At 67.4% G+C, this 57,671-nt stretch carries 46 protein-coding genes and 1 riboswitch (1 of these 47 cut by a window edge); of the genes, 30 read left to right on the forward strand and 16 right to left on the reverse strand.

All coding sequences use genetic code 11. The features are described from left to right. Window positions 1-301: 301 nt before the first annotated feature. The 3 genes from TEP_RS00225 to hemH all read right to left on the reverse strand — a co-directional run bounded on the left by TEP_RS00225 (window position 302) and on the right by hemH (window position 4,505). Complete coding sequence (locus TEP_RS00225; RefSeq protein ID WP_132823578.1) at window positions 302-2,398, reverse strand: methyl-accepting chemotaxis protein; 2,097 nt, start codon at window positions 2,396-2,398, stop codon at window positions 302-304. Between the two features lie 290 nt (window positions 2,399-2,688). Beyond that, a complete protein-coding gene (locus TEP_RS00230; protein WP_132823580.1) occupies window positions 2,689-3,546 on the reverse strand; it encodes an alpha/beta hydrolase in 858 nt (285 codons plus the stop codon). Next, on the reverse strand, window positions 3,543-4,505 hold the full coding sequence (gene hemH / locus TEP_RS00235) for a ferrochelatase (RefSeq protein WP_033832561.1): 963 nt from the start codon (window positions 4,503-4,505) through the stop codon (window positions 3,543-3,545). The genes TEP_RS00230 and hemH overlap by 4 nt, the downstream gene beginning before the upstream one ends. Window positions 4,506-4,671: 166 nt before the next feature. Here hemH and TEP_RS00240 point away from each other — a divergent pair, with 166 nt between their 5' ends. From TEP_RS00240 to tatC, 4 genes are all read left to right on the forward strand, one after another. Beyond that, a complete protein-coding gene (locus tag TEP_RS00240) occupies window positions 4,672-5,562 on the forward strand; it encodes a YSC84-related protein (RefSeq protein WP_132823582.1) in 891 nt (296 codons plus the stop codon). A gap of 74 nt (window positions 5,563-5,636) precedes the next feature. Beyond that, window positions 5,637-5,864: a Sec-independent protein translocase subunit TatA gene (tatA, locus tag TEP_RS00245; RefSeq protein ID WP_025878762.1), complete on the forward strand. Its 228-nt coding sequence runs from the start codon at window positions 5,637-5,639 to the stop codon at window positions 5,862-5,864. 15 nt (window positions 5,865-5,879) lie between these two features. After that, window positions 5,880-6,353, forward strand: a complete 474-nt coding sequence (gene tatB, locus TEP_RS00250) for a Sec-independent protein translocase protein TatB (protein WP_132823584.1) — start codon at window positions 5,880-5,882, stop codon at window positions 6,351-6,353. Next, window positions 6,350-7,099, forward strand: a complete 750-nt coding sequence (gene tatC / locus TEP_RS00255; protein ID WP_025878764.1) for a twin-arginine translocase subunit TatC — start codon at window positions 6,350-6,352, stop codon at window positions 7,097-7,099. Before tatB ends, tatC begins: the two co-directional genes overlap by 4 nt. Before the next feature lie 90 nt (window positions 7,100-7,189). On the opposite strand, the gene TEP_RS00260 is transcribed toward tatC, so the two are convergent. From TEP_RS00260 to TEP_RS00270, 3 genes are read right to left on the reverse strand one after another with little or no spacing between them, the layout of a single operon-like run. After that, window positions 7,190-8,101 carry a BPSS1780 family membrane protein gene (locus TEP_RS00260; RefSeq protein WP_025878765.1) on the reverse strand — a complete coding sequence of 304 codons (912 nt, stop codon included), beginning with the start codon at window positions 8,099-8,101 and terminating at the stop codon, window positions 7,190-7,192. A gap of 51 nt (window positions 8,102-8,152) precedes the next feature. After that, complete coding sequence (locus tag TEP_RS00265; protein ID WP_132823586.1) at window positions 8,153-8,899, reverse strand: glutamine amidotransferase; 747 nt, start codon at window positions 8,897-8,899, stop codon at window positions 8,153-8,155. After that, on the reverse strand, window positions 8,871-10,706 hold the full coding sequence (locus TEP_RS00270) for a GspE/PulE family protein (RefSeq protein WP_132823588.1): 1,836 nt from the start codon (window positions 10,704-10,706) through the stop codon (window positions 8,871-8,873). The genes TEP_RS00265 and TEP_RS00270 overlap by 29 nt, the downstream gene beginning before the upstream one ends. An 83-nt stretch (window positions 10,707-10,789) precedes the next feature. Between TEP_RS00270 and glyQ the strand changes: the two genes are divergently transcribed. From glyQ to TEP_RS00300, 6 genes are all read left to right on the forward strand, one after another. Further along, window positions 10,790-11,701, forward strand: a complete 912-nt coding sequence (glyQ, locus tag TEP_RS00275; protein WP_025878768.1) for a glycine--tRNA ligase subunit alpha — start codon at window positions 10,790-10,792, stop codon at window positions 11,699-11,701. A gap of 88 nt (window positions 11,702-11,789) precedes the next feature. Then, on the forward strand, window positions 11,790-13,865 hold the full coding sequence (gene glyS, locus TEP_RS00280; RefSeq protein ID WP_132823590.1) for a glycine--tRNA ligase subunit beta: 2,076 nt from the start codon (window positions 11,790-11,792) through the stop codon (window positions 13,863-13,865). Window positions 13,866-14,120: 255 nt separating this feature from the next. After that, window positions 14,121-15,917, forward strand: coding sequence for an autotransporter assembly complex family protein (locus TEP_RS00285; protein WP_132826411.1), 1,797 nt, complete (start codon window positions 14,121-14,123; stop codon window positions 15,915-15,917). Continuing rightward, the gene (locus TEP_RS00290; protein WP_132823592.1) at window positions 15,914-19,780 is read left to right on the forward strand and encodes a translocation/assembly module TamB domain-containing protein; all 3,867 of its coding nucleotides are present in this window, start codon (window positions 15,914-15,916) and stop codon (window positions 19,778-19,780) included. Before TEP_RS00285 ends, TEP_RS00290 begins: the two co-directional genes overlap by 4 nt. A 119-nt stretch (window positions 19,781-19,899) precedes the next feature. After that, the gene (locus TEP_RS00295; RefSeq protein WP_132823594.1) at window positions 19,900-22,047 is read left to right on the forward strand and encodes a S46 family peptidase; all 2,148 of its coding nucleotides are present in this window, start codon (window positions 19,900-19,902) and stop codon (window positions 22,045-22,047) included. A 196-nt stretch (window positions 22,048-22,243) separates the two neighbouring features. Beyond that, window positions 22,244-25,687: a PAS domain-containing hybrid sensor histidine kinase/response regulator gene (locus TEP_RS00300; RefSeq protein WP_132823596.1), complete on the forward strand. Its 3,444-nt coding sequence runs from the start codon at window positions 22,244-22,246 to the stop codon at window positions 25,685-25,687. Window positions 25,688-25,726: 39 nt separating this feature from the next. Here the strand turns inward: TEP_RS00300 and TEP_RS00305 are convergent, their stop codons facing one another. From TEP_RS00305 to acs, 3 genes are all read right to left on the reverse strand, one after another. After that, the gene (locus TEP_RS00305) at window positions 25,727-26,302 is read right to left on the reverse strand and encodes a manganese efflux pump MntP family protein (RefSeq protein ID WP_132823598.1); all 576 of its coding nucleotides are present in this window, start codon (window positions 26,300-26,302) and stop codon (window positions 25,727-25,729) included. A gap of 11 nt (window positions 26,303-26,313) precedes the next feature. Beyond that, window positions 26,314-26,481, reverse strand: a riboswitch (yybP-ykoY riboswitch). Between the two features lie 178 nt (window positions 26,482-26,659). Further along, window positions 26,660-27,325 (reverse strand): response regulator transcription factor, encoded by a 666-nt coding sequence (locus TEP_RS00310; protein WP_006477308.1) that lies wholly within the window; start codon window positions 27,323-27,325, stop codon window positions 26,660-26,662. An 80-nt stretch (window positions 27,326-27,405) separates the two neighbouring features. Then, window positions 27,406-29,349 (reverse strand): acetate--CoA ligase, encoded by a 1,944-nt coding sequence (gene acs, locus TEP_RS00315; protein WP_132823600.1) that lies wholly within the window; start codon window positions 29,347-29,349, stop codon window positions 27,406-27,408. 245 nt (window positions 29,350-29,594) lie between these two features. On the opposite strand from acs, the gene TEP_RS00320 reads away from it, so the two are divergent. The 4 genes from TEP_RS00320 to xth all read left to right on the forward strand — a co-directional run bounded on the left by TEP_RS00320 (window position 29,595) and on the right by xth (window position 35,413). Then, a complete protein-coding gene (locus tag TEP_RS00320) occupies window positions 29,595-31,016 on the forward strand; it encodes a DcaP family trimeric outer membrane transporter (RefSeq protein ID WP_025878777.1) in 1,422 nt (473 codons plus the stop codon). A gap of 113 nt (window positions 31,017-31,129) precedes the next feature. Next, window positions 31,130-32,785 carry an MFS transporter gene (locus TEP_RS00325; protein ID WP_132823602.1) on the forward strand — a complete coding sequence of 552 codons (1,656 nt, stop codon included), beginning with the start codon at window positions 31,130-31,132 and terminating at the stop codon, window positions 32,783-32,785. 229 nt (window positions 32,786-33,014) lie between these two features. Beyond that, window positions 33,015-34,424 carry a coniferyl aldehyde dehydrogenase gene (locus TEP_RS00330; protein ID WP_132823604.1) on the forward strand — a complete coding sequence of 470 codons (1,410 nt, stop codon included), beginning with the start codon at window positions 33,015-33,017 and terminating at the stop codon, window positions 34,422-34,424. Window positions 34,425-34,645: 221 nt separating this feature from the next. Further along, complete coding sequence (xth, locus tag TEP_RS00335) at window positions 34,646-35,413, forward strand: exodeoxyribonuclease III (protein ID WP_132823606.1); 768 nt, start codon at window positions 34,646-34,648, stop codon at window positions 35,411-35,413. A 72-nt stretch (window positions 35,414-35,485) separates the two neighbouring features. Here the strand turns inward: xth and TEP_RS00340 are convergent, their stop codons facing one another. Next, window positions 35,486-35,737, reverse strand: coding sequence for a GlsB/YeaQ/YmgE family stress response membrane protein (locus TEP_RS00340; RefSeq protein ID WP_025878785.1), 252 nt, complete (start codon window positions 35,735-35,737; stop codon window positions 35,486-35,488). Window positions 35,738-35,821: 84 nt separating this feature from the next. Here TEP_RS00340 and TEP_RS00345 point away from each other — a divergent pair, with 84 nt between their 5' ends. The 9 genes from TEP_RS00345 (at window position 35,822) to TEP_RS00385 (ending at window position 44,028) form a co-directional block, all read left to right on the forward strand. Next, window positions 35,822-36,421 (forward strand): 4'-phosphopantetheinyl transferase superfamily protein, encoded by a 600-nt coding sequence (locus TEP_RS00345; protein ID WP_132823608.1) that lies wholly within the window; start codon window positions 35,822-35,824, stop codon window positions 36,419-36,421. 39 nt (window positions 36,422-36,460) lie between these two features. Continuing rightward, window positions 36,461-37,099 (forward strand): 16S rRNA (guanine(527)-N(7))-methyltransferase RsmG, encoded by a 639-nt coding sequence (rsmG, locus tag TEP_RS00350; RefSeq protein WP_025878787.1) that lies wholly within the window; start codon window positions 36,461-36,463, stop codon window positions 37,097-37,099. Between the two features lie 112 nt (window positions 37,100-37,211). Next, window positions 37,212-38,009, forward strand: coding sequence for a ParA family protein (locus TEP_RS00355; RefSeq protein WP_025878788.1), 798 nt, complete (start codon window positions 37,212-37,214; stop codon window positions 38,007-38,009). Further along, entirely contained in the window at window positions 38,009-38,932 is a 924-nt protein-coding gene (locus TEP_RS00360) for a ParB/RepB/Spo0J family partition protein (protein WP_025878789.1), read from the forward strand. Before TEP_RS00355 ends, TEP_RS00360 begins: the two co-directional genes overlap by 1 nt. Window positions 38,933-39,073: 141 nt before the next feature. Continuing rightward, window positions 39,074-39,799 carry a suppressor of fused domain protein gene (locus TEP_RS00365; protein ID WP_049465061.1) on the forward strand — a complete coding sequence of 242 codons (726 nt, stop codon included), beginning with the start codon at window positions 39,074-39,076 and terminating at the stop codon, window positions 39,797-39,799. Window positions 39,800-39,863: 64 nt separating this feature from the next. Further along, a complete protein-coding gene (locus TEP_RS00370) occupies window positions 39,864-40,829 on the forward strand; it encodes an NAD-dependent epimerase/dehydratase family protein (protein WP_132823610.1) in 966 nt (321 codons plus the stop codon). Between the two features lie 90 nt (window positions 40,830-40,919). Further along, window positions 40,920-41,642, forward strand: a complete 723-nt coding sequence (locus TEP_RS00375) for a glycosyltransferase family 2 protein (protein WP_132823612.1) — start codon at window positions 40,920-40,922, stop codon at window positions 41,640-41,642. Then, window positions 41,642-41,989 carry a lipid-A-disaccharide synthase N-terminal domain-containing protein gene (locus TEP_RS00380; protein ID WP_025878793.1) on the forward strand — a complete coding sequence of 116 codons (348 nt, stop codon included), beginning with the start codon at window positions 41,642-41,644 and terminating at the stop codon, window positions 41,987-41,989. Before TEP_RS00375 ends, TEP_RS00380 begins: the two co-directional genes overlap by 1 nt. A 266-nt stretch (window positions 41,990-42,255) precedes the next feature. Then, a complete protein-coding gene (locus TEP_RS00385; RefSeq protein ID WP_132823614.1) occupies window positions 42,256-44,028 on the forward strand; it encodes a DUF885 family protein in 1,773 nt (590 codons plus the stop codon). Between the two features lie 122 nt (window positions 44,029-44,150). On the opposite strand, the gene TEP_RS00390 is transcribed toward TEP_RS00385, so the two are convergent. The 5 genes from TEP_RS00390 to TEP_RS00410 all read right to left on the reverse strand — a co-directional run bounded on the left by TEP_RS00390 (window position 44,151) and on the right by TEP_RS00410 (window position 50,892). Further along, window positions 44,151-47,360 (reverse strand): CusA/CzcA family heavy metal efflux RND transporter, encoded by a 3,210-nt coding sequence (locus TEP_RS00390; RefSeq protein ID WP_132823616.1) that lies wholly within the window; start codon window positions 47,358-47,360, stop codon window positions 44,151-44,153. A gap of 9 nt (window positions 47,361-47,369) precedes the next feature. Beyond that, entirely contained in the window at window positions 47,370-48,569 is a 1,200-nt protein-coding gene (locus TEP_RS00395; RefSeq protein ID WP_132823618.1) for an efflux RND transporter periplasmic adaptor subunit, read from the reverse strand. Further along, window positions 48,566-49,819: a TolC family protein gene (locus TEP_RS00400; RefSeq protein WP_132823620.1), complete on the reverse strand. Its 1,254-nt coding sequence runs from the start codon at window positions 49,817-49,819 to the stop codon at window positions 48,566-48,568. Before TEP_RS00400 ends, TEP_RS00395 begins: the two co-directional genes overlap by 4 nt. Before the next feature lie 56 nt (window positions 49,820-49,875). Further along, window positions 49,876-50,220 (reverse strand): hypothetical protein, encoded by a 345-nt coding sequence (locus TEP_RS00405; RefSeq protein WP_132823622.1) that lies wholly within the window; start codon window positions 50,218-50,220, stop codon window positions 49,876-49,878. 282 nt (window positions 50,221-50,502) lie between these two features. Further along, window positions 50,503-50,892 (reverse strand): RidA family protein, encoded by a 390-nt coding sequence (locus TEP_RS00410; RefSeq protein WP_132823624.1) that lies wholly within the window; start codon window positions 50,890-50,892, stop codon window positions 50,503-50,505. A gap of 110 nt (window positions 50,893-51,002) precedes the next feature. Here TEP_RS00410 and TEP_RS00415 point away from each other — a divergent pair, with 110 nt between their 5' ends. Continuing rightward, a complete protein-coding gene (locus TEP_RS00415; protein ID WP_132823626.1) occupies window positions 51,003-51,896 on the forward strand; it encodes a LysR family transcriptional regulator in 894 nt (297 codons plus the stop codon). On the opposite strand, the gene TEP_RS00420 is transcribed toward TEP_RS00415, so the two are convergent. Then, window positions 51,865-53,097: a glycosyltransferase gene (locus TEP_RS00420; protein ID WP_132823628.1), complete on the reverse strand. Its 1,233-nt coding sequence runs from the start codon at window positions 53,095-53,097 to the stop codon at window positions 51,865-51,867. The two genes, TEP_RS00415 and TEP_RS00420, sit on opposite strands and share 32 nt — an antisense overlap. A gap of 203 nt (window positions 53,098-53,300) precedes the next feature. On the opposite strand from TEP_RS00420, the gene dnaQ reads away from it, so the two are divergent. From dnaQ to uvrD, 6 genes are all read left to right on the forward strand, one after another. Next, window positions 53,301-53,810: a DNA polymerase III subunit epsilon gene (gene dnaQ / locus TEP_RS00425; protein WP_093821059.1), complete on the forward strand. Its 510-nt coding sequence runs from the start codon at window positions 53,301-53,303 to the stop codon at window positions 53,808-53,810. Window positions 53,811-54,050: 240 nt separating this feature from the next. Then, the gene (gene rpmB / locus TEP_RS00430; protein WP_005411638.1) at window positions 54,051-54,287 is read left to right on the forward strand and encodes a 50S ribosomal protein L28; all 237 of its coding nucleotides are present in this window, start codon (window positions 54,051-54,053) and stop codon (window positions 54,285-54,287) included. Between the two features lie 10 nt (window positions 54,288-54,297). After that, window positions 54,298-54,465, forward strand: coding sequence for a 50S ribosomal protein L33 (rpmG, locus tag TEP_RS00435; protein ID WP_170272460.1), 168 nt, complete (start codon window positions 54,298-54,300; stop codon window positions 54,463-54,465). Window positions 54,466-54,673: 208 nt separating this feature from the next. Then, entirely contained in the window at window positions 54,674-56,092 is a 1,419-nt protein-coding gene (gene cls, locus TEP_RS00440) for a cardiolipin synthase (RefSeq protein ID WP_132826412.1), read from the forward strand. Between the two features lie 24 nt (window positions 56,093-56,116). Further along, entirely contained in the window at window positions 56,117-57,538 is a 1,422-nt protein-coding gene (locus TEP_RS00445; protein WP_132823630.1) for an FAD/NAD(P)-binding protein, read from the forward strand. A gap of 9 nt (window positions 57,539-57,547) precedes the next feature. Then, window positions 57,548-57,671, forward strand: partial view of a DNA helicase II gene (gene uvrD, locus TEP_RS00450; RefSeq protein ID WP_132823632.1) — the 5' end (the start) only. Its footprint extends 2,069 nt past the window's final position; only the first 124 of its 2,193 coding nucleotides appear in the window; its start codon is at window positions 57,548-57,550; its stop codon lies beyond the right edge, outside the window.

Consider the following 57,671-nt stretch of genomic DNA (forward strand, 5'->3'; position numbering starts at 1 on the left):
CACATTCAGCTGCGTGATGTTCATGAGGTTGCCGGCCAGCGGCCGGCACTACCGGAACTCAATACCCACGCGTAGATGCGGCGCCCAGGCGGTGCCGCATTCTTTGGAGCACCGCAGCTGGCGGAGATGCTTCGCCGCAGCGGCAGGTGCTCTGGCCTTCTTACTTATCATCGTGTCGCATGCAGCCTTGAACGGATTGCGTTCGTACCCGTTGAGCCAACGAACACTGCCGCTAACCACGCCCAACAAAAAGGCGGCGCCCTGCGGGCGCCGCCTTTCTTCAAGGGAGCACGCCTGCGGATCAGTCGATCAACGCGGCCTCGCGCCGACGGAACACCGATACCGCCTGGTTCAGTGCACCGGCCTGCGACTGCAGTTCACGTGCCGCCGCAGTGGCTTCTTCCACCAGCGCCGCGTTCTGCTGCGTGGCCTGGTCCATCTGCACCACCGTCTGGTTGATCTGCTCGATACCGGATGACTGCTCCTGTGACGCCGCCGAGATCTCGCGCATCAGGTGGCTTACGTTCTCAACGCCGCCGACGATGCGCTGCATGCGCTGTCCGGCATCGGCCACCAACTGGGCGCCCTCGCCGACCTGACGTCCTGCCTCGTCGATGAGGACCTTGATCTCCTGGGCCGCCGCCGCCGATCGCTGCGCGAGCACACGGACCTCGCTGGCGACGACCGCGAACCCGCGTCCCTGTTCGCCGGCGCGTGCCGCTTCAACCGCTGCGTTGAGCGCGAGGATGTTGGTCTGGAAGGCAATGCCGTCGATCACGCCGGTAATGTCGCCGATCCGCTTCGACGCGCCTTCGATGGCCTGCATGGTGTCGACCACCCGCTGCATGGCGTGGTTGCCATCACTTGCTGCGCCCTGGGTGGAGGCGGCCAGCTCGCTGGCCTGGCGCGCATGCGCTGCGTTCTGGCGCACGGTGGCGGTCAGCTCCTCCATCGAGGCGGCCGTTTCCTGTAGATGAGCGGCCTGTCGCTCGCTGCGCTCGGACAGCGCGCCGTTGCCGGCGGCGATTTCGCTGGCGGCCGTGCTGATGGTGGTGGCGCAGTGCTGGATGTGGCCGACCATGCGCGCCAGCTGGCCGGCGGTGGCGTTGGCATCGCGCTGGATGGCGGCGAACGCGCCGTGGTACTCGCCCTGCATGCGACGGTCGAGATCGCCGCTGGCCATAGCTGAAAGCATCTGCCGCACTTCGTCGACCGTGCTGCCCAGTGTATCCAGCAGCTGGTTGATGCCCCCGGTCAGGCCGTCGAGGAAGCTGGCGCCTTCGCTGGCCTGCAGGCGCTGTTCCAGATCACCCTGCGCGGCGGCATCGACAATCCCGGCGACGGCATTCTCCAGCGTCAGTTCGTGGGTACGGTCATGCCATTCCACCGCAAAACCCAGGCGCGCGCCCTGTGCGTCGAACACCGGGGTGACGACCTGGGCGAAGTGCACCGGCCCGATCCGCACCTTGCCGTTGTGTGTCGCCTGCAGCCCATTGAGGATGCCGCGGATGCGGTCAGGGTTGGCATGGAAGCGATGGATGCTGCTGCCGACCAGCCGCTCGGCGTCGAAATCGGGGAAGGCCTGGCGCAGCGTGGCCTGCTGGTTGCGCAGCAGCGCCACCACCGAGCGGTTGACGTAGCGGATGACGTGATCGTTGTCGGCGATCATCATCGCCGTGCGCGAGGCATCCAGTGCCTGGCGGATCTGCGCGTTCTCGGCATGTGCTTCGGCCTCGCGGCCGCGCTGCGCCTGCACATGGCGTGCGGTATCGGCCAGCGCGTGGGCCAGTGAACCGGGTGCGTAGTTGCGTGCATCGCTGTGTGCGCCGAGGTCCGCGCCGGTGGCAATGTCGCGGGCCAATGCCGCCAAGCGGTGCGGTCCGTGACCCAGCGCTTCGCTCTGTTGGCGCAGGCGCGCGGCGGTCTGGCCCAGCACCAGCGTCAGCACCGCCAGGGCCATGGCATTCAACAGCGGCGGCAGGACGGCCGCCCCATCAAGCAACGGCGCCAGCACCGCACCGACACCCACCGCGCCGGCCAGCCACAACGGCAGGCGGTCACGCTGGATGAGCAGCACGCCCAGCAGCAGCGCGATGGGCAATGCGGCATTCAATCCGCTGATATGACAGAACAAGCTCAACTGCAGTGAAAGCACCACGGCCAGCCCGTTGCGCGCGAGCGCCTGGCCGGCCTGGCGCCAGCCCAGCCAGGCGGCTGGCAGCACCGCGGCGGCAACGGCGCTCGCAGCGGGCACCGACGTGCCACGCACGGCCAGTACAAGGCCGATCGCTGCCAATACGACGCTGCCCAGCAGCAGGCGACGATCGCCTCGCTGGGCCAGCTGTTGCAGATAAGGGACACGGCCCTGGTCGGGCGGGCGGGAGGACGCAATGGACATCGGCAACTCCTGGATCAACGGACGGCAGCGACCCTGCAACGCCCTGCGCGGATGAGCGCAACGACGGCACGGACGGGGAATTCGGGGAATGCGGCGCAGGCAGCGACGCGGAGGACGGACACCGTGGCCACATCCTGTGGATGACGGTGCAGCAGACGGGACATGCGGTCTTCCTTGCAGAACCAGGAACGAGCCGCAGGCACAAAGGGCCTGCGTGCTGTGGACGCAGGGGCCCACTACCGTTCTATCGGCCGCACTGGCGCAGAGTGAAGTGCGCGCGGCCGACGTGGTCAGCTTGCGTTGGCGTTTTCGCTCAGGAACGCATCGATGACGGCGGCAATACGCGCCGGGTGTTCCATGTGCAGGTGATGGTTGCCGGGGAATACCGCCAGGCGGCCATCACGCAGATGCTGCAGGCGCTCGCTGCGCATCGGCTCGGGATAATACGACTGTGCAGGCGTGGCATAGATCACCTGGGTAGGACAAGTGATGGCCTGCAGCAGGTTGTCGATCTGGCCTTCGCTCAGGCGGATCGCGGTGGGCAGCATCAGGCGCGGATCGCTGCACCAGCGATAGCCGCCTTCGACCGGCTCGACACCGCGTTCGACCAGCAGGCGTGCGCAGCCTTCGCTGAGCTGGTTGGTCATCATCCGCGCCCGGATCGGTGCAGCCAGGTCCGGGAACACGCGCAGCTGCTTGCGTGCCAGTGCCCGGCTGGCGTCGACGTGCTCGCGCAGGCGGCTGGCGGTTTCTTCTTCCGGCCCGCGCAGGCCGCCGAGTGCCTCGATGGCGACCAGCCGTTCGATGCGATCACTGACCGCTGCGGTGAGGCTGGCGATGCCGGCACCCATCGAATGGCCGATCAGGGTGAACCGGTCCCAGCCCAGTGCATCGGCGACATCGAGGACATGGGTGATCGCCGCCGGCGTGGTGTACACCGCCCCGAGCGGCAGATGCGCGCTGTGGCCGTGCCCGGGCAGATCGATCGCGACCAGGTCCAGGTGCGGCAGATGCGGCGCAAGCGGTACGAAGCTGGCCGCATTGTCGAGCCAACCGTGCAGGGCCAGCACGCGCGGTCCGTCGCCCGCACGGCGCAGGCCAGCAACGCGGACGCCCGCGACCTGCAGCTCAAACGGCTGCAGGCTCATGCCAGCGAGGCCACGGCCAGCCGAGCCAGGGCGCGGGCGTGTTCCGGTGCGGCGTTGAGGCAGGGTATGTAACGCATCTGTGCGCCGCGCTCGGCCAGTGTTTCGGTAAAGCCCATGGCGACTTCTTCCAGCGTTTCCAGACAGTCGGTGGCAAACCCGGGGCAGACCACGTCGATCTGTTTCACCCCCGCTTCGGCCAGCTCCCACAGGCTGGGCTCGGCGTACGGCTGCAGCCAGCGTTCGCGGCCGAAGCGCGACTGGTAACCCATCTGCCAGTCGTCCGCGCCCAGGCCCAGTGCTGCGGCGATCGCGCGCGCACTGGCCTCGCAGCGCTGCGGATAGGGATCGCCGGCATCGGCAAGGCGCTGCGGAATGCCATGGAAGGAGAACATCAGCTTCTGGCCGCGACCCTGCTGCTGCCAATAGCGCTGGATTGAGCCGGCGACGGCGGCAACCCAGTCCGGATCGATCGAATAGTCCTGCACCAGGCTGACGGTGACCTGTGGGTTCCTGCGCTGCCAGGCATCCACGCGATCCTCGACCGAGGCCGTGGTGGTGGTCGAATACTGCGGATACAGCGGCAACACCACGATGCGGCGCACGCCCTCGGTGGCCAGCCGATCCAGTTCGGTGGTCAGCGCGGGTTCGCCGTAGCGCATCGCGTGGCGTACGCGCAGCGTCGGCAGCAATGCCTGCATCGCCTGCGCCAACTGGCGGGTATGGACCATCAGCGGCGAGCCTTCCGGCAGCCACACCTGGGCGTACTTGGCGGCTGAACGGCTGCTGCGCAGCGGCAGTATCAGACCGCGCAGCAAGGGCTGCCACAGCAGTGCCGGCAGCGAGACCACGCGCCGGTCGGACAGGAATTCGGCCAGATAACGGCGAACGGCGGGAGCCGTCGGCGTCTCGGGCGTGCCTAGGTTGACCGCCAGTACAGCGGTATCGGGTGCGTCGAGCATGGGCGGTATTGTCGCCGATTCCAGCGTCACGTCGGCATGCAGGGTTCGGATGGATGTCATCGACAAGGCCAATATGAGCAGGCAACGCTCATTGGGGATTCATCACAACACTACTAATTTCAGTCACTTGCTATATCTTCCTATGGACTGACTTCTGGAGCCTGCCATGCGTCGCCCGATCCAAGCCCTGCTGATCGCCGCCAGCCTGCTGTCCAGCCAGGCCATGGCCGGGCCGCAGGAAGACCAGCGCGCCCGCAACGCGGTGCGTGTACTGGCTGAAATCCAGGGAATCCCTGAACAGGGCATTCCGGACAAATTGCTCGACGAAGGCCGCGCGGTCATCGTCATTCCCGACACGATCAAGGCCGGCCTGGTGATCGGCGGCCGTCGTGGCCACGGCCTGATGTCGGTGCGCATGCCCAACGGCGCATGGTCCAACCCGGTATTCATCAAGCTCACCGGCGGCAGCATCGGCTTCCAGGCCGGTGTGCAGTCCTCCGACGTGGTGCTGGTGTTCCGCAACGACCGCAGCCTGGACAATCTGGTCAACGGCAAGTTCACCCTTGGCGCCGATGCTGGCGTGGCCGCAGGCCCGGTCGGCCGCAATGCCGCCGCCGCCACCGATGGTCAGCTGAAGGCCGAGATCTGGTCGTGGTCGCGCGCCCGTGGCCTGTTCGCCGGCGTCGCCTTGGACGGTGCGATCCTGCAGATCGACGATGCCGCCAACCTCGACGCGTACGGCAGCAACACCACCCCGCGGATGATCTTCGAGGGCCGCGCGGCTGGCTCGCCGTCAATGGATGTGGTCGCTTTCCGTGATCGTCTGGAAGAGGCCACCTACGCGGCGCGCAACAACCGCAGTGGTGGCAATGACGCACCGCGTCCGGCGGCCGCTGCAGCGCCGGCCCCGCAGCCTGTTCAGGCAGCGCCGGCGGCACCTGCTGAAGCGACCACGGCGCCGTTGCAGGCCGTGCCGCAGACCCCGCCGCCGGCCCAGCAGGGTTTCCAGCCGGTCAACGACGGTGAAATCCGCACTGAAACACTGGGCAACAACTGACTTTCGTCACGCGCGCCGGCTGACAGCCGGTGCGCTATGCTCGGCAATCTGATCACTAACGTAACGAGCGACTCATGGGCAGTTTCAGCATCTGGCATTGGTTGGTCGTGCTCGCCATCGTCCTGCTGGTGTTCGGCACCAAGCGCCTGACCAGTGGTGCCAAGGACCTCGGCTCGGCGGTCAAGGAATTCAAGAAGGGCATGCACGACGACGACAAGCCGAACGCGCAGTTGGGCGACGAGTCGCGCAGCCAGGACGCCTCGCGCACCGCGCAGGACGAGCACGACCGCAAGCCGCGTTGATCCGGAGCGGTTGCGGTGTTTGATATCGGCTTCAGCGAACTGCTGGTGATCGCGGTTGTCGCCCTGGTGGTGCTCGGGCCTGAGCGCCTGCCCAAGGCGGCCCGCTTCGCCGGGCTGTGGGTACGCCGCGCGCGCAATCAATGGGATTCGGTCAAGCAGGAACTGGAACGCGAACTGCAGGCCGAAGACATCAAGCGGCAGATGCAGGACGTGCGCCAGGGCATGCAGGACACCGAGAACCAGCTGCGTGCCAGCGGCGAAGCCATGCGCCGCCAAGCCGAGCAGATGCAACAGCACGGCGACACGCTGGCGCAGCAGGTGCGTGCACCGGCCCCGGCCGAACAGCCCCCCCATCTGGCGGATGCGCCCGAGCCGGGGGTGGCGTCGACTGAAGGTGCGGCCATTGCGCCCGCCACCGCTGACGCTGCGGGCGATGCCGTTGCTGATACCGCGACCGAAACGCCCGCGCGCACGGAGCGCCGGTCATGAGCGAACACGACTTCGGCGAAAGTTCGCTGGTGGAACACCTTGTTGAACTGCGCTCGCGCCTGGTGCGTGCGCTGCTGGGGCTGGGCGTGGTGCTGCTGGGCCTGCTGCCGTTCACCCAGAAGCTCTACAACGCACTGGCCGAGCCGCTGATCTCGCAGTTGCCCAATGGGCAGACGATGATCGCCACCAACCCGGCCGGTGCCTTCTTCGCGCCGTTGAAGCTGACGTTCTTCGTGGCCCTGTTCGTGGCCGTGCCGTGGCTGCTGTACCAGCTGTGGGCCTTCGTCGCGCCGGGCCTGTATGCACGTGAGAAGCGCCTGGCGATGCCGTTGCTGGTCTCCTCGGTGCTGCTGTTCTACACCGGCTGTGCCTTTGCCTATTTCCTGGTGCTGCCGGCGGTCTTCCACTTCCTCACCACCTTCAGCCCGGAAGTGATCGCGATCACGCCGGATGCGAATGCCTACCTGGACTTCGTGCTGGCGATCTTCTTCGCCTTCGGCGGCAGCTTCGAGCTGCCGGTGGCGATGGTGATCCTGGTGCTGCTGGGCTGGATCACGCCGCAGCAGTTCAAGGAAGGACGCGGCTACGCGATCGTCGGCATCTTCGTGCTCGCTGCGATCCTGACGCCGCCGGACGTGGTGTCGCAGCTGATGCTGGCGATCCCGATGTGCCTGCTGTACGAGCTGGGCATCCACGCCGCGCGCTGGCTGGTGCCGTCTTCGGTGGTCAAGAAGCCTGCGGCCTGATCCCCGGTAGCGCCGGGCCATGCCCGGCGTTCGTGNGCCGAGGTGACACCCATCCGCCGGGCACGGCCCGGCGCTGCCGTTGAGCCCCGCTCAAGCGTGGAAGACGTCGTTGGCAGGCGGCGACTGCGGTACCGGCGGTGCGCCGCGGCTGCCGCGATGCACGAACATCTGCTTCCAGGCCGCATAGACCGCGCCGACATACAGCGGCATCAGCACCGTGGTGAACACCAGCTGCGCGATGAAGGCCGCCGCCAGCGGGCCGCCCAGCAGCATGCCGAGCTGGACCACGATCACGAACAGCACATAGACGCAGAACGCGGCGATCAGGCCGAGCACGGTGAACACGGCGGTGGCGCCGATGTTCTCGATGCAGCCCTGCAGGCTCAGGCGCAGCGCGTGCATGCCGCTCTGGCGGTCGAACACCACCAGTGCCGGCTGGGTGAACATCGCCAGGGTCAGCGCCACGGCGGTGCAGAACACCAGCAGCATCCACAGCGCGATGCGCTGCGCGGGCAGGTTGGCGACCAGTTCGGCGGCGGTTTCCGGGCTGATCTGCTGCCCGCTGCGGCCGAGTTCCTGCATCTTGGTCATGGTGTCGCTGAAGGCGGTGAAGCCCTCGCGGCCGATCATCAGGTACAGCAGCGCGCCCAGCAGCAGCACGGCCAGCACCTGGATCGCCAGCGGCACCAGCAGGTGGCTGACACGGCGGTCGCGGATCGGCTGCAGCAGATGGGTGGCCAGGCCGGGACGGCCCTGGTCGATCTCACCCATGGCGTACAGCATGCCGCCGAACATCACCGGTGAAATCACCAGCGTCATCATCTGCAGGGCCAGGCCGGCGGTACCGGGCAGCATCGTTCCCAGCAGGGTGACCACCCAGTTCACCAGCAGCCAGGTCAGGCCGATCCGGGCCAGCTGCAGCGGCGCACGCCGATACAGCGAGAACGTATCCAGCAACCACTGGGCGCCCGCCGAGGCTGGCAGCTTGCGAATCTCTTTCATGGACATCCGGGGAGGGACAGGAGGGGCCGGGCGGTATGCCCGTGCCGCCGATTATCCCTGTTTTGCCACCGGCTGGGCGGAAGACAGCCGGGCCTGGCGGACAAAGCGCCGCAACAGCTGGCGCGCCAGCGGCGCGGCGCTGACCGCGCGCTCGATGCTGCGTGCGCAACCGCCGTGACGGCCGATGCAGTCGGCGCGTGCGCGCACGTAGCCACGCATGTGGTGGGTGGCAAATTCCGGATGGAACTGCACGCCCCAGGCCTGGCGGCCCCAGCGGAAGGCATGGCAGCCATCCAGCGGCGAGCGCGCCAGCACGGCGGCACCTTCGGGCACGCGCAGCACGGTCTGCAGGTGGGTGGCGTGGGCCGCGAAGTGGCTCGGCAGGCCGTGGAACAACGGGTCCTGCGCAGCCTGCGGGTCCAGTGCCAGCTCAATCGTTCCCGATTCGCGCCCGGCGGGGTTGTAAGCCACTTCGCCGCCCAGCGCGTGGGCCAGCAGCTGGTGGCCGTAGCAGATGCCGAACACCGGCACGTCGTCGTGCGCGGTCTGCCGCAGCCAGGCGGCACTGCGTTCGCTCCATTCGGCGTGGTCGGTGACGAAGGCGGCCGAGCCGGTTACCAGCACGCCGGCGAACTGGCGTGGATCGGGCAGGTCGGCGCCGTGCTCGACGTCGACCACGACGGTCTCGTGTTCTTCCAGGCCGGCGGCGACCCGGATCCAGTGCGGAAAGCGCCCGTAGCGGCGCAGCGACGGCACAGGGCGGCCGGTTTCAAGGATCAGGAAGGGCGCTGGATTCATCCGGGGGAGGCAGTACGGACAGGACTTCCTCGATTGTAGTCAGCCCCTGTGCCACCTTTTCAAGCCCGGCCTGGCGCAGGGTTCGCAGTCCTTCAGCACGCGCGGCACGGTTGAAACCGGCCAGATCCATGTCCGCGCGGATCAGCCCGCGCAGGCGCGAGCCCAATGGCAGCAGCTCATACAGCCCGATGCGGCCGAGGAATCCGGTGCGTCGGCACTCCAGGCAACCGACCGGCCGACAGGGCGTGGCGGCATCTGGATATGCAGCTTCGCTATCAGCCAGCACTGCCCAATCGGCCTTGCCGAGCGTGTGCGGCTGCTTGCAGTGCGGGCACAGGGTGCGCACCAGGCGCTGGGCGAGGATGCCGTTGACGGTGGATGACAGCAGGTAATGCGGTACGCCCAGGTCGAGCAGGCGGGTGATGGCCGAGGGCGCGTCGTTGGTGTGCAGGGTGGACAGCACCAGGTGGCCGGTCAGCGAGGCCTGCACGGCCATCTGCGCGGTTTCCAGGTCGCGGATCTCGCCGATCATGATGATGTCCGGGTCCTGCCGCAGCAGGGTGCGCACACCGCTGGCGAAATCCAGGTCGATGTTGGTCTGCACCTGCATCTGGTTGAATTCCGGCGCGATCATCTCGATCGGGTCTTCCACCGTGCATACGTTGACGTCCGGCGTGGCCAGCCGCTTCAGGGTGGAATACAGGGTGGTGGTCTTGCCCGAACCGGTCGGGCCGGTGACCAGCACGATGCCGTGCGGGCGCTCGACCAGGGCGGTCCAGCCGGCCGCTTCCTGCGGGCTGAAGCCGAGCTGGTCGATGCTCTTGAAGGCCGCTTCCGGGTCGAAGATGCGCATCACGCATTTCTCGCCAAAGGCGGTCGGCATGGTCGACAGGCGCATTTCCACTTCACGGCCGCCGGGCGAGCGGGTCTTGATGCGACCATCCTGCGGGCGCCGGCGCTCGGCCAGGTCCATGCGTCCGAGCACCTTGATACGGCTGACCACGGCGGTCATCACCGCCGGCGGCACTTCGAACACCTTGTGCAGCACGCCGTCGATGCGGAAGCGCATGCGGCCCATGTCGCGGCGGGGCTCCAGGTGGATGTCCGAGGCGCGCTGCTCGTAGGCGTACTGCAGCAGCCAGTCGACGATGTGCACGATGTGCTGGTCGTCGGCATTGACGTCGCCGGTGCGGCCCAGTTCCACCAGCTGCTCGAAGCTGGGCAGGGTGGTGTTGGCCTCACCCCGCACGTCGCCACGGGCACCGCGCACCGAGCGGGTGACGCCGAAGAACTCCATGGTGTAGCGGTGCAGGTCCAGCGGGTTGACCACGGCAAGCTCGATGCGGCGGCGGGTCAGGTGCTGGAGGTCGCGCAGCCATTCCTGTGCCAGCGGCTCGCTGGTGGCCACCAGCACGCGCTCGCCATCCACCGCCAGCGGCAGGAAGCGATGGCGGCGCGCGTAGGCGTGCGAGGCCACGGCGGTGACCGCGGCGACGTCGACCCGGGTCGGATCGATGCGCAGGTAGCGGCTGCCGGTACGCTGGGCCAGCCACTCGGTGAGGCGTTCCAGATTGAGGTCGCCGCCGTCGCTGGCGGCCAGCTTGAGGTTGGACAGCAGCACCAGTGGATGCACTTCACTGGCGTTGCGGGCGCCCTGTGCGGAAAAACGGATGCGCTCGCGCTCGTGCGCCGCCACCACGCCGTCGGCCAGCAGGGCCGCCGCAACCTGTTCGAACTGCAGGCGACCGGGCGGCAACGGTGCCGCGCCAGGCTCGCCGGGCGTGCCCGTGGGCAGCCGATGTTCCATCCACCTGCTCCTTCCGGGTACGGAATGCCCCGCAGGTCGGCCGTTATACTAGCGCACCCCTTTGCCGGCCAAGACTCGTCCGCATGTCCGCGACCCCGACCGTTCCGATCACCTTCCAGGGCCTGATCCAGACCCTGAACCAGTTCTGGGCCCAGCAGGGCTGCGTGCTCATCCAGCCGCTCGACCTGGAGGTGGGCGCCGGTACCTTCCACCCGGCCACCTTCCTGCGTGCGATCGGTCCGGAAACCTGGAACGCGGCGTACGTGCAGCCGTCGCGGCGCCCGACCGATGGCCGCTACGGCGAGAACCCGAACCGCCTGCAGCGCTACTACCAGTACCAGGTGGCGATGAAGCCGGCACCGGACAACATCCAGCAGCTGTACCTGGATTCGCTGAAGGCGGTGGGCATCGATCCGCTGGTGCACGACCTGCGTTTTGTCGAGGACAACTGGGAATCGCCGACCCTGGGCGCCTGGGGCCTGGGCTGGGAAGTCTGGCTCAACGGCATGGAGGTGACCCAGTTCACCTACTTCCAGCAGGCCGGTGGCCTGGAGTGCCGGCCGGTGCTGGGCGAGATCACCTACGGTCTCGAGCGCCTGTGCATGTACCTGCAGAACTGCGACAACGTCTACGACCTGGTCTGGACCTACGGCCCGGATGGGCAGCCGGTGACCTACGGCGACGTCTACCACCAGAACGAGGTGGAGCAGAGCACCTACAACTTCGAATACGCCGACGTGGAAGAAATGTTCCACCGCTTCGATGCCTGCGAGCGCGAAGCGCAGAAGCTGGTGGAAGTGAACCTGCCGCTGCCGGCCTACGAACAGGTGATGAAGGCCAGCCACACCTTCAACCTGCTCGATGCGCGCCGTGCGATCAGCGTGACCGAACGCCAGCGCTACATCCTGCGCGTGCGCGCGCTGGCCCAGGCGGTGGCCAAGGCCTACTACGAGCAGCGCGAGAAGCTGGGCTTCCCGGGCGCGAAGAAGGCCTGACGGCCCGTTCTCCCATCACGCGTTTCACCTACTACCCCAGGGGCGCCGGCCGCGTCGCGCGCTGCGCCCCCACCACAGGATCGAACCGATGAGCCACTTGTCTCCCCTGCTGATTGAACTGGGCACCGAAGAGCTGCCGGTCAAGGCACTGCCGGGCCTGGCCCAGGCCTTCTTCGACGGTGTTGTCGACGGCCTGCGCAAGCGCGGCGTGGAACTGGAGCTGGGCGATGCACGCCCGCTGTCGACCCCGCGCCGCCTGGCCGTGCTGCTGCCGGGCGTTGGCCTGGAGCAGCCGGAACAGCACAGCGAAGTGCTGGGCCCGTACCTGAACATCGCGCTGGACGCCGAAGGCCAGCCGACCAAGGCGCTGCAGGGGTTCGCGGCCAAGGCCGGGATCGACTGGACCGCGCTGGAAAAGACCACCGACAACAAGGGTGAGCGCTTCGTACACCGTGCGGTGACCCCGGGCGCGCGCACCGCTGCGCTGCTGCCGGAGATCCTGCGCGAGGCCATCGCCGGCATGCCCATTCCCAAGCCGATGCGCTGGGGCGACCACAGCTGGGGCTTCGCGCGCCCGGTGCACTGGCTGGTGCTGCTGCACGGCGGTGACGTGGTCGAGGCCGAACTGTTCGGCCTGAAGGCCGACCGCATGAGCCGCGGCCACCGCTTCCTGCACGACAAGACCGTGTGGCTGACCCAGCCGCAGGACTATGTGGAATCGCTGCGCGCCGCGTTCGTGCTGGTTGACCCGGTAGAGCGTCGCCAGCGCATCGTCGCCGAGGTGGAAGCCGCTGCAGCCACCGCCGGTGGCAGCGCACGCATCACCGAAGACAACCTGGAGCAGGTGGTGAACCTGGTCGAGTGGCCGTCGGCGGTGCTGTGCAGCTTCGAACGCGCGTTCCTGGCGGTGCCGCAGGAAGCGCTGATCGAGACGATGGAGATCAACCAGAAGTTCTTCCCGGTGCTGGATGACGGCGGCACGCTGACCGAGAAGTTCATCGGCATCGCCAACATCGAGTCCAGGGACGTGGCCGAAGTGGCCAAGGGCTACGAGCGCGTCATCCGCCCGCGCTTCGCCGATGCCAAGTTCTTCTTCGACGAAGACCTGAAGCAGGGCCTGCAGGCGATGGGCGAGGGCCTGAAGACGGTGACCTACCAGGCCAAGCTGGGCAGCGTGGCCGACAAGGTCGCGCGCGTGGTGGCGCTGGCCGAGGTGATCGCGCCGCAGGTCGGCGCCGATCCGCTGCTGGCCAAGCGAGCCGCGCAGCTGGCCAAGAACGACCTGCAGTCGCGCATGGTCAACGAATTCCCGGAACTGCAGGGCATCGCCGGCCGCCACTACGCGGTGGCCGGTGGCGAATCGCCGGAGGTGGCGCTGGCCATCGACGAGGCCTACCAGCCGCGCTTCGGTGGTGATGACATCGCGCTGTCGCCGCTGGGCAAGGTGCTGGCGATCGCCGAGCGCGTGGACACCCTGGCCGGCGGTTTCGCCGCAGGCCTGAAGCCGACCGGCAACAAGGACCCGTTCGCCCTGCGCCGCAACGCGCTGGGCCTGGCCCGCACGATCATCGAGAGCGGCTTCGAGCTGGACCTGCGCGCGCTGCTGGCCAGCGCCAACGCCGGGCTGGCCGCGCGCAACGTGCAGGCCGACGTGGCCGAGCTGTACGACTTCATCCTCGACCGCCTGAAGGGCTATTACAGCGACAAGGGCGTGCCGGCCAGCCACTTCAACGCGGTGGCCGAGCTGAAGCCGGCCTCGCTGTACGACTTCGACCGCCGCCTGGATGCGATCGGAACCTTCGCGGCGCTGCCGGAAGCCGAGGCACTGGCCGCGGCCAACAAGCGCATCCGCAACATCCTGCGCAAGGCCGACGGCGATGTTCCGGGCCAGATCGATGCGGCCCTGCTGCAGGAAGATGCCGAGCGCGCGCTGGCCGAAGCTGTGACTGCCGCCATCGACGATACCGGCGCCAGCCTGCACCAGAAGGACTATGTGGCCGTGCTGGCGCGCCTGGCCCGCCTGCGTCCGCAGGTCGATGCGTTCTTCGACGGGGTGATGGTCAATGCCGAGGATCCGGCACTGCGCGGCAACCGCCTGGCGCTGCTGACGATGCTGGGCGAGCGCCTGGGCAAGGTCGCGGCGATCGAGCACCTGTCCAGCTGATCGCCCACGATGGGGAGCGCCGGGCCACGCCCGGCGGTTTTTCTGCAGGCCACGCTGCGCGCTCGCCATGAATCAGACCGCATCCACGCATGGCGTGGATCTACTGGGTAGTGCCGGCCGCTGGCCGGCAGCGACGCGATGCCGATATTTCCGCATGTGGCCGCGATGATCGCCACAAACGCGCGTATTTTGACCGCCACTTAACAACCGATCCGGATTGGCGTGATGCATTTCGCATCGTCACCTCCGGTCGGTATGCTGTGCCGCATGCAGCCAACGAAATACGCCCTGCCGCTGATGGTCCTCTCGCTTTGCGCCACCTCCGTGGCCCATGCGCGCGGCACCATCGACAAGGTGGACATCAAGGGATTGGACAAGGGCGACGACGCCGCGATCATCGAGAACATCCAGGAATCGCTGACGCTGTTCGACACGATCGGCAAGGAGCAGGGCGAGTCGCGCCTGGAATACCTGCTGTCGCAGGCCGAGAGGCAGACCCGCCAGGCGCTGGAACCGTTCGGGTACTACAACCCGGTGATCAAGGTCGAGGCGCCACGCCAGGACGAGCACGTCACCGTGCTGATCCATGTCGACAAGGGCCCGCCGGTGCTGGTGCGCCGCGAGCATATCGACATCACCGGTCCTGCGATGTACGACCAGTACCTGCAGGACGACCTGGCCGCGTTCAAGCCGCGCAAGGGCCAGCGCTTCGAACACAGCCAGTACGAAGCCAGCAAGATCACCGTGACCCGGCGCTTGGCCGAGCGCGGCTACTTCGACGCCGACTACACCCAGCGCCAGGTGCAGATCACCCGCGCGGACAACGCTGCCGACATCGACCTGACCTGGGACAGCGGCCGCCGCTACAACATGGGCCCGGTGACCTTCGAGCAGAACTATTTCGACGACAAGCTGTTCGATCCGCTGGTGTACTGGGACCAGGGCAGCTACTTCCACGAAGGCAAGCTGGACCGCCTGCGCGAGTCGCTGACCAAGCTCGATTACTTCAGCGTGATCGACATCCAGCCGCGCCCGGACCAGGCCGATGAAAACGGCGAGGTACCGGTCGATGTGAAGCTGACGCGGGCCAAGCGCAGCATCTATTCCTACGGCCTGAGCTACGGCAGCGAAAGTGGCGCCGGTGTGCGTGGTGGCCTTGAACGGCGCTACCTGAACAGCCGCGGCCACAAGATGAACACCCAGCTGGACTATGCGCAGAAGCGCAAGAGCCTGATCACCAGCTACCGCATCCCGGCGTTCAACTGGCTGGATGGTTGGTACACCTTCGCCGCCAGTGCCTATGACGAACAGACCGACTACATCGATCTGCGCAACTTCAAGCTGATCGCCAGCCGCAGCGGCGAGATCAACGAGAACTGGACCGCCATCGCCTCGATCAACGCGCTGCGCGAGCGCTGGCGCTATGCCTCGGGCACCGAGTTCACCGATGCGGTCTACAACACGTCCACGCTGGTCTACCCGCAGATCGTGGCCGACTACGTGAAGGTGGACGACGAGCTGTTCCCGCGCAGCGGCATCAGTGGCACCGCGACGGTGCGTGCCGGTGTCGAAGGCGCCGGTTCGGACACCAGCTTCGTGCAGGCCAATGCCGTGCTGCGCTGGTACATCCCGATGGGGCCGACCAATCGCCTGATCCTGCGCGGCGAAGGCGGCACCACCTGGACCAGCGACCTGGTGGCGATGCCGCCCAGCCTGCGCTACTTCGCCGGTGGCGACCGCAGCATCCGCGGCTATGCCTACCGTGAGGTCGGCCCGCGCACGCCGAAACCGGACAAGTACGCGCTTGGTGCCAAGCACCTGGTGGTCGGCTCGGCCGAGTACGAGCATTACTTCAATGGCGGTCCGTGGGGTGCGGCGGTCTTCGTCGATACCGGCAGTGCCTTCGATACCAACATCGATCTGCATACCGGCGTCGGCTTCGGCGTGCGCTGGAAATCGCCGGTGGGCCCGGTGCGGGTGGATATCGCGCACGGCCTGAACAACCCTGATTCGCAGTTCCAGCTGTACCTCAACATCGGAGCGGACCTGTGAGCACGCCCGCACCGACTCCCTCGCCGGACACGCCGCCGCGGCGCGTGCGCTTCTACCGTCGTCGCCGCTTCTGGGCATGGTCCGGCGCGGGCGTGGTCGGCCTGGTGCTGGTCGCCCTGCTGGCCGTGTACTGGTTGCTGCAGACCGTGGCCGGCCGCGATGTGCTGCTGGCCCAGGTGGTGGCGCGCCTGCCGGTGGGTGCCAGCTTCACCTGGGACAAGGTCGATGGCCCGGTGGCCGGACCACTGACCCTGTACAACGTCGACTTCCGCTACGACGACATCCATTTCCACGCCGAGCGCGCGCACCTGGAGCCGGACCTGCGCCCGCTGCTGGGCCGCAAGCTGCTGCTGGACAAGCTGGAGCTGACCAACGCCACGCTCAACCTGGCCAAGAGCGATGAGCCGTTCAAGCTGCCGTCGTGGCCCGATTCGCTGCCGCAGATCGAAATGCCGCTGGCGATCCAGGCCGATGTGATCACCATCGACGGTTTCCGCATCAGCCAGGCAAACGAGCCGGTGATCGACATCAGCCGCGTGCGCGGTGGCATCGAGATCGCCAATGGCGAGTTCCAGGCGCGCAAGCTGGTGGTGGACAGCGACATGGGCAATTTCACTGCCCAGGGCCGCTACATCCCGGCCAAGGACTACGACACCGACATCACCGTCACCGCGGTGCTGCCGGCACCGCGCGGGCGTACCGCGGCCACGGTCGGCCTGGTCGCGCGCGGTGACCTGGCGCATATGGAAGTGGCGCTGGCCGGCCGCGCACCGAAGCCGCTGCACGCGATGCTGGTGTTCGATGGCCGCACCGATCCGACCTGGAACGCGACCGTACGCAGCGACGAGCTGGACCTGGCGCTGTTGTCGCCGGCATTGGCCAGCTCGGCCATCGCGCCGCTGGCATTGGACTTCACCGCCTCCGGCAAGGGCGGCAACGCCAACCTGCATGGCCGGGTGAAGCAGGGTGAGCAGGAACTGGAGCTGGCGCCCTCGGTGGTTTCGCTGCAGGACCAGGTGCTGAAGGTCTCGCCGCTGGTGGTCAAGGGCCTGGGCGGCGAAGCACGCCTGGAAGGTACCGCCGATTTCAGCCAGGAAGACCAGCAGAAGCTGAACTTCTCGGTGATCGCGCAGGACCTGACCTGGGTGCCGGCACCGGACCCGAACACCGCCGGCAGTTCGCCGGTGCCGGTGACGCTGAAGGAAGCGCGCTTCGGCCTGGCCGGTACCTTGAAGGCGTGGGCAGCGATCGGCCGCGCAGATGTCGAGCGCGAAAAGCAGAAGGCGCAGCTGCGCTTCGATGTGCGTGGCAACGATCAGGCTGCGGAGATCCGCGAACTGCAGGCGCAGACCCCGGGTGGCCAGCTGCAGGTGGAAGGCAAAGTGGCCTGGGCACCGCAGCTGGACTGGGATGCCAAGGCCACGCTGAAGGATTTCGACCCGGGTTACTTCGCACCGGGCTGGGATGGCCGTCTGTCCGGCAATCTCGCGTCCAAGGGACGTCAGTTGCCGCCGCCGGCCAACGCGCCGCCGGGCACTGCGGGCACGCTGGAGGCCACGGTGGACCTGCCGTCGCTGAAGGGCATCCTGCGCCAGCGCAATGTGGATGCCCAAGGCAAGTTCGCCCTGCAGGGTGAACAGGGCCAGGGTGAATTGAAACTGGCCGTCGGCAGCAGCCGGGTGACCGCCTCGGGCAAGGTCGGCGACCGCCTGGACATCGATGCGCGCTTCGAGCCGTTGCAGCTGAGCGATCTGCTGCCCGGCGCCGATGGTGGCCTGCGTGGCCAGGTGCAGGTGAAAGGCCCGCGCGATGCACCAGACATCACTGCAGATCTGGTCGGCAACAATCTCAACTGGGACGGCTATGGCGCTGAAAGCCTGAGCATCAAGGGCCGCCTGCCGTGGCGTGGCGACAGTGGCACGCTGGCGATACAGGGCCAGCAGGTCAATGCCGGCATGCTGCTGGAACGCTTGAACATCGATGCACAGGGCAGCGTCTCCAACCTGCGCCTGGCCGCACAGACCCGCAACGAACTGGGCGCGATCGACTTGCAGGGCAGCGTGCGCCAACAGGGCGAACAATGGCGTGGCGAACTGGCCGCGCTGCGCATCGCACCGGTGAAGGGCGATGCGTGGGCACTGCGTGCGCCTGCGGCATTCGCCATCAACGGCAGCAACTACACACTGGGCGAAACCTGCCTGGGTGCTGCGACCGGTGGCGCCCTGTGCGCACATGCCAACTGGCCGCGCGAAGGCCTGGTGGTGCGCGGCGATGCGTTGCCGTTGGCGCTGGTGCAGCCGTGGTTGCCGCCACAGTCCGGCCGGCGCATCTACCTGCGTGGCGAACTCAACCTGGACGCGCAGATCCGTCCGCGTGGCAACGCATGGGAAGGTCATGTGGAAGTGCGTTCGGCCGAAGGTGGCGTACGCCTGGGCGAGAACCGCAACACCGGCGTCGGCGATGCCAACCGTGGCGAGCTGGTGCGTTATGACCAGTTCTCGCTGAAGCTGGACATGACCCCGGCCAGCATCAAGGGCTACCTGGGCATGGGCTTCCAGGGCAACGGCTTCGTTGATGCGAAGATGCAGACCGGTTGGGAACCGAGTGCGCCGCTCAACGGCGAGCTCTACCTCAACATGTCGCGCCTGTACTGGCTGGAACTGTTCTCGCCGGATGTGGTGCGCCCGACCGGGCTGATTGAAGGCCACGTGAGCCTGCGTGGCACGCGCGGCCAACCCTCGCTGGGCGGTGATGCACAGCTGAGCAACTTCAAGGGCGAGTTCCCGGCGCTGGGCCTGACCTTCGACCAGGGCAAGGGCAGCTTCGTCGCCCAGCCCGATGGGTCGGCCAAGATCACCGCACAGGCCAATTCGGGCAAGGGCACGCTGTATGTCGACGGCGGCCTGTCCTGGTTCGGCGATGCACAGCCGCTGCAGCTGAAGATCCACGGCGAGAATGTGCTGCTGTCCAACACCAGCGAGCTGCGCATCATCGCCAATCCCAACCTGGACTTCACCCTGGCCAAGGCCGCGATGGAGCTGCGCGGAACGGTGCACGTGCCCGAGGCCGACATCGATCTGGAGCGCCTGGACCGTGGCACCTCGGTGTCCGAGGACGTGGTGGTGCTGGACCCGGCCGATCCGGAAGAGTCGCGCACCTCGCCGCTGGACATGGAGCTGGCCGTCAGCCTGGGCGACAAGGTCAAGATGAGCGGCTTCGGCCTGAAGGGCGCGCTGACCGGCAAGATGCAGGTCTGGGCCAAGCCCGGCCGCGAGATGACCGCCAACGGTGGCCTGGAAGTCAGTGGCCGCTACAAGGCCTATGGCCAGGACCTGACCATCACCCGCGGCAACCTCAACTGGAACTACAACGCGGTGTCCGACCCGCGCATCAACATCCGCGCCGAGCGCCGGATCGGTGATGTCACTGCCGGCATCGACGTGACCGGGCGCGCGCAGCAGCCACGCGCCGATGTCTGGTCCGACCCGGCCATGTCGCAGTCCGAAGCACTGGGTTACCTGGTGCTGGGGCGCAGCCTGACCGGTGCCAGCAGCGACCAGACCCAGCAGGTGAACGCCGCATCGGCCGCGCTGTCGGCCGGCAGTGGGCTGCTGGCTTCGCAGCTGGGTGCCAAGCTGGGCCTGGACGATGCCGGCGTCAGCCAGTCGCGCGCGCTGGGCGGCTCGGTGATCGGTGTGGGCAAGTACATTTCGCCCAAGCTGTACGTGGGCTACGGCGTGTCGCTGGTGGGTGCCGGTTCGGTGATCACCCTGAAGTACCTGCTGCGCCGCGGCTTCGACGTGGAAGTGGAATCGAGCACGGTGGAAAACCGTGGCTCGTTGAACTGGCGGCGGGAAAAATAACGATGTGGTCGTGCCGGCCGCTGGCCGGTCCTACCGTACGCATACCCAACCATCGGCCGTTGCCCCATCCGGCCCCAGCGGCTATGGTCCCGGGCTGTTCTGTCGTACCGGATTGCCTCATGTCGCCACGCAAAGCCCTCCCCACCGCCCTGGCCCTGGGCCTGACCCTCGCCGCTGGCGCCCACGCCGATGAAGGCATGTGGATGCCGACGCAGCTGCCGGAGCTGGCCAAGCCGCTGCAGGCGGCTGGCTTCAAGGGCAACCCGGCCGATCTGGCCAACGTGACCGCGCCGCCGCTGAGTGCGGTCGTGCGTGCCGGCGGTGGCACCGGCGCGTTCGTGTCGGCCGATGGCCTGCTGCTGACCAACCACCACGTGGCGATGGGCGTGATCCAGTACAACAGCTCGCCCGAGCACAACTTCATCAACGATGGCTTCATCGCCAAGGGTCGCGCCGACGAGCGTCCGGCCAATCCGGACTTCCGCGTGCTGGTGACCGTCGGCTTCGACAAGGTGACCGACCAGGTGCTGGCACAGGCCAAGGGCAAGACCGGCCGCGCGTACTTCGACGCGGTGGATGCAGCCAGCAAGCAGATCGTGGCCGAGTGCGAGAAGGACGGCAGCGTGCGCTGCTCGGTGGCCAACATGTATTACGGCACCGACTTCTACCGCATCGCCCAGCTTGAGCTGAGCGACGTGCGCCTGGTCTATGCGCCGCCGCGCGCGATCGGCAACTACGGCGATGAGATCGACAACTTCATGTGGCCGCGCCACACCGGCGACTTCACCCTGCTGCGTGCCTATGTGGGCAAGGACGGCAAGCCGGCCGCCTACAGCAAGGACAACGTGCCCTACCAGGCCCCGGCGCACCTGCAGATGTCGGTGGAAGGTCCGAAGGAAGGCGACTACGCGATGCTGGCCGGTTACCCGGGCATCACCTACCGCCATCGCACCGCCGCCGAATTCGCTGGCCAGATCGATACCGTGCTGCCGCGCCGGGTGTCGGTGTTCCAGCAGATGATCGACACCATCGAAGCGGCCAGTGCCAAGGATGCGCAGGCACGTACCCGTTATGCCTCACAGCTGCAGTCGCTGAAGAACAACCGCAAGCGCGCTGCCGGTGAGCTGGAAGGGCTGCTGCGCAGCGATGCCAAGGCCCAGCGTGCGGCCGACGAGCAGGCGATGCTGGCCGCCACCGACCGCAAGTACCAGGGCGACATCAAGGCGCTGCTGGCCAACCTGTCGCAGGGCGCGGCGGTGGGTGAGCGCGACCTGCTGCTGGAGCAGATGGCCGCCCAGAGCCAGCTGCTGCGCTCGGCGCTGCTGCTGGAACGCCTGCGCATTGAATCGGCCAAGCCGGATGCGCAGCGCGAGACCGGCTACCAGCAGCGCGACCAGGCGATGATCGAGGGCGTGCTGAAGCAGGTGCAGCGCCGCTACGCGCCGGAAGTCGAGAAGGCGCTGCTGACCACCCTGCTGACCCGCTACCAGCAGCTGCCGGACGCGCAGCGCGTGGCCGAGTTCGACACGGCCTTCGGGCGTACCCCGCAGCAGCTGGCCAAGGCACTGGACACCCTGTATGCAGGCACCCAGTTGGGTGACGAAGCGCAGCGCCTGTCCCGCTTCGCCGCTGCCCGCGAAGGCAAGGCGCTGGCCGCCGATCCGCTGATTGCCGTGGCCGGCCCGCTGGTGGCCGCGCAGCTGCGCATCGAAAACGAGAGCAAGACCCGCGAAGGCGAACAGCTGCGCCTGCGCCCGGCCTACATGCAGGCTTTGTTCGCCTGGCGTGCCAAGCAGGGCAGAGCGGTATACCCGGATGCCAACCGCACCCTGCGTATCAGCTACGGCAAGGTCGAGGCGCTGCACCCGCGTGATGGTGTGACCTATTCGCCGGTGACCACCGTGGCCGGCATCGTCGAAAAGAACACCAACGCCTATCCGTTCGATGCCCCCAAGCCGCTGCTGGCTGCGATTGCCAAGGGCGACTTCGGCAGCACCGCCGACCCCGCGCTGAAGACCCAGACGGTCAACTTCCTGACCAACCTGGACACCACCGGCGGCAACTCCGGCTCGCCGGTGCTCAACGCCAAGGGCGAACTGATCGGCCTGAACTTCGACAGCAACTGGGAGTCGGTCAGTGCCAGCTGGTGGTTCGACCCCCGCTACAAGCGCGCCGTGCACGTGGACATGCGCTACCTGCGCTGGCTGCTGGCCAAGGTCTACCCGGCACCTGAACTGCTGAAGGAAATGGGCGTTCCGGCGGAATAACGCCGGTTCCCGGTAGGTCCCGACCGTTTCCTGGTGGGTACCCACCTTTCCCTCTGGTGGGTGCCCACCGTTGGTGGGCACGGACGCCTCTGTCACGACCAACGGTCGTGACCCACCTTTGCGCCCCCCCGTCGTGACCTACCATCACGATCAACGGTCGTGATCTACTGGCCCCTCCTCCGACGGAAACACGCGCTTGGTCTCCAGCTGGATCCTGCTGCTGGTCTCGGTTGCCTACGCTGCGCTGCTGTTCGGCGTGGCGTGGTGGGGCGACCGTCGGCCGATGTACCCGGACCGGCCGTGGCTGCGGCCGGTCGTCTACAGCCTGGCGCTGGCGGTGTACTGCTCGTCGTGGACCTTCTACGGCGCAGTCGGTACCGCCGTGCGCAATGGCGTGGGCTACCTGCCGATCTACATCGGTCCGTTGCTGCTGCTGCTGTTCGGCTGGCGCATCATCGAGCGCCTGGCGCTGATCGCGCGCAGCCAGAACGTGGTCTCCATCGCTGATTTCATTTCCTCGCGCTTCGGCCGCTCGCGGCGGCTGGCGGCACTGGTGGCGATCATCGCGCTGATCGGCATCATTCCCTACCTCGCCCTGCAGTACAAAGCGGTGGCGATGAGCCTGCAGGTACTGACCGGCAACACCGGCCCAACCGGATTCTTCAGCGATCCGGCCCTGTACGTGGCATTGCTGATGGCGCTGTTCGCCACCCTGTTCGGTACCCGCCAGGTGGACGCCACCGAACACCACCACGGCATGATGCTGGCCATCGCGCTGGAGTCGGTGATCAAGCTGGTGGCGATGGTGGCGGTGGGCGTGTTCGCCTATGTCTGGCTCAGCGACCGCAACGAGGCGGTGGTGGAGTCGGTGCATACGCTGTTCACCGGGCTTCCGCCGGTGGGGTTCCTCTCGCAGACGCTGCTCAGTTTCCTGGCCATCATCTGCCTGCCGCGCCAGTTCCATGTGGCGGTGGTGGAGTGCGGCGATGTGCGCGATGTGCGCCGCGCGCGCTGGATGTTCGGCGGCTACCTGGTGCTGATCTCGGCGATGGTGCTGCCGATCGCCACGGCCGGCATCAGCCTGTTCGGGACCGGAAGCGGCGTGGCCGACGACTCGATGGTGCTGGCGTTGCCGCTGGCCGAGGGCCGCAACGCGCTGGCACTGATCGCCTATATCGGCGGGTTCTCTGCCGCCACCGGCATGGTCATCGTGTCCTCGATCGCGTTGGCGACGATGGTCAGCAACGATCTGGTGATGCCGGTGCTGCTGCGTCGCAGTGGCGACCACCAGGAAGCGGCCGATGTCGCTTCGCGGGTGCTGTGGATCCGCCGGCTGGCGATCCTGCTGCTGGCACTGATGGCCTACAGCTACTACCGCAGCAGCAGCAACGACAGCACGCTGGCCTCGTACGGACTGATGGCGTTCGCCGCGGTGGCGCAGTTCGCGCCAGGCCTGATCGGTGGCCTGTACTGGCGCGGCGCCAGCCGTCGTGGCGTCGAGACCGGCATGCTGCTCGGCTTCGCCACCTGGCTGTACACCCTGCTGCTGCCGGCGATGACCATGGCCGGCTGGATGGATGCAGGCTGGGTGCAGCATGGTCCGTTCGGCATCGATTGGCTGCGGCCGCAACAGCTGTTCGGCATGACCGGCTGGGACCCGCTGACCCATGGCACGTTCTGGTCGCTGCTGGTCAACGCGGCAACGATGATGCTGGTATCGGCGCGTTGGCGTCCGGGCGTGGATGAGCGCCTGCGCGCTGCGCCCTTCCTCGATCCCTATGCCGAGCGGCCTTCAGTGGCCGGTGGTTGGCCGGGCCACGTGCACGTGGGCGACCTGCTGGCACTGGCCTCGCGCGTGGTCGGCGAGCGCCATGCGCGGCGCTCGTTCTTCGAACAGGCGCAGTCGCTGGGGCGCGAGCTGCAGTCCTCGGCACCGGCGGACCGGCCGTGGGTGCAGTTCACCGAGCGCCTGCTGGCCGCATCGATCGGTGCGGCGTCCGCGCGCCTGCTGCTGACCAGCCTGCTGCGTGGCTCCGGCATGGACCTGGGCGAAGTGGTGGCGGTGCTGGACGAAGCCGGGCAGGAGCTGCGCTTCAACCGCGAGATCCTGTCGACCACCCTGGAGAACATCAGCGCCGGCGTCAGCGTAGTCGACCCGGACATGCGCCTGACCGCGTGGAACCGGCGCTACCAGGACATGTTCGGCTACCCCGACGGCATGCTCTACGTGGGCCGCCCGGTGGCGGACCTGATCCGCTACAACGCCGAGCGTGGCGAGCTGGGCGAGGGCGACATCGAAGTGCAGATCAATCGGCGCATCGGCTACATGCGCGCCGGTTCGCCGCACGTGTTCGAGCGTACCCGCAGCGATGGCAAGGTGATCGAAATGCGTGGCCAGGCACTGCCCGGCGGCGGCTACGTCACCAGCTACAACGACATCACCGACTACAAGCACGCCGAACGGGCGCTGCTGGAAGCCAACGAAACACTGGAACAGCGCGTGGCCGAGCGCTCGCACGAAGCGGAAGTCGCGCAGCAATCGAAGACCCGCTTCCTGGCGGCGATCAGCCATGACGTGCTGCAACCGTTGAATGCGGCCCGGCTGTTCGCTTCGGCGCTGCGCGACAGCGACCATGTCAGTGATGAGCAGCGGCACCTGGCCGAACGCGTGGATGCGTCGCTGCGTGCGGCCGAAGAGCTGCTGGATGGGCTGCTGGACGTGTCGCGGCTGGATGCGGGCGGCCTGCATCCGGTGATCGGCGAATTCGATGTCAGTGCGTTGATGCGCGAGCTGGCCGCGCAGTACACGCCGGTTGCGGCCGGGCGTGGGCTGCGGCTGGATCTGTTCGCGCGTACCACCTGGGTGCGCAGTGACCGCCGCCTGCTGCGCCGCGTGCTGCAGAATTTCCTGGCCAATGCGTTGCGCTACACGCGGCAGGGGCGCATCGTGCTGGCCGTGCGCCAGCGCGGCGACGAAGTGGAGCTGCAGGTGTGGGATACCGGCCCCGGCATTCCCGAACACCACATGCGACAGATCTTCGATGAGTTCCACCGCTACCAGCAGCCGTTCGACTGGGGCGAGCAGGGCCTGGGGCTGGGCCTGTCGATCTGCCAGCGCATCTCGCGCCTGCTTGACCATCGCTTGAATGCCCGCAGCCGGGTTGGCAGTGGATCGATGTTCTCGATCATCCTGCCGCGGGTAGCGCCGTTGCCGGGATATGCCGAAGCGCTCACCGTGGCGCAGGCCGCACCGCCGATCCGCAGCGATTCGCTGGCCGGCCTGCGCGTGTTGTGCGTGGACAACGACGAGGAGATCCTCGATGGCATGCGCGCGCTGCTGGGGCGCTGGCAGGTGCAGGTGATCACCGCATCGACGGTGGACCAGGCGTTGCAGAAGATCGCCGAGCGTCCGCAGGTGATGCTGGTGGATTACCACCTGCACGATCGCATGGATGGCCTGGATGCACTGGTGGCACTGCGCGAAGCGGCGGGCTATCCATTGCCCGGCGCGCTGCTTACCGCCGATGGCCGCGATGAACTGAAGCGGATGGCACGCGAGCGCGGCTATCGCCTGTTGACCAAGCCGATCAAGCCAGCCTCGCTGCGGGCATTCCTGGGCGCGTTGCGCGACGCCCGGTAGTGCCGGCCGCTGGCCGGCAACCTCGCAATCGCCGGCAGGTTACGCCACGCCGTGCAGGTGTTCGTACAGGATCGTCGCACCGATGATCACCAGGATCACGCCACCGATGATTTCGGCGCGCTTGCCGACCATGCTGCCGAGTGCGCGGCCAAGCATGATGCCGGCGGTGACCATGGTCAGCGTGCACAGGCCGATGACCGCCGCCATCACGCCGATATGCACGTCCATGAAGGCCAGGCCGATGCCCACTGCCATCGCATCGATGCTGGTGGCGAAACCGGTCAGTGCGAGCTTCCAGAAGCCGTGGTGCTGCGACGGATCTTCATCGTCCTCGCCGCTGTCAGCGCGCAGGCCGTTGTAGATCATGTGGATGCCCAGCGCGCCGAGCAGGCCGAAGGCGATCCAGTGGTCGAACGCTTCCACGTACTGCAGAGCGGCACGACCGAGCAGCCAGCCGATGATGGGCGTGATCGCCTCGATGACGCCGAAGATGATGCCGGCGCGCAGCGCATCACGGAACACCGGCCTGCGCATGGCGGCACCCTTGCCGATCGCCGCGGCGAAGGCATCGGTGGACATGGCAAAGCCGATCAGGAGGATCGAAACAGGAGACATGGGCGGCAGCAGAAGGTCGGGCAAGGACGGACGCACGGCTCGCGCTCGCGCCCAACCTGACGTTGCGCGCGCGGGCCGCTGGTCTCGCCAACCATCATGGTTGTCCACGCCACGGCGCACTGGCCGAGTATGTTGACGTGGACGATTCCTGCGTAGGAATCCGGCTACTCCCCAAGGGGACGCGAAGCTTAGCACCGCGATCCGCGCGTGGCGCATTTCGTGCGAAACGCGCAGGCACGGCTGGTTTGTATAGCGATGGCTATACCACGGGCGATACGGTAGCGCCGGGCCATGCCCGGCGGGGCGCAGCGGTGATACAGGTACAGGCGATTGCCGGCCAGCCGCCGGCACGAACTTTCAGTCTTCTTCCGGCGGCAGCACGATGGCGTCGTCGTCGATCGCCAGTTTGCCGGCCATCAGCACCGCCTGGGTGCGGTTGGTCACGCCCAGCTTGCGCAGGATCGCGGTCACGTGCGCCTTGATCGTCGCTTCGGAGACATTGAGGTCGTAGGCGATCTGCTTGTTCAAGCGGCCCGCGCCGAGCATCTGCAGCACGCGGAACTGCTGCGGGGTCAGCTCGCGCAGACGCTGGCCGACTTCGCGTTCTTCGCTGCCGGTCGGCGGCACGTTGTGTGCTTCGGGCGGCGCCCAGGTCTCGCCATCGAGGATGGTGCCGAGCGCATGGCCGATCGTGTCCGAATCAGCGGACTTCGGAATGAAACCCAGCGCGCCGTGGTCGAGTGCGCGACGCATCACCGTGGCTTCTTCGCGTGCGGACACCACCACCACCGGCAGGTGCGGATGCAGCGAGCGCATGTGCACCAGTGCGTTGAAGCCCTGTGCGCCGGGCATGTTGAGATCCATCAGGACCAGGTCGGCGTCATTGTGCTGGTCGGCCAGCGCATACAACGCTTCCACGCTGTCGGCCTCGAACAGTTGAACGCCCGGAATGACCCGCTGCACGGCTCCCCGCAGGGCTTCGCGGAACAACGGATGGTCATCGGCAATCAGGAGGGTGGTCATGGTCGGGGGGAACCGTGGGGGAAAGCAGAGGGGGTCAGAGCCCGTTCCTTGCGGAAAGGGATCCGACCCCGGGTCGTACGTCAGCGCACCTTGCGCTCGTCCACCAGCGACGCCACCACCGACGGATCGGCCAGGGTCGAGGTGTCGCCGAGCTGGTCCGGTGCGTTCTCGGCGATCTTGCGCAGAATGCGGCGCATGATCTTGCCCGAACGGGTCTTCGGCAGGCCCGGCGCCCACTGCAGGTGGTCGGGCGTGGCGATCGGCCCGATCTCCTTGCGCACCCAGGCGACCAGCTCCTTCTGCAGCTCGTCGCTGGGCGCCTCCTCGGCCACCAGGGTGACGTAGGCATAGATGCCCTGGCCCTTCACGTCGTGCGGGAAGCCGACCACGGCGGCTTCGGCCACCTTCGGGTGCGAGACCAGCGCGCTTTCCACTTCGGCGGTGCCGATGCGGTGGCCGGACACGTTGATCACATCGTCCACGCGGCCGGTGATCCAGTAGTAGCCGTCTTCGTCGCGGCGGCAGCCGTCACCGGTGAAGTAGCTGCCCGGGTAGGTGCGGAAGTAGGTGTCGATGAAGCGCTGGTGGTCGCCGTACACCGTGCGCATCTGGCCCGGCCAGGAGTCACGGATGATCAGGTTGCCTTCGGTCGGGCCGTCCTTGATCTCGCCATCGGCATTGACCAAGGCCGGCTGCACGGCGAAGAAGGGCAGGGTGGCCGAACCCGGTTTCAGATCCATCGCACCGGCCAGCGGCGAGATCAGGATGCCGCCGGTCTCGGTCTGCCACCAGGTATCGACGATCGGGCAACGGCTGTCGCCGACCACGTCGTAGTACCAGCGCCAGGCTTCGGGATTGATCGGTTCGCCGACGCTGCCAAGCAGGCGCAGCGAGGCGCGCGAGGTCTTCTTCACCGGCTCCTCGCCTTCGCGCATCAGCGCACGGATGGCGGTGGGGGCGGTGTAGAAGATCGACACCTTGTGCTTGTCGATCACGTTCCAGAAGCGCGAGGTGTCCGGATAGTTCGGCACGCCTTCGAACATCAGCGAGGTCGCGCCGTTGGCCAGCGGGCCGTACACGATGTAGCTGTGGCCGGTGACCCAGCCGACGTCGGCGGTGCACCAGTAGATGTCGTCCTCGCGCAGGTCGAACACCGCTTCATGGGTGTACGCCGCGTACAGCAGGTAGCCGGCGGTGGTGTGCAGCACGCCCTTCGGCTTGCCGGTGGAACCGGAGGTGTAGAGGATGAACAGCGGATCCTCGGCGTTCATCGGTTCCGGCTCGCAGCTGGCCGGCTGGCTGTCGACCACATCATGGAACCAGCGGTCGCGCGGGGCCTGCATGTCCACCGCACCGCCGGTGTGGCGCACCACCAGCACGGTTTCCACGGTATTGGTGCCGGGCAGCTTCAGCGCCGCATCGACGTTGGCCTTCAGCGGAATCTTCCGGCCACCGCGCAGGCCTTCGTCGGCGGTGATGATCAGCTTGCTCTGGCAGTCGCTGACACGGTCGGCGATCGAATTCGGGGCGAAGCCACCGAACACCACCGAGTGGATCGCACCGATGCGCGCGCAGGCCAGCATGGCCACGGCAGCGTCGACGATCATCGGCAGGTAGATGGTGACCCGGTCGCCCTTCTTGACGCCCAGGTTGCGCAGCGCGTTGCCGAGACGGCAGGTGCGCTCGTACAGCTCGCGATAGGTCACGTGCTGGGCCGGCGCGTCCGGGCTGTCCGGCTCGAACAGCAGGGCCGTCTTGTCGCCGCGCTTTTCCAGCTGGCGGTCCAGGCAGTTCACGCTGGCGTTGAGCTCGCCATCTTCGAACCACTTGATGTGGAAGTCGGACAGGTCGTAGCTGACGTTCTTGATCTTCGTCGGCTTGCGCGACCAGTCCAGCCGCTCGGCGGCCTTGCCCCAGAACGCATCCGGATCGGACACCGAGGCCTGGTACTGCTGTTCATAGGTGTTCTTGTCGATACGCGCCTTGGCGGCGAACTGCGGATCGACAGGGTAGAGATCAGCCATGGCACCCTCACTTGCACGTTGACTTTGTGTGTGCAGCCGCAGCATTGCAGCAGCCGTTCCCCCTCAGTTTGCCCCATCCACCCCCGGTCGCGTCACCACTTCGGTTAGACCTTGGTCGAAAGTCGGGCCCCTGCAGGCCCGGGTTCGACCAATGGCCAATAGCCGGTGCGTGCAAACGCCCCGCAGTCTCGGCTCGACCGTGCCCCACGCGCGGCATCACCTTGCCACTTGGGAGAGAGGGCAACATGAGCCACCGTACGTTGAAAGCCGTGCGCACACCTTTGGCGGCCTGCCTGTTGGTCGCCCTGGTCGCACCGGGCATGGCGTTCGCCGAGACCGCCAAAGAGAAGGCACTGGAGTCACGCGTCGCCGAACTGGAGCGGCAGGTGCAGGCGCTGCTGGCGTCGCAGCAGCAGCAACAGACCCAGATCGTGCAGACCCAGCAGGCGGTCACCGACGTCCGCACGCTGCAGGCCGAACAGAAGCCGGCGGTGCCTGCGGGCAAGCAGCCGATCCAGGTCACCACCATCACCCCCGGCGCGGCGCCGGGCACCACGGTCAAGATCGGCGGTTTCATCAAGGCCGATTTCCTGGCCACCCAGACCAGCGATGGCCAGCTGGCCGACGATGCCACCGGCCGCTCGCTGTACCTGCCCGGGCAGACCCCGGTGGAAGGCGCCGGCGGCAGCGGCAAGCGCTCGGACGTGGACTACAACGCCCACGCCAAGTTCTCGCGCTTCAACCTGGGCATCGACAACGTCAGCGAGTCGGGCAACAAGGCCGGCGCGTTCTTCGAGATGGATTTCTTCGGCAACTCGCTGGGCAACCAGACCGCCACCAACACCTATGGCGTGACCCTGCGCCATGCGTACATGTACTGGAACAACTGGATGGCCGGCCAGACCTGGTCGAACTTCATGGATGCGGCGTCGTTGCCGGAAGCGGTCGACTTCGTCGGCCCCACCGATGGCGTGATCTTCGTGCGCCAGGCGCAGGTGCGTTACACCCAGGGCGGCTTCAGCGTCGCGCTGGAGAATCCGGAAACGACCACCCTCACCGGTACGCGCAATCCGGTCACCGGCGCCTGGACCAATGCCAGCGCCAATTCCGATCGCGGCAGCCTGCCGGACCTGACCCTGCGTTATGGCTGGAAGGGTGACTGGGGCACGTTCGGTGTTGGCGGTATCGTCCGTCAGCTGAAGGTCGACAACCAGGCCACCGGCGCAAAGGCCGACAAGGTGGCCGGTGGCTTGACCCTGGGCGGCAAGTGGGTGATGGGTGACAGCGATTCGCTGCACTACCAGTTCACCGGTGGCGAGGGCATCGCCCGTTACATCGGCCTGGGCATCACCGCCGATTCGGCCTATGACGTGGCCCGTGACGAGCTCAACCCGACCGGTGTGATCGCCGGCTATGTCGGTTGGCGCCATGCGTTCTCGCCGAAGCTGCGCACCAACCTGATCTATGCGCGCAGCGACTACGACAACGACAGCATCCTCGGCCCGCTGGTGACCAAGAGCGTGCAGAGCATCCGCGGCAACATCTTCTACTCGCCGCTGCCCAAGGTCGATGTCGGTGCCGAGCTGATGTACGGCAAGCGCGAGATCGAGAACGGCAACAAGGGCGATATCACCCGTCTGCAGTTCACTACGAAGTACAGCTTCTAAAGGAGTGCCGACCAAGGTCGGCACCTACCAAGAATGAGTGCCGACCAATGGTGTCGGCACCTACCTAGACTGCGTGCCGACCGAGGTCGGCACCTACAGAGGGAAAGCTTCCCATGTCCACAACACCTGCACCGGCGAAAGCCCAACTGACCCAGGGACACAAGAAGGTCATCTTCGCGTCCAGCCTGGGCACCGTCTTCGAGTGGTACGACTTCTTCCTGTATGGCTCGCTTGCGGCGATCATCGCCAAGCAGTTCTTCAGTGGCGTCAATGAAACCACGGGCATGATCTTCGCCCTGCTGGCCTTCGCGGCCGGCTTCTTCGTGCGCCCGTTCGGTGCGGCCTTCTTCGGCAGCCTCGGCGACCGCATCGGCCGCAAGTACACCTTCCTGGTCACCATCCTGATCATGGGCATCTCGACCTTCCTGGTCGGCGTGCTGCCCAACTACGCCTCGATCGGCTTCGCCGCGCCGGTGATCCTGATCATCCTGCGCCTGGCCCAGGGCCTGGCCATGGGCGGCGAGTACGGTGGTGCGGCGACCTACGTGGCCGAACACGCGCCGGACGACAAGCGTGGCCTGTACACCAGCTTCATCCAGTGCACGGCCACCCTCGGCCTGTTCATGTCGCTGCTGATCATCCTCGCCTGCCGCTACTTCCTCGGCAACGAAGCGTTCGAAGCCTGGGGCTGGCGCATTCCGTTCCTGGTCTCGATCGTGCTGCTGGGCGTGTCGGTGTGGATCCGCCTGCAGCTGAGCGAGTCGCCGCTGTTCCAGCAGATGAAGTCGGAGGGCAAGGGTTCCAAGACGCCGTTCCGTGACAGCCTGAAGGGCGGCAACCTGAAGCTGATGCTGCTGGTGCTGCTCGGCGCCGCAGCGGGCCAGGCGGTGGTCTGGTATGGCGGCCAGTTCTACGCGCTGTTCTTCCTCAGCAGCATGCTGAAGGTCGACGCCACCACCTCCTACCTGCTGATCGCCGCCGCGCTGGCGCTGGGCGTGCCGTTCTTCATCTTCTTCGGCTGGCTGTCCGACCGTATCGGCCGCAAGAAGATCATCCTGGCCGGCTGCCTGCTGGCCGCCGTCACCTACATCCCGATCTTCAAGGGCCTGACCCACTTCGCCAACCCGGCCATCGAAGAAGCCCGCAGCAGTTCGCCGGCCCTGGTCGTGGCCGACCCGACCACCTGCTCCTTCCAGTTCGATCCGGTGGGCCTGCGCAAGTTCACCAGCTCCTGCGACGTCGCCACCGCTGCGCTGACCAAGGCCGGTGTGCCGTATGACGTGCAGCCGGCCGCAGCCGGTTCGCTGGCGATGGTCAACGTCGGCAGCGCCAGCGTCACCTCGTACGAGGCCGCCGGCCTGACCAAGGAAGAAGGCAAGGCCAAGGCCGATGCATTCGGTGCCGAGCTGAAGACTGCGCTGACCGGTGCCGGCTATCCCGCCAAGGCCGATGGTTCGCGCATCAACTACGCCGGCACGATCCTGATGCTGTGGCTGCTGGTGCTGTATGTGACCATGGTCTACGGCCCGATCGCCGCCTACCTGGTCGAACTGTTCCCGACCCGCATCCGCTACACCTCGATGTCACTGCCGTACCACATCGGCAACGGCTGGTTCGGTGGCTTCCTGCCGGCGATCTCGTTCGCGCTGGTGGCCGGTACCGGCAACCTGTACTACGGGTTGTGGTACCCGATCATCATCGCGCTGATGTCGGTGGTGATTGGCGGCCTGTTCCTGCGCGAGACGAAGAACGTGGACATCACCAAGTAAGAATGATGTTCATCGAATGAAGGAGAGGCCGTGGTGCAGACCACGGCCTTTCTGTTTGTGGGGGCGCTTATCCGGCCCGCACCCTGGTAGTGCCGGCCGCTGGCCGGCAACTGCACGATGTCTGCCGGAGANNCATGAGGCCTGCACGATGTCTGCCGGAGATCCATGAGGCTGCCGGCCAGCGGCCGGCACTACCATTACATTGCACAGCACGCCGTATAGTCGGCCCATGACCACCACCGCCCCAGCCGACCTCCCCGCCGTTCTGCATACCCTGCGCAGTGCCTGGCAGGCCCAGCGCCCCACGCTCGACCAGCGCGAAGCCGACCTGCGTCGCCTGCGCGCGGCGTTGAAGGACCGAATGGACGAAATGGCTGCGGCCATCGCCGAGGACTTCGGCCATCGTGCCCACGTCGAATCCAAGCTGGCCGATGGCATGAGCGTGCTGTCAGCCATCGACCACCTGCGTCGCCACCTGCGGCGCTGGTCGAAGCCGCAGCGGGTGGGCGCCGGCTGGCGACTATGGCCGGCGCGCGCGCAGCTGCGGCCGATGCCGCTGGGTGTGGTCGGGGTGATCTCGCCGTGGAATTATCCGGTCACGCTGGCGTTGGTGCCGCTGGCCACCGCGATTGCCGCTGGCAACCATGTGCTGTTGAAGCCTTCGGAGCACACCCCGCGCACCAGCGCGTTCCTGGCCGATCTGCTGGCCAGCGTGTTCCCGCCCGATCGTGTGTCGGTGGTGCAGGGTGACGCGGACGTGGCCGCGGCGGTGTCTTCGCTACCGCTGGACCACCTCGTGTTCACCGGTTCCACCGCGGTCGGCCGGAAGGTGATGGCGGCGGCGGCGGAGCATCTGGTGCCGCTGACGCTGGAACTGGGCGGCAAGTCGCCGGCGATCGTCTGCCGCGATTTCCCGTTGGACAAAGCCGCCGCACGTCTGGCCACCGGCAAGTGGTTCAACGCCGGCCAGACCTGCATCGCGCCGGATTACGTGCTGATCGACAGCGTGCGCCAGCGTGAGTTCGTGCAGGCGCTGCAGCAGCAGGTGCGCGAGCGCTATGGCGATTTCAGCGATGCCGACGACTACACGCGGATCATCAATGAGGCCCAGTACCGGCGCCTGCAGGGCTATCTGGCGCAGGCCCGCGAACGCGGGGTGCCGGTGATTCCGCTGGCGCAGGTGGATGACGCGCGCGCCGATCGCGAGCGGCTGCTGGTGCCGACCGTGGTGCTGGACCCGCCGGATGACCTGGACCTGATGCGCGATGAGATCTTCGGCCCGATCCTGCCGGTGCGCGCCTATCCGGACCTGGATACAGCGCTGGCCGACATTGTGGCCCGCGACCGGCCACTGGCGCTGTATCCCTTCAGCCATGACACGGCCACGGTGGAGCGCATTCTCGGCCAGGTGCTGGCCGGCGGGGTTACGGTCAACGACACCCTGCTGCACTTCGCCGCCGACGGTTTGCCGTTTGGTGGGGTGGGCGCCAGTGGCATGGGGGCGTACCACGGGCGGGCCGGGTTTGATGCGATGAGCAAGCTGTTGCCGGTGCTGTGGCAGTCGCGCTGGGCGGCCAGTGATCGGCTGCGGCCGCCGTATTCGAAGATTGCGGGGTTGTTGCGGTTTCTGCTGCGGTGAAGCCATGCATGGCGTGCATCCAGTGGTAGTGCCGGCCGCTGGCCGGCAACCTCGTGACCCTTCGGCGGGGACCTGCACCTGCCGGCCAGCGGCCGGCACTACCGGTAGGGGCCAACCCGCGCGATCCGTTCCGGTAGGTGCCAACCTTGGTTGGCACGCGTGAACCCCAAGCGCCGACCAAGGTCGGCCTCTACCAAAGCCCACCCGGGTAGAATGCCCGCATGAAAATCGCCTCGTGGAACGTCAATTCGCTCAATGTCCGCCTGCCGCACCTGGAGCAGTGGCTCAAGGATTTCGGCCCGGACATCGTGGGCATCCAGGAAACCAAGCTGGAGGACCACAAGTTCCCGGACTCGGCGCTGGTCGCCGCCGGTTACCGCAGCGTGTTCGCCGGGCAGAAGACCTACAACGGCGTGGCGCTGGTGTCGCGCGAGCCGGCGCAGGACGTGCAGATCGGCATTCCCGGCTTCGAGGACGAGCAGAAGCGGGTCATCGCCGGTACCTTCGGCGACCTGCGGGTGATCAACCTGTACGTGGTCAACGGTCAGGACATCGGCACCGACAAGTACGAATACAAGCTGCGCTGGCTGGAAGCGGTGCATGCGTGGATCGCCGAAGAGCTGCAGCGGCATCCGAAGCTGATCGTGATGGGCGACTTCAACATCGCCCCCGACGCGCGCGACGTGCATGACCCGGAGGTGTGGAACGACAACCACATCCTGACCTCCACCGCCGAGCGCGGCGCACTGAACAAGCTGCTGCAGCTGGGCCTGCACGATGGCTTCCGCCTGCACAACGATGAGGCCGGCACCTTCAGCTGGTGGGACTACCGCGCAGCGGGTTTCCGCCGCAACCTCGGGCTGCGCATCGACCTCACCCTGGTCTCCGATGCGCTGAAGGGCAGTGCGGTGGCCTCGGGCATCGACCGCGAGCCGCGCACCTGGGAACGTCCCAGCGATCATGCGCCGGCGTGGGTGGAATTGGGTTGAACGAACGGGGCCCGGCGATTGCCGGGCCCGTTGCGATGCATCTGCCGGCCAGCGGCCGGCACTACCGCCGCGTCAGCGTATGCTCTTGCGGGTGAACAGGTTGACGATGGCCAGCAGAATCACCGCGCCGATCAGCGAGAACAGGAACGTGCGCAGGGTGATCGCTTCATTGATGCCGCCGCCGAACAGCCAGCCGGAAATCAGTGCGCCGACGATGCCCACCACGATGTTGAGGATGATGCCCTGCTGGCCATCGCGCTTCATGATGATGCTTGCCAGCCAGCCGACGATGCCGCCGACGATCAGCCAGATGATGATGCCCATGATCGACTCTCCGGTGGATAACCGCGTCCAGTTGACGCGCAATGCCGTGAACCCGCTGTGCAATCCTGTGACGGGCGCGTGCGGATGAGCCTGCCAGCCACCCTTGAGGGCCCCTGGCGGTTTGGTCCGGTTACCGTCTGGCGCTGCCCGCACGTCCCTGGCCAGCGCGGTGAGCCGCAGGCCCGGCAGGTGCTGGCACAGGCCCTGGGCGGCGAGCCGGACGCGCTGCCGCTGGTGCGCGACGACAAGGGCCGGCCGGAGCTGAGCGGCGCGCTGGCCCACTACGGCACTGGCTGGAGCCACAGTGGCGAGGTGCTGCTTGTGGCACTGGGCGAGGGCGTGCGGTTGGGCGTCGACCTGGAGCTGCTGCGGCCGCGGGCCCGCCTGCTGGAGATCGTGCAGCGCTTCTTCCACCCCGAGGAAGTGGCCTGGCTGGAAAGCCTGGACGAGGCCGGGCGCGAGCACTGGTTCTTCCGCGTGTGGTGCGCCAAGGAAGCCATGCTGAAGGCACACGGGCAGGGCATCTCGTTCGGCCTGCACCGCCTGCAGCTGGCCCCGGGGGCCGATGGCGCCCTGCACCTGCGCTGGTGTGACCCGGAACTGGGCGTGGCCGCGCGCTGGCATCTGCACGAATGGCAGGCCACCGGGCAATTCCGCGCTGCTCTGGCCTGGTATCCGCACTGAAGCGGGGAATCAGCGCGCAAAACCGGCGATAATGTCGGCATGAGCGAACACGATCTTCCCGCCGGCGTAGCGAACACGCTGCAGCAGGGCCTGGCCAGCATGGGCCTGGCCGCCGAGCTGGCGCCGCCGCTGCTGCGCTACCTGGCGCTGCTGCACCGCTGGAACGGCACCTACAACCTCACCGCCATCCGCGATCCGCAGGAAATGGTCACCCGCCATCTGCTCGATTCGCTGGCGATGCAGCCGTTCGTGGCCGATGGCAGCTTGGCCGACCTCGGTACCGGCCCCGGGTTGCCGGGCATCCCGCTGGCGATCGCCTGCCCGGGCCTGCAGGTCACCCTGGTGGAAAGCAACGGCAAGAAGGCCCGCTTCATGCGCGAGGCCGTGCGCCAGCTGGGCCTGGGCAATGCCCGCGTGGCCGAATCGCGCGCCGAAGCGCTGGCCGAGCCGGGCAGCTACGACCAGCTGACGGCGCGCGCGATGGACACCCTGGCCGGCATCGTCCGCGTCGGTGGCCACCTGCTGCGCCCCGGCGGCGTGTTGCTGGCCATGAAAGGCGTCTACCCGCATGAGGAGATCGCAGCGCTGCCGGCCGGTTGGCAGGTGCGCGAGGTGGTCCCGCTGAGCGTGCCCGGCTTGGCCGGTGAACGCCATCTGGTCACCGTCACAGGTCCCTGAACCCCGCCGCCCGCCCCTTGTGGAACAAGCGGTTGGCGATCCACGATTTCCGCACGGGCCCGGTTGTACGCATAATGACCGGTCCCAGCACACGTCGACGAGGCACACCCGCATGGCCCGCATCATCGCCATCGCCAACCAGAAGGGTGGCGTCGGCAAGACCACGACCGCCGTCAACCTGGCTGCTTCCCTGGCCAACGCACCCAAGCGCGTGCTGTTGGTCGACCTGGATTCCCAGGGCAACGCGACCATGGGCAGTGGCGTGGACAAGCGCGAGCTGGTCTCCTCCACCTACGACCTGCTGCTGGGCGAGTCCAGCGCCGCCGACGTGCGCGTGCAGACCGCCGAAGGCTACGACCTGCTGCCGGGCAACATCGACCTGACCGCGGCCGAGATCCAGCTGATGGCGCAGAGCGAGCGCGAGCAGCGCCTGAAGCGCGCACTGGCACCGATCCGCGATGAGTACGACTACATCCTGATCGACTGCCCGCCGGCGCTCTCGCTGCTGACCCTCAACGCACTGGCCGCCGCCGATTCGGTGATCGTGCCGATGCAGTGCGAGTACTACGCACTGGAAGGCCTGAGCGCGCTGGTGGAAACCATCGAAGCGCTGCGTGCCAACCTCAACCCGGCTCTGGAGATCGAAGGCGTGCTGCGCACCATGTTCGACGTGCGCAACAACCTGGCCAATGCCGTGTCGGCCGAGCTCACCGAGCACTTCGGCGACCGGGTGTTCCGCACCATCGTGCCGCGCAACGTGCGCCTGGCCGAGGCGCCCAGCCATGGCCAGAGCATCGTCGGCTACGATCGTGCTTCGCGCGGCGGCGTGGCCTACCTCGGCCTGGCCGGCGAGATCATCCGTCGCAACAACGAACGCAACAAGGCCACCAAGGCCGTGGAGACCGTCTGATGACCAGCAGCAAGCCTGCAGCCAAGAAGCGAGGCCTCGGCCGCGGCCTGGACGCACTGCTCGGTCCGAAGGGCGCGGTCAGCCAGGTGCAGGCCAGTACGGCGGTGATCGAGCCGCTGCCCGGTGAAGTGCTGCGCAAGCTGCCGGTAGGCCAGCTGCAGCCGGGCAAGTACCAGCCGCGTCGCGAGATGGACCAGGGCAAGCTGTCCGAACTGGCCGACTCGATCAAGTCGCAGGGCGTGATCCAGCCGATCCTGGTGCGCCAGCTGCCGGCAGGCAACTTCGAGATCGTCGCCGGTGAACGTCGCTGGCGCGCTTCGCAGCTGGCCGGCCTGGACGAAGTGCCGGTGGTGGTGCGCGAGCTGGAAGACCGCACCGTCATCGCGATGGCGCTGATCGAGAACATCCAGCGCGAAGACCTCAACCCGCTGGAAGAAGCCGAAGCGCTGCAGCGCCTCATCAGCGAATTCACCCTGACCCATGCCGAGGCGGCCGAGGCCGTCGGCCGCTCGCGCGCGGCGGTGTCCAACCTGCTGCGCCTGCTGGAGCTGCCGATCGCCATCCGCCTGCTGCTGGAAACGCGCCGGCTGGAGATGGGGCACGCCCGCGCGCTGCTGACGCTGGCCCCGGAACTGGCCAGCAAGCTGGCCCAGGAAGCGGCCGATGAAGGCTGGTCGGTGCGCGAGGTCGAGCGCCGTGCGCAGGCATTTGCCGCCGGCAAGGTGCCGAGCAATCGTCCGCAGCCGGTGGCCAAGGTGCAGCAGGCCGATATCGCCTCGCTGGAGACCGAGCTGTCCGAAGTGCTGGGGACTTCCGTTGCGATCAACCATGGCCGCGGCGGCAAGGGCAAGCTGATCATCCATTACGCCAACCTGGACACGCTCGATGGCGTGCTGGAGCGGCTGCGCACGCGCCAGGGCTGACCCCGGCGCATCTACATGGGCGCACGGCCTGTTCCTGCCGTGTGCCGTCGATGCAGGGAACGCACCGCCGCGCGTGCCGGAGGCCGCGTCGTCCACCGCAGGTGGGCCGCTCCGCCCCGTGGCTCATCCAGGGAGCAGGACATGACCATTGAAGTAGACGACGTCAGCCCGGGCGGCAGCCCGATCCTCGTGCACAGCCGCGAGAAGGACTTCACCCCGGCCCAGGGCGAGTCGCACATCGAGGAGATCAGCGCGCACATCGAGCGCCATCTTGGCCCGATCTCCGGCGTCTTCCATGAAATCATCTCCGATATCGTGCACATCGACGTGCATGTGGTGCCCGCCACCGACGAGTGCCCGTACCTGCGGCTGGTGACCTCGGGCATGAGCGACCTGCCGATGTCCGTGCCCGACGAGGTGGGCGCCCCCCGGCACATGGAACTGATGGTGACCCTGCCGGCGGATTGGCCGATCACCCAGGATGCCTTCGAGGATGAGCGCAACTACTGGCCGGTGCGCCTGCTGAAGACCCTGGCGCGGCTGCCGCACGAGTACGACACCTGGCTGGGCTTCGGCCACACCATTCCCAACGGCCATCCGTCCGAGCCCTATGCACCGGGCGTGGGGTTCGATGGGGCCATCGTGCTGCCGCCGGTCACGACCCCGGACGACTTCGGCACGCTGGCGCTGGAAGACGGCACCACCATCGAGTTCATGGCGATCGTGCCGCTGTACCCGGAAGAGATGGACCTGAAGCTGAAAAAGGACTCGGAAACCCTGCTGGATCGCTTCGATGCGAAGAACATCCAGGATGTCATCCAGCCGGGGCGCACCAATGTGGCCAAGAAGCGTTTCGGCCTGTTCTAGGCCCTGCGCGTACCATCAGACGCCATCACCACTGAATTGACCGTTGAATTCCAGGCTCACCGCAATGACCATCCTGCTCACCGGCGCAGCCGGCTTCATCGGTGCCTACACCGCCCGTGCCCTGCTTGATGCGGGCCAGTCGGTGGTCGGCCTGGACAACTTCAACGATTACTACGACCCGCAGATCAAGCGCGACCGCGTGGCCGCGCTGTGCCCGACGCTGGATCTGCGCACGCTGGACCTGACCGACCGCGACGGCCTGGCCGCGCTGCTCGAGGAAATACAGCCGACCGCGGTGATCCACCTGGCCGCGCAGGCCGGCGTGCGCTACTCGCTGGAAAACCCGCACGCCTACGTCGACAGCAACCTGGTCGGCTTCGTCAACATGCTCGAGCTGTGCCGCCACCGTGGCGTGCAGCATCTGGTGTATGCGTCCAGCAGTTCGGTGTACGGCGATTCGGCCACGCCGCCGTTTTCCGAAGACCAGCGCGTGGACCAGCCGCGCTCGCTGTACGCCGCCACCAAGGCCGCCAATGAACTGATGGCCTACACCTACGCACAGCTGTATGGCCTGCGTGCCACCGGCCTGCGCTTCTTCACCGTGTATGGCCCGTGGGGCCGGCCGGACATGGCGCCGCTGCTGTTCTCGCGCGCGGTGCTGGCCGGTCGTTCGATCGATGTGTTCAACGAAGGCCGCATGCAGCGCGATTTCACACATGTCTCCGACATCGTGGCCGGTATTCTCGGCGCCCTCGCGCATCCGGCTGATGGTCCGGTGCCGCACCGGGTGTTCAACCTCGGCAACCACACGCCGGTCGAGCTGGAGCGCTTCATCGGCGTGATCGAGCAGGCCGCCGGTCGCCCCGCGCAGAAGGTCTACAAGCCGATGCAGCCGGGCGACATGGTGCGCACGATGGCCGATACCCGGCGCGCACATGACGCATTTGGCTACGAACCGGTCATGCCGATCGAACAGGGCCTGCCGCCGGTGGTGCAGTGGTGCCGCGAGTATTTCGCTGATCGCGCCTGAAAACCGATCCTCACGCCGCCGGATTCATCTTCGGATAACCTCGGCTTCGGAAAATGCGCGGTCTTTGTCCCTCCTTGGCCGAGTCCCCCCATGAGCCAACCCGTTCTGTCCGTCGTTGTCCCTGTATTCAACGAGCGCGACAACGTCGCGCCCCTGGTGGCCGAAATCACCGCTGCGCTGCGCGGACGGCTGCCGTTCGAGATCGTCTACATCGACGATCATTCGCGCGATGACACCTTGGCCGTGCTGCAGGGCCTGAAGGCCACCACGCCGGAGCTGCGCGTGCTGCACCACATCACGCAGAGCGGGCAGAGCACCGCAGTACGTACCGGCGTCAAGCACGCGCGTGCGCCGTGGATCGCCACCCTCGACGGTGATGGCCAGAACGACCCGGCCGATATCCCCAGGCTGCTGGAGGCCCGTGATGCGGCCGACGCCCAGGTGAAGCTGTTCGCCGGCTGGCGCGTCAACCGCCAGGACAGCGGCAGCAAGCGCTGGGCCAGCAAGTGGGCCAATGCCATCCGCGCGCGCATGCTGCGCGATGACACTCCCGATACCGGCTGCGGCATCAAGCTGTTCGAGCGCAGCGCCTTCCTCGATCTGCCGTACTTCGACCACATGCATCGTTACCTGCCGGCGCTGATGCAGCGCGCCGGCTGGAAGACCACCAGCGTGCCGGTCAACCATCGCCATCGCACGGCCGGCGTGTCCAAGTACAACAACCTGGGCCGCGCGCTGGTCGGTATACGTGACCTGCGTGGCGTGGCCTGGCTGATCACCCGCAGCAAGCGCACCGCGGTGGAGGAGCGTTGATGGACCTGGAGCTGCACTGGCTGGATCAGCCGCTGACCTGGTTGTACTGGACCGGCCTGCATGTGACCGGCTGGAAGCTGATCGGCTACACCGGCGCGTTGATGTTCGGTGGCCGCTGGCTGGTCCAGTTCGTCGCCTCCAAGCGCGCCGGCAAGCCGGTGATCCCGCGCCTGTTCTGGTACATGAGCGTGGTCGGCAGCCTGATGACGCTGAGCTACTTCCTGTTCTCGGCCAAGCAGGACTCGGTGGGCGTGCTGCAGAACCTGTTCCCGGCGTTCACCGCCTTGTACAGCCTGCAGCTGGACATCAAGCATCGCGGCTGGAAGCGGGACAAGGCCAGTCACTGACGCCCCGGTAGAGGCCGACCTTGGTCGGCACCGCTGTGGTAGCGCCGGGCCATGCCCGGCGGCTGGGGGATGGCGGCCAACATCGGCCGCGCTGCGCGCTCGCGGGGCGTGGCCCCGCGCTACCACGCGCCTTCGGCACTGGCTCTCCCCGCCTGCCAACCAAGGTTGGCAGCTACCAGGGCTAGGCCCAGGCAGGACCTTCGTCCCATGCCATGGGCGATGCGGGGTGCCATGATCGGGGCCTGCCTTCCCGGGAACCTGTGCTTGTGAAAACCCGTCTTGCCGTTGCCCTGCTGATTGCCCTGTCTGCCCCTGCCGTGGCCCTGGCCGCACCGCCCACCGTCACCGCGCCGGCCAGCGTGGCTACCGAGTCGCCCGCCGATGCCGCCTTCCGCGCGCTGTACGAGAAGGAATGGAAGTGGCGCCAGCAAGGCGGCGGCGAGGCCAGCGAGGACGAAGACGCGCCGGCCAATGCCACCCGCATGCCCGACGTCGGCCCGGCCGCGCAGCAGGCACGCCTGGAGGTATGGGACCAGACCCTGGCCGCGCTGAAGAAGATCGACCCGAAGACCCTTTCGCCCGACAACCAGGTCAACTACGCGATCTACCGCGACCAGGTGTTCAACCTGGCCGAAGAAGTGCGCCTGCGCGGCTACGAGATGCCGTTCAACGCCGATTCCTCGTTCTGGTCCAACCTGTCCTTCATGGCCCGGCGCGAAATGAAGACCGTGCAGGACTACCAGAACTACATCGCGCGCCTGAATGATGTGCCGCGCTACTTCGACCAGCAGACCGGGAACATGCGTGCCGGCCTGAAGCGCGGCTTCAGCGTGCCGCGTGCGGTGCTCGATGGCCGCGAGGTGTCCATCGCCACTGTCGCCGAACTGAAGGACCCGACCGAATCGCCGTTGTACGCGCCGTTCAAGAAGCTGCCCAACAGCATTCCGGCCGCCGAGCAGACCAGGCTGCAGGCGCAGGCGCGTGAAGCGATCAGCGGCAAGGTGGTGCCGGCGTTCCAGCAACTGCGCACCTTCTTCGTCAACGAATACGTGCCACAGGCGCGCACCACCCTGGCCGCCGAAGCGATGCCTGACGGCAAGGCGTACTACAAGCAGCAGATCCATGAATACACCACGCTGGACCTGTCGCCGGACGAGATCCACCGCATCGGCCTGGAGGAAGTCGCACGCATCCAGGGCGAGATGAACGACATCATCAAGCAGGTGAAGTTCAAGGGCAGCTTTGCCGAGTTCCTGACCTTCCTGCGTACCGACCCGCAGTTCTATGCGAAGACGCCGGAAGAGCTGCTGTCGCGCGCGGCGTGGATCTCCAAGCGCGCCGATGGCCAGCTGGGCAAGTACATGACGCTGCCGCGCGCACGCTTCACCATCGTACCGGTGCCGCCGGACATCGCCCCGTTCTGGACCGCCGGCCGTGGTGGCATGGGTACCTACTGGCTCAACACCTACAACCTGCCGTCGCGCCCGCTGTACAACCTGCCGGCGTTGACCCTGCACGAATCCGACCCGGGCCATGCACTGCAGGGTGCCATCGCTGCCGAGCAGAAGAACCTGCCGGAGTTCCGCCGCAACGCCTACATCTCCGCCTATGGCGAAGGTTGGGCGCTGTACTGCGAGAAGCTGGGCGTGGAAATGGGCATCTACGAAACCCCGTACGAGGATTTCGGTCGCCTGACCTACGAGATGTGGCGCGCCGCGCGGCTGGTGATCGACACCGGCGTGCACAGCAAGGGCTGGAGCCGCGAGCAGGCGCTGGCCTACCTGCGTGACCACACGGCGCTGAGTGAGCACGAAGTGACCACCGAAGTGGACCGCTACATTTCCTGGCCGGGGCAGGCGTTGAGCTACAAGCTCGGCGAGATCGCCATCGTGCGCCTGCGTGCGCAGGCCGAGAAGGAGCTGGGCGACAAGTTCGACGTCAAGGGCTTCCACGACACCCTGCTGAAGCAGGGTTCGGTGCCGTTGCCGGTGCTGGAGCAGCAGATCCAGGCGTACATTGCCGAGCGCAAGAAGGCCTGATCGCCGCGCCGCCGGGCAGGGCTCGGCGCTACCGGAACGTGCGGTGGTAGCGCCGGGCCCTGCCCGGCGAGCGCGAAGCGCGGTGGACGGGGTCGGATCACAGGATCCGACCCCGTGAACTTTCAGCCCGCCGTCCGCACCTTGGCCACGCGCGCGGCGAAGGCCGGCAGCACCAGCAGGGTCAGCACCGTGGCGGTGATCAGGCCACCGATCACCACCGTCGCCAGCGGTTTCTGCACTTCCGCACCGGAGCCACTGGCGATCGCCATCGGAATGAAGCCGACGATGGCCACCAGTGCGGTGGTCAGCACTGCGCGGATACGGCTGGATGCACCGTTGATCGCGGCCATCATCGGCACGTCACCGGCGTCCAGGCGCTCGCGGATCGCCTGCATCAGCACCAGGCCGTTGAGCGTGGCCACGCCGGACACGGCGATGAAGCCCACTGCGGCCGACACCGAGAACGGCATGCCGCGCAGCAGCAGGGCGAGGATGCCGCCGACCAGCGCCAGCGGTACGCAGCTGAACACCAGCACCGCTTCCTTGCCGCTGCGCAGGGCGATGAACAGCAGGCTGCCGATCAGCAGGAATACCACCGGCACCACCGTGGCCAGGCGCTTTTCCGCGCGCTGCAGGTTCTCGAACTGGCCACCCCAGGTCAGGTACGCACCGGGCGGCAGTGTCACGTCGGCCACGGCGGCCTGTGCTTGGCCAACGAAGCCGCCGAGGTCGCGGCCGCGCACGTTGGCCTGTACCACCACCCGGCGGCTGCCGTTGTTGCGGCTGATCTGGTTCGGCCCTTCGCTGACGCTGATGCGTGCCACCGAGGACAGCGGAATCACCACGCCGGCGGGCGTGGCGATCGGCAGCGAGGCCAGCTGATCCGGGTCGTTGCGTGCGCTGTCATCCAGACGCACCACCACATCGAAGCGACGGTCGGCCTCGAAGATCTTGCCGGCTGCCGCGCCGCCGATGCCGGTGGACAGCGCATCGCTGACGTCGGCGGCGGTCAGCCCGTACTGCGCTGCCGCTACATGGTCGATCTTGACGTTGAGCGTGGGCAGGCCGGAAATCTGCTCCACCCGCACATCGGCCGCGCCCTGCACCGCGCGCAGCTTCAGCGCCACCTGGTCGGCCACCTTCTGCAGCTGGCTGAAGTCATCGCCGAAGATCATCACCGCCAGATCGGTGCGCACGCCGGAAATCAGCTCGTTGAAGCGCAGCTCGATCGGCTGGCTGAACTCGAAGCTGTTGCCCAGCTGCTGGCCGGCCAGTGCTTCGAAGCGGCCCACCAGCGCCTCCTTGCCCAGCGTCGGATCGGGCCAGTCCGCACGCGGCTTGAGCACGATCACGCTGTCGGAAATGTTGGTCGGCATCGGGTCGATGGCCGCTTCGGCGGTACCGGTACGCGAGAACACCGTTTCCACTTCCGGTTGCTGGGCGATGGCCCTCTCCAGTGCCAGCTGCATCGCCAGCGACTGCTCCAGCGAAGTAGACGGGACGCGCAGTGCCTGCATCGCCACGTTGCCTTCATCCAGGGTAGGCATGAACTCGCGGCCGAGCAGGCCGAACGAACCAATGCCCACCAGCAGCATCAACGCTGCACCGGCGATCACTGCGCGCGGCCGCGCGACGGCCTGGCGGATGATCGGCTCGATGCGTGCACGCAGCACGCGGATCAGCTTCGTCTCGTGCTGGCCATCATCACTGTGTGCCTCGCCTTCCTTCGGCTTCGGCTCGCGCACCATCAGCGCGGCCATCGCCGGCACGAAGGTGAAGGAGAAGATGAAGGCACCCACCAGGGCCAGCATGAACGTGGCGGCCATCGGGTGGAACGTCTTGCCCTCCACGCCTTCCAGGGTGAGGATCGGTGCGAACACCAGCAGGATGATCAGCTGGCCGAACGCGGCCGGGCGTGCCATCTTCCGCGCCGAATCGGCCGCTACGCGCAGGCGTTCCATCGCGGTCAACGCACGGCCCAGTTCGGCACGGCGCTGGCCCAGCATCAGCAGCGTCGACTCGATCACGATCACCGCGCCGTCCACCAGGATGCCGAAGTCCAGCGCACCCAGGCTCATCAGGTTGCCACTGATGCCGAAGCGGTTCATGCCGATCACCGCGAACAGGAACGACAGCGGGATCACCAGTGCGGTGATCGTCGCCGCGCGCAGGTTGCCGAGCAGCAGGAACAGCACCACCACCACCAGCAGCGCGCCCTCGGTGAGGTTCCTGGCCACGGTCTTGATGGTGGAATTGACCAGCACGCTGCGGTCCAGCACCGGCGCGGCCACGATGTCCGCCGGCAGCGAAGCATTGACCTGCTGCAGTCGTGTGGCGGCCGCCTGGGCCACGGTGCGGCTGTTGCCGCCGGCGATCATCAGCGCGGTACCGAGCACGGCTTCATGGCCGTTGCGGCTGGCCGCACCCAGGCGCGGTGCGCGGCTGAGGTCGACATCGGCCACATCGGCCACCCGCACCACCACGCCGTTGCGGGTGGCTACCGGCGCCTGTGCCAGATCGTCGGTGGTCAGTGCCAGACCGTCGGCACGCACCACCAGGCCTTCGCCGGCGCGCTGCACGAAGCCGGCACCGGCCTGCACGTTGGAACGCTGCAGGGCCGTCACCAGATCGGCCAGGCCCAGGCCATGCGCGGCCAACCGCGCGCTGTCCGGATGCACGCCATATTCCTTCACGTAGCCACCGACGGTGTCCACGCCCGCCAGCCCGGGGCTGGAGCGCATCTGTGGCGCGATGATCCAGTCCTGCACGGTGCGCAGGTAGGTGGCGCGTTCTTCCGGCGTACGCAGCAGGTTGCCTTCCGGCGTGCGGTAGACCTCGCCGGCCTGCCAGCCGGCTTCACCGGGCTTGGCCAGCTTGGCAGGGTCGAACGCGGTGAAGTCCACCGTCCACATCAACACCTCGCCGAGGCCGGTGGTGACCGGCGACAGCATCGGCGAGGCACCCTCGGGCAGCGCTTCGGCGGCCTCGCGCATGCGTTCGGCCACCTGCTGGCGGGCGAAGTAGATGTCGGTGGCGTCGGTGAAGATCGCGGTGACCTGCGAGAAACCATTGCGCGACAGCGAACGGGTGGTGCTCAGGCCGGGGATGCCGGCCAGCGCGGTTTCCAGCGGATAGGTCACCTGCCGCTCGATCTGCTCGGGCGTCAGTGCCGGTGCCACCGTGTTGATCTGCACCTGGCGGTTGGTGATGTCCGGTACCGCATCGATCGGCAGCTTGCCGAGCTGGAACAGGCCCACGGCGGCAACGAGTGCAGCCAAGGCCACGACCAGCCAGCGGTGGCGTACCGCGGTTTCAATGATGAGCTTGAACATGGAAGGTCCTCAGTGCCCGTGCTCGGCTTCGCCCTTGGCCAGTTCGGCCTTGAGCAGGAACGCGTTGGCGCCGACGATGCGTTCGTCGCCGTTCAAGCCGCCGAGAATCTCGATGCGGTCACCGGCACGTCGGCCGGCCAGTACCGGCTGCACCTTGAAGCCGCCCTCGACGGCGACGAATACTGCGCTGCTGCCGCCGACGTTCTGTACCGCATCAGCCGGCACGCTCAACGCGCCGTCCTTGCCGTCGGTGACCACCACCGCCGACACCGGCGAACCGGCCGGCGGCAATGCGGCATCCACCGGCATGGCACGGATCACCGCCACGCCACCCTGCTGGCGCACATCGGCGGCCGAACCGGTGACGGTGGCACTGAAGCTGCCGCCCGGCACGGTCACTTCCAGCGTCATGCCCGGCGTGACCTGCGCGGCCAGCGCCGGCGGCGCGGTGAACACCAGCTCGTTCATCGACGGATCGGCGACGTCGGCCACCGGGCTGCCGGCCGCCACCACGCCGCCGGGCGTGACCTGCACGTTGCCGACGATGCCGGCCACCGGGCTGGTGATGCGCACGCGGCCGCTGCTGTCGGGCGAACCGTTGGCGGCGGCCTGTGCCTGCGCGGCGGCGGCCTGCGCCTGCGCCGCCAGCGATCGCGCACGCGACGTTTCCAGTTCCTGGCGAGCGACCACGCCCTGTTCGACCAGCGCCCTGTCGCGGCCGTGGGCCAGGCGCGCGGCCTCGGCCTCGGCGGCGGCGGCAACCGCATTGGCGCGGAACACCGCCGCCTCGCCACTGACCACGATCGCCAGCGCCTGGTTCTGCTTCACTGCCGTGCCCGGTGCGACCAGCACGCGCTCCACGCGACCGGTCACGGTGGAAGCGACCGAGGCACGTGCACCGATCGACGGTTCCACCCGGCCGGACAGCCGCGTCGAACCACCGCCGCCGCGGCCGACGGCCACCACGTCGATGCCGGATGCCTTGATCTGCTCTGGCGTCAGCTGCACCACGCCTTCATCGGCATCTGCCGCGTTGCCGGTTCCGGCCTTGGCGTCGGTGCTGTCGGCGGCGTGGCCATGGCCACCGTCGGCCGTTGCCTTGCCGGCGGGCTCCGAAGTGTTCGGGGCCTCTGCGTTGCCGGAACAACCGGCCAGCAATGCAGTCAGCAGCAGGCCGCCAACCAGCGGGAAAGTACGGGACAGGTTCATCGGGCCTCCACAAAGGGTGCGCGCCCTTCGAGGCCGGCGAGATCGATTTCCGCGCCGACGCGCGACAGGCGCGCGTCCACAGCGGTGCTGCGGGCGGCGATGAGGGCACTGCGGGTGCTGCGCAGTTCCAGCTGCGAGATGCGCCCGGCGTCGAAGCCGATGCGCGCCAGCCGATAGGCTTCCTCGGCGGCGACCACACTTTCGTCGGCGGCGCGGGTGCGGCTGCCGGCGGCCTTCAGGCCCGCTACCGCCGACAAGCGTTCGGCTTCGCTGTCGCGCCGCTGCTGGTCCAAGCGCGCTTCGGCCGCGCGCTGTTCGGCACTGGCGGCGCGGATGCCACCACGATTGCGGTCGAACAACGGGATCGAGAGACTGACGCCGAGCGTGTAGGCCTGTTCGCGGTCCTCGCGGAAACGCGTCTGCGCGGCGGTAACGCTGAGGTCGGGCAGGGCGCGCTTGCGCTCGACGTCGACCAGACGACCGGCCGCATCAACTTCGGCTTCGGCCACACGCACGGCCAGCGCCACATCGTTGGCGCCACGCGGTGCTGGCGGTGCGCGATCGAGCAGACTGTTGTCGATGGTCTGCACCGGTGCATCCAGCAGGGCCGCACCGGCCAGGCGGGCCAGCGCGGCGTCGCGGAAGGCCTGCGCCTCATCCAGCGCGGCGCTGGCGTTGGCCACTTCACTCTGTGCCTGCACGGCACGCAACTGCGGCTCGCGGCCATGCTTGACCATGGCGGTGACCGCCGCCGCATCGTCGCGGGTGAGGCTCAGCGCTTCTTCGGCCAGGGTGTAGCGACGCAGGGCGCTTTCCGCCTGTGCGTAGATCGCCGCCAACTGGCTGGCGACATCGCTGCGGCTCTGCGAACCGCGCAGGGCAGCGGCCTGTGCCTCGGCGCGGGCGGCGCGGACGCGCGCGCCGCGCTGGCCCCATACCTCCAGAGGCTGGGACAGGGTGAGCACGGTGTTGGCCCTGCCCATGCCGCCGTAGGAGCCTGTGCCCCAGGCGTTTTCGGCGGACCAGGAAAGAGATGGATTGGGCAGCGCCCGCGCCTGGTCGGCGCGGGCGTCGGCCGCCTCGGCCAATGCCGCGCCGACGCGGGCGCCGGGCAGCTGGTCGAGGCGTTCCAGCAGGGTGTCATACGAAGGTGCGGCTTGTGCGGCGACCTGTGCGACGGGGATCAGGCCCAGCAGCACGGCGACGACCAGCCCGGCCGCGCGCGGCGACCGACGTGTCAGGATCGACATAGGGGGATTCCGGTTGTGAGTGAAACGGGAGCCCGCGATTGCGGGACGCGCTCAACTCACGCCCGGGGAGGACGTGCCAGTTCGTCCTGGGCGACCGCATAGGTCGCCGCATCGCCTGCCTTCATCCAGCGCGCTGGTTGCGGCGTGCCAAAGGCGGCGAAGGTGCTCGCCGGCAGGCTCAGGTTGGAGTGGTGGCAGTGGTTGTGGCTGCAGGCAGCGGCGTGCTTGCCGTCGTTGTCAGTGTCACCGTCGGCATCTTCGGCACCGGATTGCACATGCACCACCGTGCTGTCGTGCGGTTCCACCGCACACGCCAGCACATCAGCCACCGGCACGACCACGAATGCCGCCATCAGCAGCATCAGCAGGGTCGAACGAAGATGGCGGGCGATCCGGCGCATGGAGGGGAGGCTAGCAAGCGGTTTTCGGTGGATACAATATCAATGGCCACCTCGGGAATTTGTCGGCGTGTTCCGTTCAGGCGGGCCGGGCGCGGGGTCGGATCGCGTTCCTCCGGAACCGGCTCTGACCCCGACACATCGTTCGGGTGCGCCGCGCACGTGTGCTCCGGTAGGTGTCGACCTTGGTCGACACGCTTTTCGGCCCGTGGGGTCGCATCGCATTCCTCCGGAAAGGGCTCTGATCCCCGAAACATTGCCGGCCAGCGGCCGGCACTACCCGTGTCACGGCAGCTTGGCGATCACCTTGATCTCGAACTGGAACCCATACAGCCATGTCACGCCGATGCCGGTCAGGGTCGGGTGCGGCGCTTGGCCCCAGTACTCGGGCACGATCGCCCAGGCCTTCTCGAAGTTCGTTTCCGGATCGACCAGGAACACGGTCACGTCGATCACGTCATCGAACGTGCAGCCGGCCGCGGCCAGCACTGCGTTGAGATTGTCGAAGGCGCGGCGGACCTGGGTCTCGAAGTCCGGTTCGGGCGAGCCATCCTCGCGGCTGCCGACCTGGCCGGAAACGAACAGGAGGCCATTGGATCGGATCGCCGGCGAATAGCGGTTGCGCTCGTACAGCGCCTGCCGGCCGGCGGGAAAGACAACATCACGGTGGGACATGGGACGGATTCCAGACGGGAGCGGACCATCCTCCCCGCGCCCGCTGTCTGGATAAACCGTGATGATCGGTCTAGATTGATTGCACATTCCAAACAATAACAGCCACGGCCATGGACCGTTTCGAAGCGATGCGCGCGTTCGCCCGGGTGGTGGAGACCGGCAGCTTCACCCGCGCCGCGCACACCCTGAAGCTCAGCCGCACCACGGTCACCCAGCTGGTGCAGCAGCTGGAAGCGCATCTGCGGTTGCGGCTGCTCAACCGCACCACGCGCCGGGTCAGCGTCACTGCCGATGGCGCGGCGTATTACCCGCGCATCGTTCGCCTGCTGGCTGAGCTGGAAGAGGTTGAAGGGGGGCTGGGCGAGGCCGCCGCACAACCGCGCGGGCGCCTGCGCGTCGACGTGCCGGGGCCGTATGCGCGCCTGCGGCTGGTGCCGGCATTGCCGGATTTCCAGGCGCGCTATCCGGAGATCCAGCTGGACATCGGCGTCAGCGACCGCGAGGTCGATGTCATCGCCGACAACGTCGATTGCGTGATCCGTGGTGGCGCGCCTGCCGATCCCGCGCTGGTGGCACGACCGCTGGCGCGCCTGCCGATCGGCTTCCATGCCAGCCCGGGCTATGTGCAGCGGTTCGGTGTGCCGGAACACCCGCGCGCGCTGGAAGGGCCGGACCACCACACGGTCGGTTTTCTAAGCCCGCGCAGCGGCCGCGCACGCGTGTTCACCGCGCAGCGCGGCGCCGAGCGCATCGAGGTGCAGGTGCGCTATTCAATCGGTTTCGATGATGGCAATGCCTATCTGGCGGCGGGTCTGGCCGGCCTCGGCGTGGTCGCGTTGCCCAGCTACATGGCCGAACCGCATGTGGCGCGCGGCGAGCTGCTGCCGGTGCTGCACGATTGGCAGCTGCCGCCGATGCCGATGCACGTGATGTTCCCGCCGAACCGGCACATGAGCCAGCGGCTGCGGGTGTTCATTGATTGGGTGGTGGAGACGTTGGGCTGAGCCAGCGCTCGAGTGCGGCCACGCCGCATGCCACTCCATCCTCGTTCGCCATTGCAGCGCCCAGCGCGACCGCACGTGCGCGTGTATCGGCATGCTCGGCGAACGCCAGTGCATCGGCCAACACCTTCGGCTGCAACCGCTTGGGTGACAGTGGCGCCGGTGCCACGCCCAGGTGCTGCAGTCGATCGGCCCAGAAGAACTGGTCGGCGGCGAACGGCATCACCATCGACGGTATGCCGGCGCGGCATGCCGAATGCGTGGTGCCGCTGCCGCCGTGGTGGATCGCCAGTGCGCAGCGCGGCAACAACGCTTCATGCGGGGTCGGGCCGATCATCCGTACCGAGTCGGGCAGCGTCATGTCGGGCACGCCAACCCAACCGGGAAACAGCAGCACGCGGCGTGGCGCCAGCGCCGACAGCAGCGCCGGCAGCACACGCTCGCGGTCGAAGCCGGTCATGCTGCCGAAGCCCAGATAGACCGGCGGCGGTCCTGCATCGAGGAAAGCCTGCAGTTCGCACGACGGTTGCCACGGCGCAGCAGGGGCCGACCATTGGCCGCACACGAGGTGGTCGGCCGGCCAGTCCGAAGGCGGTGGCAGCAGCTGTGGCGAGATGCCATACAGCATCGGCAGGCCAGCCCAGAGGGAACGTCGTGGTGGCTGCCCGGCGTGCTGGCGGGCCGTGTTGATCGGGCCGCGGAACTGTCGCCAGATCAGGCCGTTGACCAGGCCATAACTGGCCCGGTTCAACCAGCCCGGCGAGCGTCCGGGCGGCAGGAAGGGCGAGCGGAACGCGCGCGTCGGCGTCAGCGGGATCATGCCGGCGCCGATCACCGGAAGGCCGCGACGCTCGCCGACGCTCATGCCGACGAACGCAGCCAGGCCACCGGTCAGGATCGCATCGCAGCCGTCGGCTGCAGCATCGGCCTGGCGCATCCAACCGGCGACGTGTTGCAGCGCCATCCGTGCCAGCCCGGTGCTGGCGGCGGCAACGCCATTGCCGCGTGAGACCAGCGCCACCACTTCGTCGTGGATGTCGCCTTCCAGCGCGGCGTGCGGAACGCCCAAGGCCTTCGCGCTGTCGAGGGTGCCGCCGTCGGCCAGCAGCATGACCTCGTGACCGGCCGCGATCAGCCCATGGCAGAGCATGGCCAGCGGGCGCGTATCGCCTTCGGTGCCGTAGGTGAGGGCCAGCAGTCGCATTGGAGCCTCCGCAGTGAATCACCAGTATGCCGACATCGCTGTGTTCGTCCGCGCTCCTGCCGACGCACCGCGTGGGACAATCCCGCCTCATCTGCCCCCGCCGCACGGGGCGCGCGCAACAGGATCCAGCACCGCATGACCGCACTGCCATCCCTACCGTCCCTTGTCTGCCGCGTGCCGGCCGCTGCATACCGGCGTGCGCCGTGAGCCGCGTCGTCGCACTGGACACCGAAACCACCGGCATCTCGCATCGCCTGGGCCATCGGGTGATTGAAATCGGGGCGGTGGAACTGGTCGATGGACAACTCAGCGGCCGCCAGTTCCACACCTACCTGCAGCCGCAGCGGAAGGTGGACTGGGGCGCGCAGCGCGTGCACGGCATCAGCGATGCCATGCTGGTGGGCAAGCCGCTGTTTGCGAGCAAGGCCGCCGAACTGCTGGCGTTCCTGCGTGGCAGCGAGATGGTCGCGCACAACGCCACCTTTGACGTCGGCTTCCTCGACAACGAGCTGCGCCTGGCCGGCATCGCCGAAGGGCTGGCCCAGCACTGCCGCGTGACCTGCAGCCTGAAGCTGGCCCGCAAGCGCTGGCCGGGCATGCCCAACAAGCTCGACGATGTGCTGCAGCGCCTGCGCATTCCCGGCACCCGCGGCCTGCATGGCGCACTGAAGGATGCCCACCTGCTGGCCCAGGTGGTGCCGCACCTGCGCTGAGGGCAGGGCGCCGCCATCGTGTTCAGGCGTGGCCTGTGGGTAAGTTGCGCAAGGTCTTGATTGCGTGCATAATGCGCGGCTCGCTGTGTCCGGTTTCGTGCCGGGCGGCGCCCCCGGGAGCACGTCCTCGGCCGCCCAACGCCAGCGTAACCCTTTGATTCTCTTGACGTGTGGTGGGCAACCACCGAGGCCGCCGTCCCCCGGGCTACGGGGAGACACAACTTACTATCGAGGTGCGCCATGTCCCGCGTATGCCAGGTTTCCGGCAAGCGAGTGCAGACGGGTAACAACGTCTCGCACGCCAACAACAAGACCCGTCGTCGTTTCCTGCCGAATCTGCACGAGCGCCGCTTCTGGGTTGCCAGCGAGAACCGCTGGGTGAAGCTTCGTGTTTCCGCGCATGCACTGCGCACCATCGACAAGAACGGTATCGATTCCGTTCTGGCTGAGCTGCGTGCGCGCGGCGAAAAGGTCTGAGGAGTAGACGATCATGGCAGGCAAGCGCGATAAGGTCCGTATGATTTCGACCGCTGGTACCGGTCACTTCTACACGACCGACAAGAACAAGAAGAACACCCCGGGGAAGATGGAATTCTCCAAGTACGATCCGGTCGTGCGCAAGCACGTCCCGTACAAGGAAGGCAAGATCAAGTAATCCGCAAGGATTGCGGGTCGCTTCCGAAAAAACCCGCCCTCGTGGCGGGTTTTTTTGTGCCCCCCGCCCCCCGGTAGGTGTCGACCTTGGTCGACACGTTCCGACCCCGGTGGGTGCCGACCGTTGGTCGGCACGCTGTCCCCAGCGCTGCTCGACTCTGCACACCCCGCTGGGCAGAATGGCCCCACACCTCCCCACGGGCGACGCGATGCTGTTCGAGTGGCTGCTGGGCTCGTACCTGCTGTTGATCGACTGGCTGATCCGGCTGGTGGCGCTGTGCTGGATCCCCACCCGCACTACGCCGGGCGCGGCGCGCAGCTGGCTGCTGCTGGTCGGCTTCGTGCCGCTGCTGGGCCTGCCGCTGTACCTGCTGTTCGGACATCCGTGGCTGTCGCGCGAGCGCATCCGCCGGCAGGCCGAGGCCTCGCAGGTCATCCGTGAAGAACAGGCGCTGCAGCGCCGCCTGCGCTGGACGCCGCATGCCGATACCGCCAGCGCCGAAGTGGTGCCGTTGGTGCAGCGCCAGGGCGATTTCATGCCGGTGCACGGCAACGCGGTCGACCTGCTGACCGACTACAACGAATCGCTGCACACCCTGATCGCCGACATCGACCAGGCCCAGGACCGGGTGCACCTGCTGTACTACCTGATGTTCGATGACACGGTGGGCGAGGCCATCGTCGAAGCCCTGCAGCGTGCCGCAGCGCGTGGCGTGCAGTGCCGCGTGCTGCTGGATGCGGTCGGCGCCAAGCGGGGCCTGCGCGCGTACAGCAAGCGGCTGCGGTCACGTGACATCGAAGTGCGCGCGATGCTGCCCGGCGGCTTGCGCTGGCGCCGCAGCGGGCGCATGGACCTGCGCAACCATCGCAAGATCGCGGTGATCGACAACGAAGTGGGCTATGTCGGTTCGCAGAACCTGGCGCGCCCTGAATTCGTTGCCGGCCACCCCAACCGCGAGCTGGTGGCGCGCGTGCGTGGGCCTGCGGTGGCGCACCTTGAAGCGGTGTTCGCCAGCGACTGGTACATCGAAACCGGGCAGCGCCTGGAGGTCATCGCCGACGTGCCGGTGTGCAGCGAGGACATCGCCACCCAGCTGCTGCCCAGCGGCCCGGCATACCCCTACAGCAACGCGCGCGATGCGGTGGCCGCGCTGATCCATCTTGCCCGGCGCCGGCTGGTGATGGTCACGCCCTACTTCGTGCCCGACGAAGCAACGCTGAGTGCACTGCGCATCGCCGCGCTGTCCGGCGTGCAGGTGCAGCTGATCCTGTCGGCCAGCAACAACCAGCGGCTGACCTCGTGGGCGCAGGAGGCCTACTACGACGAGCTGCTGCGCTGCGGGGTGCAGATCGCGCTGTACGAGCCGCAGTTCCTGCATGCCAAGCACATGAGCGTGGATGAGGACATCGCTGTGCTCGGGTCGATCAACATGGATATCCGTTCGTTCGCGCTGAATGCCGAGATCGGCCTGATCTGCTACAACCGTCAGCTGGTCACGCAATTGCGCGTCATCGAAGACGACTACCTGCGCCAGTCGCGCCTGCTGGACCTGGCGCAGTGGCGCAAGCGTCCCGCGTGGCTGCGCAGCCGCGAGGGCATCGCGCGCCTGGCCGATGCCTTGATGTAGGCCAGCGCCAGCCGGGCAGGGCCGATGGCCTACAATCGGCGCATGACTGATTCACCGCGTAGTGGCGAACTGGACCTGGCGATCATCGGCGGTGGTGCGGCCGGGGTGCTGGTGGCGATCCAGGTGTTGCGCCAGGCCCGAGCGCCGCTGGCGTTGGCCATCTTCGAGCCGGCCTCGCAGCTGGCACAGGGCATTGCCTATGCCACGCCGTGGCCGGAGCACCTGCTGAACGTGCCGGCGGCGAAGATGAGCGCCTTGGCCGACGAGCCCGGCGACTTCCTCGATTTCCTGCAGGCCGCCAACGCCTACCCGGGCGAGGCGCGCGAAGTGCTGGGCGAGCGTTATGTGTGTCGCCACTACTTCGCTGCCTACCTGCAGCAGCGCCTGCGCGAGGCCGAAGCGGCCAGTGCGGCGCGATTGCAGATGGTGGTCCAGCCGGTGTTGGCGTTGCATCCGGATGACCACGGTTACCAGTTGCAGCTGGGCGATGGCCAAACATTGCATGCAGCGCAGGTGGTGATCGCCACCGGCAACAGCATGCGGCCGCTGCCGGTGGACGGCGCCGATGCGCTATCTGCCGATGACGTGGTCGAGGCCTGGGATTACGACGGCGTACGCACGCTGGCCAGTGACCATGCCCTGGCCATCGTCGGCTCCGGGCTGAGCATGGCCGACACCGTGCTGGCGTTGGTGGCCGGCGGCCATAGAGGGCCGCTGCACGTGATCTCGCGCCACGGCCTGCTGCCATTGCCGCACGCCCACGGCGGCCTGCCGGCGTTCGACCCGCAGGAGCTGCTGCCGATGACCCTGCGCCAGCGCCTGCGCGTACTGCGCCAGCACGCGCGCAAGGCGCAGGCCGACGGCATGCCCTGGCAGGGCGTGATGGATCGCATCCGCCCGCATGGGCAAGCGCTCTGGTGCAGCCTGGACGCCGCCGACCAGCGCCGCTTCCTGCGCCACGTGGTGCGCTACTGGGACGTGCACCGCCATCGCATTGCTGAACCGGTTGCCGAGCAGTTGCAGGCGCTGCAGACCAGCGGCCAGCTGCGCGTTCACCGCGCGCGCCTGCAGCGCGTGTGGCGCGACGGTGATGCCCTGCGGCTGTCGGGCCGCGAGGCGGGCGGCGGCAACGTGCAGTGGACGATCGCTGCGGTGGTCAATGCCACCGGTGTGGAGACCCGCGCCTCGGCACTGCGCAATCCCCTGTTGCAACAGCTGCAGGCCGATGGGCTGGCCCGCCCCGGCCCGCATGGGCTGGGCCTGGACAGCAGCGTGCCGGGCGACCGGCTGTGTGCAGCGGGTGGCCAGCCACAGGCGCGCCTGGGGGTACTCGGCAGCCTGCGCATCGGCAGCCTGTGGGAAAGCCTGGCGGTGCCTGAACTGCGTCAGCAGGCGCAGGCACTTGCCACGCAGGTGGTCGCAGGAGCTGCGACGTCGATGCCGTAAAATGGAGGCATGGATGTCTCCCACTTGCTTGATGGCCTGAACCCGGCCCAGCGCGAAGCCGTCTCCGCTCCCCTCGGTCACCACCTGGTGCTGGCCGGTGCCGGGTCGGGCAAGACGCGCGTACTCACCCACC

This window comes from Stenotrophomonas sp. TEPEL, from assembly GCF_004348785.1.
GTDB classification, from domain to species: Bacteria; Pseudomonadota; Gammaproteobacteria; order Xanthomonadales; family Xanthomonadaceae; genus Stenotrophomonas; species Stenotrophomonas indicatrix.

Bases quoted from the DNA above. Each gene is read 5' to 3' on its own strand.
- TEP_RS00225 (WP_132823578.1), bottom strand. From the start codon at position 2,398: ATGTCCATTGCGTCCTCCCGCCCGCCCGACCAGGGCCGTGTCCCTTAT.
- TEP_RS00230 (WP_132823580.1), bottom strand. From the start codon at position 3,546: ATGAGCCTGCAGCCGTTTGAGCTGCAGGTCGCGGGCGTCCGCGTTGCT.
- hemH (WP_033832561.1), bottom strand. From the start codon at position 4,505: ATGCTCGACGCACCCGATACCGCTGTACTGGCGGTCAACCTAGGCACG.
- TEP_RS00240 (WP_132823582.1), top strand. From the start codon at position 4,672: ATGCGTCGCCCGATCCAAGCCCTGCTGATCGCCGCCAGCCTGCTGTCC.
- tatA (WP_025878762.1), top strand. From the start codon at position 5,637: ATGGGCAGTTTCAGCATCTGGCATTGGTTGGTCGTGCTCGCCATCGTC.
- tatC (WP_025878764.1), top strand. From the start codon at position 6,350: ATGAGCGAACACGACTTCGGCGAAAGTTCGCTGGTGGAACACCTTGTT.
- TEP_RS00260 (WP_025878765.1), bottom strand. From the start codon at position 8,101: ATGAAAGAGATTCGCAAGCTGCCAGCCTCGGCGGGCGCCCAGTGGTTG.
- TEP_RS00265 (WP_132823586.1), bottom strand. From the start codon at position 8,899: ATGAATCCAGCGCCCTTCCTGATCCTTGAAACCGGCCGCCCTGTGCCG.
- TEP_RS00270 (WP_132823588.1), bottom strand. From the start codon at position 10,706: ATGGAACATCGGCTGCCCACGGGCACGCCCGGCGAGCCTGGCGCGGCA.
- glyQ (WP_025878768.1), top strand. From the start codon at position 10,790: ATGTCCGCGACCCCGACCGTTCCGATCACCTTCCAGGGCCTGATCCAG.
- glyS (WP_132823590.1), top strand. From the start codon at position 11,790: ATGAGCCACTTGTCTCCCCTGCTGATTGAACTGGGCACCGAAGAGCTG.
- TEP_RS00285 (WP_132826411.1), top strand. From the start codon at position 14,121: ATGCTGTGCCGCATGCAGCCAACGAAATACGCCCTGCCGCTGATGGTC.
- TEP_RS00295 (WP_132823594.1), top strand. From the start codon at position 19,900: ATGTCGCCACGCAAAGCCCTCCCCACCGCCCTGGCCCTGGGCCTGACC.
- TEP_RS00305 (WP_132823598.1), bottom strand. From the start codon at position 26,302: ATGTCTCCTGTTTCGATCCTCCTGATCGGCTTTGCCATGTCCACCGAT.
- TEP_RS00310 (WP_006477308.1), bottom strand. From the start codon at position 27,325: ATGACCACCCTCCTGATTGCCGATGACCATCCGTTGTTCCGCGAAGCC.
- acs (WP_132823600.1), bottom strand. From the start codon at position 29,349: ATGGCTGATCTCTACCCTGTCGATCCGCAGTTCGCCGCCAAGGCGCGT.
- TEP_RS00320 (WP_025878777.1), top strand. From the start codon at position 29,595: ATGAGCCACCGTACGTTGAAAGCCGTGCGCACACCTTTGGCGGCCTGC.
- TEP_RS00325 (WP_132823602.1), top strand. From the start codon at position 31,130: ATGTCCACAACACCTGCACCGGCGAAAGCCCAACTGACCCAGGGACAC.
- TEP_RS00330 (WP_132823604.1), top strand. From the start codon at position 33,015: ATGACCACCACCGCCCCAGCCGACCTCCCCGCCGTTCTGCATACCCTG.
- xth (WP_132823606.1), top strand. From the start codon at position 34,646: ATGAAAATCGCCTCGTGGAACGTCAATTCGCTCAATGTCCGCCTGCCG.
- TEP_RS00340 (WP_025878785.1), bottom strand. From the start codon at position 35,737: ATGGGCATCATCATCTGGCTGATCGTCGGCGGCATCGTCGGCTGGCTG.
- TEP_RS00345 (WP_132823608.1), top strand. From the start codon at position 35,822: ATGAGCCTGCCAGCCACCCTTGAGGGCCCCTGGCGGTTTGGTCCGGTT.
- rsmG (WP_025878787.1), top strand. From the start codon at position 36,461: ATGAGCGAACACGATCTTCCCGCCGGCGTAGCGAACACGCTGCAGCAG.
- TEP_RS00355 (WP_025878788.1), top strand. From the start codon at position 37,212: ATGGCCCGCATCATCGCCATCGCCAACCAGAAGGGTGGCGTCGGCAAG.
- TEP_RS00360 (WP_025878789.1), top strand. From the start codon at position 38,009: ATGACCAGCAGCAAGCCTGCAGCCAAGAAGCGAGGCCTCGGCCGCGGC.
- TEP_RS00365 (WP_049465061.1), top strand. From the start codon at position 39,074: ATGACCATTGAAGTAGACGACGTCAGCCCGGGCGGCAGCCCGATCCTC.
- TEP_RS00370 (WP_132823610.1), top strand. From the start codon at position 39,864: ATGACCATCCTGCTCACCGGCGCAGCCGGCTTCATCGGTGCCTACACC.
- TEP_RS00375 (WP_132823612.1), top strand. From the start codon at position 40,920: ATGAGCCAACCCGTTCTGTCCGTCGTTGTCCCTGTATTCAACGAGCGC.
- TEP_RS00380 (WP_025878793.1), top strand. From the start codon at position 41,642: ATGGACCTGGAGCTGCACTGGCTGGATCAGCCGCTGACCTGGTTGTAC.
- TEP_RS00390 (WP_132823616.1), bottom strand. From the start codon at position 47,360: ATGTTCAAGCTCATCATTGAAACCGCGGTACGCCACCGCTGGCTGGTC.
- TEP_RS00395 (WP_132823618.1), bottom strand. From the start codon at position 48,569: ATGAACCTGTCCCGTACTTTCCCGCTGGTTGGCGGCCTGCTGCTGACT.
- TEP_RS00400 (WP_132823620.1), bottom strand. From the start codon at position 49,819: ATGTCGATCCTGACACGTCGGTCGCCGCGCGCGGCCGGGCTGGTCGTC.
- TEP_RS00405 (WP_132823622.1), bottom strand. From the start codon at position 50,220: ATGCGCCGGATCGCCCGCCATCTTCGTTCGACCCTGCTGATGCTGCTG.
- TEP_RS00410 (WP_132823624.1), bottom strand. From the start codon at position 50,892: ATGTCCCACCGTGATGTTGTCTTTCCCGCCGGCCGGCAGGCGCTGTAC.
- TEP_RS00415 (WP_132823626.1), top strand. From the start codon at position 51,003: ATGGACCGTTTCGAAGCGATGCGCGCGTTCGCCCGGGTGGTGGAGACC.
- TEP_RS00420 (WP_132823628.1), bottom strand. From the start codon at position 53,097: ATGCGACTGCTGGCCCTCACCTACGGCACCGAAGGCGATACGCGCCCG.
- rpmB (WP_005411638.1), top strand. From the start codon at position 54,051: ATGTCCCGCGTATGCCAGGTTTCCGGCAAGCGAGTGCAGACGGGTAAC.
- cls (WP_132826412.1), top strand. From the start codon at position 54,674: ATGCTGTTCGAGTGGCTGCTGGGCTCGTACCTGCTGTTGATCGACTGG.
- TEP_RS00445 (WP_132823630.1), top strand. From the start codon at position 56,117: ATGGCCTACAATCGGCGCATGACTGATTCACCGCGTAGTGGCGAACTG.